The organism is Neisseria gonorrhoeae, assembly GCF_013030075.1.
GTDB lineage: Bacteria > Pseudomonadota > Gammaproteobacteria > Burkholderiales > Neisseriaceae > Neisseria > Neisseria gonorrhoeae.
In genome coordinates, this window is record NZ_AP023069.1 from 1,143,779 (window position 1) to 1,198,206 (window position 54,428).

The window sequence follows — 54,428 nt, forward strand, 5'->3', positions numbered from 1 at the left end:
TGCCGGACTGCCTTGTTGCGGCAGGTTTTGCACGATTTGTAATAATAGACCCCCCCTTCCTTGCGCGGGACGGCATTAAACCCTTTCTCCAACGGCTTGGTCCCGCCGCAGGCCTTGCAGGTGCGCATTTCTTCCGCCATTTTGATTTTTCCTTTTGTTTTTATGTGTTTAATATCCGAAGCCGTCGAAGTCGTCTTCGCCTTTGCCGTCGCGCTTGCGGCGCAAAACCGCGTCGGCGGCTTCCACCAAAAGCCATACCGCCAACGTCGCCGCCCCGGCAAACGACAGCGCGGTGATGATGCTTAACAGGGTATCCATTGTTTTATTTCCTTTCGGTCGGTTTTATGGGTCGGGGTCGGATTCCCGCCGCCTCCGTCATTCCCTCGCAGGCGGGAATCCGGACCTTGGAACAACAGCAATATTCAAAGATTATCTGAAAGTCCGGGATTCCGGATTCCCGCTTTCGCGGGAATCACGGCGGTCGGGTTGGCGGGTCAAATGCCTCCGCCCGCCGTTTCAGGCGGCATCGGGCTTTCAGGGTGCGGGGCCCGCCCCGCTTCAGGCGGCATTTTTTCCAACAAATCTTCGACACAGGCGGCCGCCCACGCAAAATTGTCTTCGCCGTCGCGGATGTAATAAGCGGCGGAGATGACGGCAAGCAGCGCGGCCTCCGTGCCGCCGTCGAACCCGCAATCTTTCAGACCGGCGTACATTTTTTCATAGCGGCGGCATTTGAGTTTCTTGAACTTCGGCGCGTCGGCGCGTTGGCGTTCCAAGTACCGCAGGGCTTTTTCCAAGTCTTCGCGCCCGCCTTTTTCCTTGTGCCGCCAGATGTATTTGAAGGCGTTGCCGAGGTTGAAGTTGAGGTATTGCGCAAACCCGACGCACTCGAAGGCGCGGTTTTTGTAATAGCCCGGGTTGGTATTGCCGCCTTGTTGCGGCGCGGCTTCCGTCCGGACGGTTTCGGTTTGCGTGTTTCGGACCGTCATTCCGTATTTCCTTTCAAATTTGCGTTTTAACGCGTTTTTTAAATCTCGGGTAGGCTGGGGTATTCCCCAAGCGTTTTACCCGCCTTCCCGCTCAAATTCGGCGCATTGCGGGGGGGGGATATTCCCCAAGCACCGCCGTCCTTTTTGCGACTGCCGCCCCCGATGCCGTCTGAAACGCCCCGGCGGCGCACGGATTGGTTCGCGGGTAGTACGTCGCTTTTTCCTCCGCATTCCGCGCCTTCGCGCATTTCGCAAAACCGCGCACCGGCGTGCCGGTGTTGGTTTTGAAGTCGGCATGGTTGCAATAGAAACAGGTTTCACGCACGGTAGCTCTCCCAGTCGAACGGAATCAGCTTGCCGCCGCCGTCCCGCAGCCTGTCCCTGATCCGCGCGTCGGTGTTTTCGCGGAAGGCTTCCGCCGTCAGGTTGGTCAGCACCAGCATCGGCATCAGCCGCTCGTACCGGGCGTTGACGACGGAAAACAAAATCCGCCCGTCCGTTTCCGACAGACTGCCCGCGCCGAACTCGTCCAGCACCAGCAAATCGGGCTTCACGAAAACCCCGACCGCCCCCGCCTCGCCGCCGCCGCCGCCGAAACTGTCCTTGACCGTCCGCAGCATATCGCCCACCGTGATGACCAGCGCGCTTTTGCCGGCGGCGATGACTTCGCGGGCGATGCCGCAGGCAAGGTGGTTTTTGCCCGTGCCCCTCCTGCCCGAAAAAATCATGCTCCGCCCCGTCTGCAACACATCGGCGAAGTTTGCCGCATACTCGGCGGCGGCCGCCTTCGCCCTCGCCATCCCCGGGATCGAATCGCTGACGGCGTAGTTTTCAATCCGGCAGTTTCTGAACCGCGGGGCGATGCCCGAACGCCCGATGCGTTTTTCCAGCGCGTCGCGCATCGCCTCGCGGCGCAGCGTTTCCGCGTATGCCGCCATTTCGTCCGCCGCCTCCAGCTTCCGGCAGGCCGGGCAGCCCGTCCACACGCCGCGCAAAACGCTTTTCGCCGCGTATCCGCCGTGTTCCGCGCATTGCCGCCGTTCGGTCTGCACACTGCAGAAAGCCCTCAAAAAATCAGACGCGCCCTTCAAAGCCATACCAAGCCCCCTCAAAAATCCGTCGTCGGCATATCGCCGTAGCTTCCCGCATCCGGCACGGCGGCGGTTTGGTTGTGCGTCGGGCCGCCGCGGTTTCCGGACCTGCCGAAAGTTTTGTTTTGCAGCCAGTCGGCGCGGAAGCTGCCCCAGCCGCTGGCGATGGCGTACTCCGCCGCCTGCAGCGCCGTCATCCCGCATTTCTCCGCATCGGCGGCAATCAGGCGCATTGCCGTTTCCGTCAGCGGCTGCCGTTTTGCCTTGCGGACTTGCAGGAAGTCCGCCGCCACCTGCCCCGTGATGCCGTAGTCGGCAAGCAGCGAAAGCTCGGTTTCGTGCCTGCCGGTTTTTTTCGCCTTCGCCGCCGGTGCGGTTTCGGGAGGCGCCGTTTGCGGTTTCGCAGGGTGCGGTCCGGCAGGGGCGCGCGCGCCGCGCGCATTTGATCCTGACGGTTCTACTGACGGTTCTACTGACGGTTCTACATATAAGGAACCGTCAAAATCTGACGGTTCGCCGCTCAAAATCTGATGGTTCTTAGCGCAAAATCTGATGGTTCTTAGCGCAAAATCTGATGGTTCATCGCTCAAAATCTGATGGTTCTTAGCGTCAAAATCCGAAGGTTCAAAATCCGAAGGTTCAAAATCCGACGGTTCAAAATCCGACGGTTCAAAATCCGACGGTTCGTAATCCAATGGTTCTTCCCACATTTTTGCCTGCCGCGCCGCCTTCCGTTTTGCCGCCTCCGCATAGCATTTTTCAAGCAGGGCGACGTTGATGCGGTAGATGTCGGACTTCCTCTCCCGCCCCCTCTGCCGCCGGGCGGACTTGATGAAATTGTTATCCTTCAGCCACTTGATATGCTGCCGTACGGCGGTTTCGGCGAAGCCCGTATCTTCCGCCAGCGTTTCTTGCGACGGATAACACAAGCCCTCGTCGTTGGCGCAGTCGCACAACTTCACCAAAACAAAACGCTGCCCCCTCGGGATACCCGTTTTGAAAGCCATCCCCATCAGCCTCGCACTCATACTTCCGCTCCGTTTTTGACAATCGAATAATGCGTAACAGGCTTCCCGCGGCCGCCCGCCTTCATGCGCGGCTTGGCAAACACGAAGCCCCTGCCTTCCAAGTCGGTTATCCGTGCCGCAAGCTGCGTCACCTTCAGGTTCTGATAAGCCTCAAGGGATGTGATGCATCCCTTGTTACGGATGTAATCGACAATTTGTTTGCATTGCGTTTGTTTTTGATTCATAATCGCCTTTCGCCGTTACCTGAACCGCTTCCCTGCAATTCAGGGGGGATTACCCGCCCCGTGCGGGTTTTTCTTTATCGGCCGCCCGTCTGTCCGGGCGGTCAGCCGTCTTTCCGATTTGCCGTCACCCCGTTACAACCGAGTTTCCACACAACGGCCGACGGAGTAAAAAAATGCCGTCCGACTTATCCTTCATACTCGCCAAAGAGCTTATCCGCAGCGGTTCTATCCGCTTAAGCGGCAGTACGGCCAAAGGACAAGCCGGAGAATTGGCGGTATTCATCCGAACACTTCATCAAAAACCCGAAGAATCGGAGCCAAATACCGATGACGAATATTTAATCGGGCTGCTTTCCAAGTAATTCAAAGCCGTCTTTCAAACCCGGCGCGATTCTGTAAACCTCATCGCAGCCTTTGGCGGCGGCTTTCAGCATCGCCTTTTTAATCAGCCGTCTGTCTTTCTTCGACAGGCGGTTTCTGTCCTGCTTCTTCATTTTTTTCCTTTCCGGTAAATTGCGGATGACTTCCGCTTCAATTCGGTTATATCAATTAACATCTGACCCGACGGGCTTTTTATTTGGGACAAACCCTGAACTCCGAAATTAATTCAGAAATAGAAACCTTATTTTTTGTCAACAACATAACGTCTTTATAAAGACGCTTTGGCGTTACTGCCCGTCCGTTTTCTATCTGCCATAGAAAAGACAGGGATAAGCCAAGTTTTTTAGCGTATTCCGTTTTTGCACCACGCTGTTCTGACAGCGTTTTAATAAATTCTGAATGAGTCATTCTGTAGTTTCACCGTAAATATTTAATGAGTTTAGCAAATATTAAACGCATAGGCAAGAAAATTTAATATTTGTTTGTTTAGCAGAAACTAAATAAAATTGAATCCCAATCTGAATGGAGCGCGAAAATGACTAATAGAGATCTGAAGGCCATCCGTATCGATAATTTAAAAAGATTCTTTGAAAATAAAAAGTTGCCGGTTAAAGACAAAAGCCTTTTATCTCAATTGATGAGCGGTAAAGCATCTTTTGGCGAAAAGGTAAGCAGACGGCTTGAAGAAGAATATGGGATGGGCAGTCTGTACTTGGATTCCGTTCCGAGCGAACCAACGCCCGTCCTCATCAACCCCGACCTGCCGCACGAAGTCAAAGACATCCACCGCCCGATGATGTGGAGCAGTAACGACCCGCTGCCCGACGATGATTATGTTTTCGTCCCCTACCTCAAAGAGAGCTGCTTCAAAGGCGGGGCGGGCGCGTATGAAATCCCCGACTACAACGGCTACCGCCTGCCGTTCGGCAAATCAACGTTAAGGCGCAAAGGCATCAACCCCGACAACGTCTTCTGCTGCACCCTGACCGGCGACAGCATGGAGGAAAAAATCGCAGAAGACGCGGCAATCGCCGTAGATACGGGCGAAACCGCCATACGCGACGGCAAAATATACGCCTTTGCCCAAGACGGCATGTTCCGCGTCAAATACCTGATACGGCAGCCCGGCAACAGCGTGCTGATACGCAGCCACAACAGCGGCTTCTATCCCGACGAAACCGCCCCTTTGGACAGCCTGTCCGTTATCGGCAGGGTATTTTGGTGGAGCGTGTTGGATTGATGCCGTCTGAAACGGCAGGGCAAGTATTTTTCAAATATATCCGCCCGATATGCCGACGGCGCGGACAGCCTGCCGATACCGGATAATTTGCACAAATTATTTCTTGAAATAATGGGCCGGCGGCCTTAATATACAGAAAAATAACAACGGAAACAGAAAATGCTGAACGCGTACGACGTGGCAGATTTCTTCCTTTCCCCTTTTGAAGAAGAGGACGGGGAGCAAATCTCCAATCTCAAACTTCAAAAACTCCTGTATTACGCACAAGGCTACGCCCTTGCCATACTTAACCGCCCCCTGTTTGCCGAAAATATCGAACACTGGCAGCACGGTCCGGTAGTCCCCTGCATTTACCGCACCTACAAAAAATACGGCGGCAGCCCATTGCCTGCGGCCCATATCGAACCGGACAAATATGCGGACGAAGAGTTGGTTGTCCTCAACCGTGTCCGTAAAGAGCAGGGCTGCTACACCGCTTGGGCATTACGCAATAAAACCCATCAGGAAGCGCCGTGGATACAGACCCGGCAGGGCGAAGTCATAGGGATTGCGCTGATGGGGGAATATTTCCGCCATGCGCTGCCGCAGACGGATTACAATTTCAATCTTGAAAAACTCAAAACAGCCGTTGAAGACAGCTTTGTCAGCGTCCCGCATTTCAACGGCGCCGACGACTTGGAAAAATGGTTGGAGCAGTAAATGCAGGTGCTGCTTGGCGAAGACTTCAAAAGAGCGTTGAAAAACTACCCCAAAGAAGACCGCAGAAAAATTGCGGAATTTATCGCACACGTCCAACAGAACGGCTTATCAGGGTTACCCGGCAGGAACAAATCCAGCGACAACGTACCGGCAGACGATCCTCAATGGCTGGAAAAAGTCCGATTTGCCCAACGGCACAACCTTTGGCACTATCACATCGGCATTCCCAAATACAACGGCGGCAGGTATGGCGATTTGACATCCGCCTATATCCTTCACTATACCCTTTGCGACGGCTTTATCAAAATCATCGGTTTTGACAGACACCCGCCTTTTATCCTGCCCGATATTCCCAAATAACCTTGTCTTACCCCCCTTAAGACAGCCCCTCGAGATACCGCCTGCAAATCTTTGCCAAAGCCTGTACGCGGCTGCCCCCGGCTTTTTCCACGGCGGCAAGGATAAGCTCCACGTCTTCGGCACGCCCCTGCACTGAAAACTGCCGGTATTCGCCGCTTGCCAGTTTTGCCTTTGTCGCCGCCGCCGCCGTTGCCGCGCGCAATTTTTTAGAATGCCCGCTGTTGGAATTTGCCATTTTTAAATCCTTATAGTAGAGTATGGGAAAGATAAGAGGAAGGGCAGCCTCCTTAACTGCCCTGCAAATGGTTAATCGTTAATCACTTGTTTTGTATTTCCCTACCACGCTGGGGAGCTTGCAAGGAAATACAAAATCACACAGATTAGGATTTTCTTAATCACATTGCCTCCTTTCTCTTTCAGGTTGCCCCGTATCGGCTGATACGGGGTTTCTTCATTTCCTAATCTATGAGTTTATTATATCATATGATATAATAAACGCAAGTATCGAAATACCCTACACGCGCAGAGGGCATTCTTTCCTAAACAACCGCCTTAATAGGCGGTTTTTTTGCGCCTGCGAAATCTCAAAAATAAATTCTTTTAATAATCAAAATGTTCAGTATTTATTAAATAATCACTAAACATTTTACTTGACTAGATGTTAAGTGTTTACTAAACTACACCCATCGAAACAAACAACAACTTGAAGGAAACGAGATGAACGAATTAATCAGCAGAATAAATCGGTTTGGCGCGAGGGCAAAGGACGGGCAAAGCCTTTTATTGAAAGTTGGTGAAATCTGCCGCGACGCAGCAGCGACATGGACCACTAGAAAAAGCGAAAGCCTCAATCACACTGCCTTCACTTTTACAGTGAAAAAAGACGGCTTAAAAGAGAAGGTAATGATTGTTTTGTAAAGAAACCAACCCCACCCCGAAAGGAAACAAAAATGGAAGCAAATAAATTTGAAGTGAAAAGTTTGTCAGACCTTATAAAAGTCTTTGCAGGCATTGCTGCCGATTTCGAAGCGGCAATGGGTGTAAAACGCGCCGACATTTCAACCGAATTTGACGAACCGCAACATGAGCCGCAACCGCCGGTAACAGTTGCCGAGCAAAAAGGTATCAACGACTTTGCCATCGGCAAGGAAGTCATCATCCGCACTTATTCGGCAGGCGTTTGGTTTGGTGTGTTGAAACAAAAAGCAGGCAATGAAGTGATTCTGACAAAAGCGCGCCGAATGTACAGCTGGTGGGCAAAGGAATCAATCAGCCTGTCAGGTGTCGCACGACACGGCATCAGGCAAGACGGCAGCCAAATTTGCGGCGAGCTTGATTCCGTATGGCTCGAGGCGATTGAGATTATCCCAGTAACAGGCGGCGCGGCTGAATCAATCCGCACCGCGCTGGAGGTCGACCAGTCATGAGTTATCTAGATCAACCATTGAAGCACGGCGACGGCAACGGCAACGGTAGCGGCAACGGTAGCGGCTATGGCAACGGCTACGGCAACGGCTACAGCAACGGCTACGGCGGCGTCGACGGCGGCGGCAGCGGCAGCGGCTACGGCAACGGCAAGGGCTACGGCAACGGCAGCGGCAACGGCGACGGCGACGGCAACGGCAACGGTAGCGGCAACGGTAGCGGCTATGGCAACGGCTACGGCAACGGCTACAGCAACGGCAGCGGCAACGGCTAAACCTTAAAACCGCCCGAAGCTATATCTGCCAAGCCGGGGATAGCACAAAGCGATGAAGTATCGAACTTCAAAGCGGGGCAACGGCACGGCGAAACAGTGAATGCTGCGGGCGGTTTTCTCAAACGGAAAGGACGAAGGCGGTGAAATATTACGGCACGGCGGCTTACGGCAGCCCCGATTGGGGGATGGAAAGATATTACGCGCGGGAGGATATGCGGCAGGCTTTGGACGGTTGGGAGGCGGAAAACCGAATCCTGCACGAATCCGGGTTGATTGAGATTGCCAAAAAATCGGCGCGGGAGTTTGTCCGCGATGCGGACGGCGAACCTTATACGCAGGAGGATTGGGAAACGTACCTTACGGAAGATGCTTCCCGTGTCGGTAAAGATACCGAAGCCGCGATGAACTACGCCATAGACGAGCGGGAATGGTTCGCGCTGGCGGAGAACATCGGCAGGCTGGCAAATTCATAGCGGGCATAGGAATGCCGCGCCGTCAGCCGGGGAGTGGGCGCGGCGGCGGTTTTTGTAGATTTTAGCCGCAGATAACCCCGACGGCGCACGGTCCGTACCATCCTTAGCGGACGCGGTGCGCAATTAAAACCTTTTAAATTAAGGAAATAGAAATGAAGACAAGGAATATTGCGTTTAAGTTCGCGGTATTGGCGGCGGTATTGGCGGCGGGCTATGCCTTCGGATTCGCCAAGGGAGGCGGAAGCCGTACGGCAAAGGGAAAACCCGCCGGTATTGCGGCAATGCGTATGGCGTTGGCTCAAAAGCAGGCGGAAGTTGCGGAATTGAGCGCCGAGATCTGGCTGGAAGAGCGGCACCTGAATGCCGATGAAGAAGAAGCCGGTTGCCGGCGGGTGCACGGCGATGCGGAAGTGCCGGGGGGTAAAGAATGAGCTTCCATCCCGAAACCGCTTACACCGGCGGCGGAGAAACAGAGCCGTACGGACCAAGCCCCGAAGAAATCAAATACCGGCAAAGCCCGGAAACCGCCGAAACACGGCGGATGACCGAAAAACAGGCAGAAGGCCACATTAAAAGCATTATCAGGTAACGCCGCCGCGCAAGGCATAAAACAGCGCGAGACCGATAGACGAAACGACCTTTAACAGGAGACCGAAAATGTCATTGATTTTAAGTGTGAAAGACGAAAGCAATTTCAAACCATGCCCGGCAGGCAGCCATCACGCCACCTGCATCCGCATCATCGATTTGGGTACGCAGCTCGTCGAGTACCAAAACGAACAAAAGCGGCAGCACAAGATTTTAGTGCAGTGGGAAATCGACCCGGAAGGCGATCCGGAAATGCTGATGCCGGACGGCAGGCCCTACCTCATCAGCCGCCGGTACACCGCCAGCCTGCACAGCAAAAGCCAACTGGCAACAGACCTCAAAAGCTGGCGCGGAAGGGACTTTACACCGGAAGAACGCGACAACTTCGATTTGCGCAATATTTTGGGCAAGCCCTGCCTGTTGAGTATCGCCCACCAAGAAAGCAGCGACGGCAAAACCACCTATGCCAACATTTCCGCCATCAGCAACAAGATGAAGAGCTACACCCCGAAACAGCCGGACAACGCCGTTTTTGCCTTCGACCTGTCAGACCCCGATTGGGCGAATTACGGCCTCCTGAACGAGAAACTGAGGGAGCAGATTGCCAAAAGCCCGGAATATGCCGAAGCCGTAAACGGCCGCCAACCGCCGGCGCCGCCGCAGAAACAGGCCCAAGCGGCGGAAGGGCAGACGGAACACCCCCAAGGCAATGCCGCGCCTGCCGAAGACATCGAGGACGACATCCCTTTTAATTAAGCCCGCCGTCAGGGCGTAAAACCGGACGGAAAACCGCAAACAAACGCCGCGCCCTGCGGGCGGGCCCCGCACTCTGAAGCAGTAGTCGATTTTTAGTTTGCAACTGCTTCGGACGGCAACAGAGAAAGGAAACAAAAAAATGGCAAACATCGACCTGACCCAATGGGACGGGAAAACCATTGGCGCCGCCGCCAATCCCGAACAGGGATACATCAACATCACCATCGGCAGCGACGACCTATTCATCAACATCGAACAGGCATACGCCATACACGCCGCGCTTGGCGAAGCGGTTGCCGAATATGAGGGAGGGGCACAATGACCGCCCTCACACTCTACCGGTGCGCGGCAGACGTACAGGCGGCGCTTGATTACTACTTCGACAGCGAAACCGAGCGCGAAGACACGCTGGAAGCCGTTATCGGGCAGTTCGAGGTCAAAGCGCAATCCGTTATCGCTTATATTAAAAACCAAGAAATCACGGAAAAAATGCTTGAAGAGCATATCGGGCGGATGACCGGGAAGCTCAAGGCGGCAAAAGCGCGGAATCAAAGCCTGAAAGACTACTTGGCGCGCAATATGCAGGCGGCGGGCATTACCGAAATCAAAGCGGACGACGGCACTTTTAAAGCCTCGTTCCGCAAATCCGAAGCCGTCGTGATCTTAGACGAAGCACAAATCCCCGCCGAATTTATGCGTGAGGCCGTCAAAACCGAACCGGACAAAACCGCCATCAGAAAAGCGATTGAAAGCGGTCGGCAAGTAGCAGGCGCGAAGATTGAAGGGCGGAAGAATTTGCAGATTAGATAAACCGTAGAAGATGTTGACGACAGCATCCCATTTTGAGTTAAGGAGCAAAAAATGAGCTATTTGGAAGATGTAAAAAACGCATTAAGGGTAATAGATAACTTATGCAAAGAAGCATTAAAAGAGCCTGAATCGTTAGAGGGTTATATAGACGAAATTAGGGATAAAGCAGACGAAGCGGATACCTCTTTGGAATTTCTAAAGGATGTAATAAATTATGGTATTAGCGATTTAAAAAATGTAATTGAGGTGTTTGAAGATTGCGTTTGATATTAATGGAACAAGACATGAACTATCAATTTAAATTCGGCGACCCCGTGAGAGATACAGCTTTATGATTGGGCATTGAGAGAACGGCATCAAAAAATCGAGAAAACAAAATGCAAACAGTAGCAACAAAACCGACGGCAAAACAGATGCTTGCCGCCAAACGCGCGGCGAAGGAATCAACGCGGCAGGAACGCGCCGTCAAACGCGCGGGAACAGTAAAAAACGTTGACCGGAACCGGCTGTCCGCCCGGTCAAAAGCGCAAAAAGAAAACATCGCCCGGATGTTGTCGGGCGCAAAGGTATCGGAAGACGAAGCCCTGACGTGCGGCATCATGATGCGGCTGTCCCTGCAGGATATGCGCTATGCCTGCAATCAGGAGTTAATCAACTTCGCCGAACATATCGTCAAACAGGTGCAACGCTTGGGCCTGTACTGCAACACGGACGACCCCGCGAACGAGGAAAGCGTACTGTTTGCCTGCCGCGAAGCATCGCAGGCGGTCGCGCAATGGACTAAGGATTTCGACGACCTTAGCCCGAATCAGCGCCAACTCGTGCTGCGTCCGCTGTCAAATCTCTTCGCCGCGTACGAAGAATTTCTGAAAGACGCGCCTGCACGGCTGATAGCCGAAGTATCGGCATACTCATTGGCCGTGCGGGTTGCCAAGAAAGCCATGGCGTTTTTAGAACTTGACGGCGGTTTGATTTCGGCGGTCGGCAAAGTCGTCAACGGCGCGGATTCGCGCGCGGAAGCCCGCCGCCTGAAAATGCCGTACGCGGAATTTACAGGCCGGATCCTACACGCCGCAAACCTGCTTTACGATGTGGGCATTCAGGCGGACAAGGAGCTTTCGGCGATGTACGGCAAGCCGCTGAATCCCGTGCGCCCCCGACGGATAAGCGACGTGCGCCGGCCGATGATGAAAATGCTTGTTGCGGACAAAGGCGGCGCGTTGGTCCGGGCCGTAAAAGACTCGGAAGACGTCATCCGGCATTGCGACAACGGCGCCGGCTTCAGCTGCTTCAACTGGACCGAACATTTCAAACGGACGGCAAACCTGATCAGCCTCATGCACAGGGAAGCGGCGGCATGAGGACGCACATCCGGACCTGCGTGTATCACGATTCCGGCACAAAAGGCTCAAACACGGCATCAGGCATAAGCGGCACGGCTGCCGGCGCGGCGGAACAAGCGTTTTTCAGCGCGGCGAAGACGGCAAACCGCAGCGCGTCAGCCGCATCCGCAAACGCTCCGCCACACCCGGACAAGCCAGAGAACGGACGAAAACCCATGACGTTTCAAGGACACAACAACCGTAAAAAAGCCGGCGGCTACGCCGAATACATCACGGGCGGCGAACTGCGCCTATTGCAACAAACCGCCTGCCGCTTCAAAGCCGCCCTCGAAACGGCCGCGTGGAAACACTACGTCCGCGCCATCAAAGAATCCGAGCCGGTACCGGATGCCGAAGCGCGCCGGAAGCGGAAAAAACAGGCGGCGTAAATATAATTAAGTTTGGAGGTTTTAAATGGATAGCGAATACCTAGACCCGCAGCAATGCGCAGATATTTTATCCGTAAAAAAGCGTACATTTTTAGAGCGGTACGCACCGCGTCCGGATTTCCCCGCGCGAATATCCGTATCGAAGAAACGTTTTTGGTGGAAAAAAGAAGAAGTCGAAGGATGGCTAGACCGCCAAAAAGAAAAACGCCCGGTGATGTGATTTGCACCACATTTGCACCAAGTGGCATATAACATTATGAAAGATATAAAAATTTTGGTGCGGACGGAGAGACTCGAACTCTCACACCTCTCGGCGCCAGAACCTAAATCTGGTGCGTCTACCAATTTCGCCACGTCCGCATAAGGGTGGAGATTATACAGATTTTGTCCGATTGCGCAAGGCTTTGGACGTAATAGTTGAGGCTTATGCTTTGCAGCGGTAAAATCCGCTATTCGTCCGCCTGGCATCGGAATCGGGCGGTTTTTTGTTTTTATTGACGGAATTTGGGTATGCCTGCTGCTTTGATTAAGGATTTTCTGCTGACTCAGGGTTTGAAGCTGCCGCTTGACGAGGTTCGGGCGGCGTATCTGACGGCGCAGACGGTAATGGATATGGGGATGGCTTCGATTGACCGTTCTGTTTTGTGGTGCAATGATGAGGGTTGGAAACTTGCCGATTACCTGCCGTGCGATGATGTCCGCGAAGATGCCCTGAAACGGCTTTTTATGGCTTTGGATTCGGTGTTTTCACGCTCGACAGGTGTGCGGAGCGCGGCGGTTTATGCCTTGATGCCGTCTGAAAACGCCGCCCTCCGGCTGGTGTGCCTGTCCCAACAGGGCGAAGGTTTGGAAAACATATGGGAGCAGGATGGAAATATTACCGATGTTTCGCTTGCCTGCCGTTCGGCGCAAAGCGGTTGGATGAATGTTGCCTCGGATGTACGCCGTTGGTTGAATTTGGGTGAGCTTTCGGGAGAACGCAATCATGCTTCGGCGGCGCAAATTTCCATTCCCGTTTGCACGGAGAGCGGCGGTGTATTGGGCGTGGTTCATGTGGAATTTGAATGCGCAGAGTGTGCGGATACGGCGGCGCAGGCGGAATGGGTGGCTCTTGCCTTGGCTTTGTCCGAACCTTTGAAGCAACTTTTGGGCATCACTGCCGCAGAAGGAGATGAAAATGTCTGAATTATTAGACCATGTCGCTTCCTGCCGTCTGCCGACCGAATGGGGCGTATTTACGATGCACGGTTTTGAAGAGGCAAACGGGCAGGAACACGTCGCGCTGACCGTCGGCAATTGTTCAGACGGCAATCCGGTGTTGACGCGCATCCACTCCGAATGTCTGACGGGCGACGCGCTGTTCTCGAGAAAATGCGACTGCGGACCGCAACTTGAAGCGGCAATGAGGGCGGTACAGGCAGAGGGGCGCGGCATCATCGTCTATCTGCGTCAGGAAGGACGCGGCATCGGGCTGATTAACAAAATCCGCGCCTATCATCTGCAAGAACAAGGTATGGATACCGTTGAAGCCAATTTGGCACTCGGGCTGCCCGTCGATGCCCGCGATTTCCGTTTGGCGCAATCTATCTACGAATATCTGGGCATCCGCTCGGTCAAACTGTTGACCAACAACCCCGAAAAAATCCAAACCCTGAAAGATGCGGGGATTAACGTGGTCGAACGCATTCCCCTGCACGTCGGGGAAAATCTGGAAAACGAGCGTTATCTCCAAACCAAAGCAGACAAGCTGGGGCATTTGATGTCGGAATAAGGCAAAGTTGCAGGGAACGGGCATCCTGCGCCGTCTTTCGGGAAACAGGTTTCCATAGCTTGATAAAGCAATAAGTTTTATCAAGTTGCAGGGTGCGGATGCAAACGCATTGCGAGCGCGGGTTTGAGGCATACGCGCAAACATCTTAATACAACGTATTGATATTTATGATTTTCTCTATCATCGTCCCTATTTACAATGTGGAAAAATACCTTCGCTGCTGCGTGGATTCCGTGCTTGCCGAAAATTTTGCCGATTATGAAATGATTTTGGTCGATGACGGTTCGCCGGACGGCTGCGGGAAGATTTGCGACGAATATGCAGGCAAATATCCGCATATAAGGGTAATCCCATGCGTAACGCCGTAGGATTGGACATATCCAAGCTGACATTTGACGCAACGGCCATTGTCGGCAATGCCGAATATTCGGCAAAGTTTGACAACGATTCAAAAGGTTTAAATCAGTTTTCGGACCGGTTGAAAAGCTTGGGATGTCAGAATCTGCATATCTGCATGGAGGCAACCGGCAATTATTATGAAGAAGTTGCCGACTACTTCGCGCAGTATTACAGCGTTTACGTAGTGAATCCGCTGAAAATAAGCAAGTATGCAGAAAGCAGGTTCAAGCGAACCAAAACAGACAAACAGGATGCAAAACTGATAGCGCAGTATTGCCGGTCGGCGCAGGAAAGCGAGCTTGTAAAGAGGCAGAAGCCTACGGACGAGCAATACAGGCTTTCACGGATGATCGCAGCATACGCGCAAATCAAAAGCGAATGCGCGGCAATGAAAAACCGTCATCACGCGGCAAAAGATGAAGAAGCGGCCAAAGCATATGCGCAAATCATCAAAGCCATGAATGAACAGCTTGAAGTTTTAAAGGAGAAGATAAAAGAGCAGACGGAGAAGCCTAACTGCAAGGAAGGCGTGAAGCGTCTTGAAACCATACCGGCAATAGGCAGAATGACCGCAGCCGTATTGTTTCATCATCTAACATCTTCGAAATTTGAAACATCAAACAAATTTGCAGCGTTCGCAGGCTTAAGCCCGCAACAAAAAGAATCCGGGACAAGCGTAAGGGGAAAAGGCAAACTGACCAAGTTTGGCAACAGGAAATTACGCGCCGTCTTGTTTATGCCGGCCATGGTCGCATACCGGATAAGGGCATTTCCCGACTTCATCAAAAGGCTGGAAGAAAAGAAGAAGCCTAAAAAAGTCATCATCGCAGCATTGATGCGTAAACTCGCCGTTATTGCGTATCACGTACATAAGAAAGGCGGAGATTACGATCCATCGCGTTACAAATCGGCGTAAATCCCGAAAGGAAAAAAGGCATTTTTTAAATGCCTGCTTTGCCGCGTCTGAAATCCGGTGAATTTTCAAATATTGAAATTCAATGGGTTGAAAATGAATTGTAAAAATGCTGTTGTCAATTAAAGTAGTATCTTATATATTCAGAATCTGTGTTCTTTGATACTACTCAATTTCACAAACAAGAAAACCGCCCGCCTATTCTCGTCATCAAACTTTAAGTTTGTGGTTTGTTCAGGCCGGACGGTTTCGGCAAAGGGTAGCTATTCCTTTGCCGTGTCTGATTTTATTTGGGTTGCAGGTTTTGGTAAAGATTCCTGTTGCGACCCGAATGTCTGATTTTTTTTAGGCGTATCTCAGTCCGGAATCACTCCGTTAGTGGGTTTGCGGTATTGAAAAACAGTTCATAAAAAAGGAAAAGGGGGTATTCGTAAAGATTGGGTAACGCACCCAATCTTTACAAAGCTTCCCCCTTTTCCTTTTTTCCGCCCTATTTTCCTGCACCTACAACCCCCGAACGAAGCGATTCCGGACTGAGATACGCCCAAAAAAAAACAGCCATTCTAGCAGTTAACCCCCTTCGCTCCGCCCAAGCCATCCTGAGGGGTAGTGGCTGAATTTGTGATTTTGGTTTTATCAAACAAAATATTTGACTGAAGTCACATGGCGGTCGTCATATGGGGGTTCCTTCGCACCCAAAAAATCGACCGCGTAACGGTTTACTAAAACTTCATCGTCCTTAAACTTTTGGTGCTTTTTCCGGCAATATTTTCTGAACTCCGTTAAATTTGACGGCAAGAACCCGCAACCGTCTGCACCGTAAATGTAATCAACTTCAAACAAACTGTCTTTCCGGGCAAGCCGACCATCTTTAAGCCAGAACATAGGCTCGAAATAAAAAACTTTCGACGTGTCCGGGAACTTATGGAGACGGAGAACACGTGTGAAATCCCCGTTTTCATCTACAATTTTGATATATCTTGGTTTGTGAATCATGACATCCTCAGATTTAGTATTCAGAATATGATTTTAAAAAGAACTTTCTGCTTTACGACTCCGCCGCCGATTCCTTCAAACGGTTTTCCGCGCTCTTCAGTTGTCGTACATTAAATTTTATTAGGACTTTCCGCCCATTACGAGAACTTGGGGCTTGTCCGCTTTCGCGGACTGTGCCGCCTGTTCCGTCCTTTGCCGTTCGTCCTTGTAAGGATTGAAAGGCAACCCGTTTTTCACATATTCTTTACACATTATCTTTGTTATTTCTTTCAAGGGTGTTCCTTGATTTGAATAGCATGTGCAATCTGATTTTCCGCCGTCTATGCATCCGGCGATTTGCTCAAAGGTTTTTACTTGTCGGACTGTGTTATAAATAGGCTTGCTTTCGGGCTTTTCGGGCAAAGTCGGCACAAAGTCTTCAGGTTTCAGATTGTCGGAATGCTCAAAAGGCGCTGTTTCTGATGATGCCGTCTGCTCCGTCATCGTCTGCACAACGCTTTCTTTTTGCGCTTCCTGCTCAATCCGGCTGTCTGTGGCTTTGCTGTAAACTTGAAACATGCCGTAACTTTTCCAGCCTACAAACCCTACAACCGCAATCAACGCCCAAACCGCCCAAGGCACTTTTTTCTTGAACTTTTGGTGCCGGCTTGATGATTTATAGTATTTGAAGGCTTCTTTAGGCGGTTTCCAATTTGCGGCTTCTACGCCGCTTACGCCCGCGGGATTGTCCAACGAGGTTACGCATTTATACCAATAATACTGTTTCATGCCGATTGCCTTGCGTTCAAGGTGTACATGCTTTGAAACAAGGTTGCGGACGAATATATCAAGTTGGCTCGGGTGCCGCGTCATCAAAATGACGGTATGCCCGTGATGGCGGAGTTCTGTCAGTTCCTGAATATAGGGCGGAACGGGACGGCCTGCCGCGCGTACCGGGTAAGTGTAGTGCGCTTCGCCAACAATCAGCACCGCGCCTTCCGGTATGACATCACGAAGCGGGGCGGACATGATTTGCCCTTCCGCCAGTTCGCGGGCATTGAATTTTCGTTTGTCCAATCCGTCGATATGGCAGAAATAAAGCGGCCGGTCTGCCTCCGTGCCGTCTTCCAATTCCATTTTGAACAATCCGTCTTCGTTGTTCAAAATCATAGAGACGACGCGGGGGGTTTTGCCTGCCCCCATGTTTCCCGTAAACAGATAAATCATGTTTCTACCTCATCCCGGAAAGACAAACGTCAGTTTTTTGAATGCGTGCATACCAATGAAGAACGAGAATGCGCCGAACAGGCAGCCCAACCCCTGACCGAATCCCGAAATTAAAAGAAGGTTCAATATGTCGGAAGGCATGGAATTGATCGCATTTGCCGTGTAGCCTTTGAACTTTTCCAGTGCGGCGAGATACCCGGCATAGGTTACGAATGTCAGACCTGTTGCAAGGATGATTCTGACAATCAGCATTTTCAGAAGTATGCCTAAAAGTGGAATCAGGCCGGCAAGTAATGGCATTTATTCCCCCCCAACGAACCGAAAACGACAAAAGCCGACATAATGATAAAGGCGAGCAGTACGGCAAAACGGATTTTTTCGGCAAACACGCACAACGGTTCATAGCTTGCCCGATATTGCCTGCCGAAAACATGAAAGGTTTTCGGCTGCGGACATACGCCGTTAGACGGTAAAAAGTTATGTGAAGACCATGTTTTATCGTCTGTAACCTGCGGTATGCTTATATCGTGAAACATGCGGTCCGAAGGTTTGCCCATCTCCTGACAGGCTAGGATTTCCGGAAAATAATCGCACGAAAGCCCGCCGTCTTCGCCTTCTTTCCTTTCTTTGCGATGCCTGCCGTTTGGGCGGTCCGGAACGGCCGGGGAATCGGGGCTTGTTCCGGGCTGTCCGTCCGTATCGGGATTTGCATCGGGATTCAAATCGGGGTCGGGTTCGGGATTGGGGCGCGTGCCGGGGTTCTCATCGGGGTCCGGGTTGTTTGCGGGGTTTTCGGCGGGCGATACTTCGGGCGGCGGCTGTGCGTGAGGTGCTTCCGCGCTTGCGGGCGTGAGGTCGGGACGCGGGATTACTTGTACATCCGCCGTGGTGTTGCCTTGCGCGTCCCTGCCGAATGTTGCGGCAACCTGAACGGGATTCCCGTTCCTGTCCGTGACGGGCCCCATATTCACTTTTGTTCCGGGTGCGACTTCTACTTTTTCGGAATAACCGGGATATCCGGTTGCCTTTATGTATTTGTCGGGATCGGCATCGACTTTCAACGATAAAATCTCTTCCGGCTTTTTGGCATCCATTTCTTCTTTGTATTTCGGATTGCGGCCAAGTTTAAAATAAACTCGATGAATTAAATTATCACCGTTACGTACAAAACAACCGCCGCCGTTCCAAAAAAATTCACAATGACTAAAAGGAAAAAGACGCCACTTTAAAGCAGTATCTTTAGGAATTTCTTCTTTCCGTTTATCCCAAAAAGGACGAGCAATCCTTTCCATTTGACTTTCCATCAGTTGTTGGACTTCGGGGAATCTGCTGCGATCGGGCATAAGGCGCATAATCGAACTGTCAACGCCGTAGCAGCCATAGGTTCTATTAATACGTCTTTCGTCTTCGTACCAAAGGCAATTAGCATATTCGTAGCCTTTTACAAATTTGTCGGTTTCGGGATCGTATCGGCAGCCTCGTGCCTTTATGTCTTCTTTGAAAGTTTGGTATACGTCGTGGGCTAAAAGGGCTGTTCCGACATAGGGAACCGCCCTTGTGCCGAATTTCGCGCCTTGGCGGACAAGTTTGCCGACCCCCGACAATACGCCGGCGCGGGATACGCTGGCGGTTATTTTGGCGTTGATTCGGGCTTTTGCGCCCGTGGGGATGTGTGTTAAATCTACCGTTTTTATTAAATCAGATGAATAAGTTTTACTATTTTTAGGTACAAACTTATGAATTTTCGCACCTTGTCCGGTATCAACCGAAAGAGTTTCAGATATTTTTACTGCATTTGCATTCGCTTCAAACGAATACATCATCAAAATTGCAATTATCGACAATTTGGCAAAATTCAAATTTGTATGTTTTATGACCATCTTTCAAGGATTCTTTAATTACCATTTCCGAATTATCAGGAAATGATATTAACCAAATGTCATGTTTGATTCTTCTATTCCAGAAAAAAGAGAAACAATCAATAACATTTTCAGACTTATTAATCTTCGCAAATTCAACAAATTCAGATTGCGCTATAACCGCCATCGATTGCCCAAAATACTCGCTTGACGGCTGATATTTATAAAGTGCCAACTGCGCCTGAGTGATAAACGGCTTGTTCATGGTTCTGCCTTTCAAAGGTTGTTTTGAAAGCCTGATTTTGACACCATAACTTCATGCGCTCAATCCTTAAACAGAACCGCCCCGATTAATACGGGGACGGCAACGCCGAGATAGAAATAAAAATCCATCATTTCAAAACCTTTTTCAGCAGGGAAACAAAGTAAACGGACGCGAGGACGCCGAATACTATCCGGCCTGTTTCAAGACCGCTTTGCAGGTTGTCTTTCGGACTGCATTCCGCCAATGAAAGCCTTAGCGGCTGACCGTCCGACATCTTCCACATGCTGCCGTTATATTCCGGCCTGATTATCTGTCCGTTTTCTTGGATTCTTGGTACTACCAAGCTGAAATAAAGGTTTTCGGCCCGGTGCTTCTCAAGACATTTATTTCCGACTTGGCAGTACATGCCGCCTTACTTCATCACCCTCTTAACGATGGAAAATACAAAAAGCGCGGCGAAAACGCCCACTACAATCCAACCGGCTTCCATACCGTCCGCTTTTGCGGCTTCCAAAGCGTTTTTTGCCGTTTCGGGCAACGCTGCGTTTGCCTGTGCCGCCAAAGCCAGCGGGGCGGCTGTTACAACAGCCAGTTTTGCGCCGTATTTACGGCAGGTGTTAATAAATTTCATGATATTTTCCTTCAAAAAGTGTTTGGCGGTAATGGATGGAGAGTTTTTCAGACGACCGCCGAACATCCGAAAATCAGTCTTTCAAAAATCCGAATACGACAAATTCGCATTGGTTGCCGATTTCTTCCAAACCTGCGTTAACCGCTTCTTCGAAGTCGTAGAAATAATCGGCATTGGTAATTAATTTGGTATGTCCGATGTCGCCCGTTTCAGGAGAGAGATACAGAAAGTCCCCTGTTGATACGGACTGGACAACATAGACTTTCTGCATTCAATCAGCCTTTCTTAACGAATTGAAAACCGGTGACTTTCAGTTTTTGAGTTTTGCCCGTAGTGACGATTTCCACGTTCAGGTTTGCTTCGATCGGAAATTGGGCGTTTCGGAACTGCTCGAAATTGGCAGAGCCGCCGAAATCGTATTCAGTAGTAGAGCTGCCCAATGCGTTGCCTTGGGAGCTGTCTAAGGGTGTGGCGACAATCAGGCGGCAATAGTCGAAGCTCTTGCCTTCGATTTGTCCGTTGAATTTTTTAACGCCGACGATGTGGCCTTGAAGTTGGATGTTCATTTTTTGGTTTCCTTGTGTGATTAAACGTCTTTCGGGCAGACACTTTAAGCCCATGAAATCGGTAGTCTTGCGAATTTGTCGTAAATGAAGTTGTTATAGCTTTCTTCATTGTTGACGTGTTTTTGCTGTTCAAGCTGTTTTTCAAGATTCTCGTAATATTCGTACATATAATAAGGGTCATTGTACGGTTTGAATGCGGGCTGTTCATGAATGACTTGAGATTTCAAAAAGGCGCAGTCGTAGGCTTCGAGAGCCAAAGACTTGGGCAGCTTGTGATGACTCGGCTCAATCAGTTCAAACAGTTTGGCTTTGTCCAATTCGGGAAAAATGAATTTCAGACCGTTTGCCGCACGTCCGAACTGTTTTTTTACCCATTCAAGGCAGCGGTCGGCTGAAACAACCTTATCTTCCTTAACCGCGTGTATGCGCGTTGCCTTTTGGGCGAATCGTTCGCAAATGGGATATGCGCCGCCGAAATATTCGCCCGGATTCTGCAAAACTTCGAAAGGGATAACGATGTCTTTTGCTTTGAATTCAATTTCAAAGCGCGTCCATGTGCTTGTTTTATCGCCCAACTGCTTGCCTTTTTCATAGACGCGGACATATTTGGACGATTCACGGGAGCCGATACCATAGGTCTTGCCTTTGGTCATTTTGGCTTCATCGTCTTCTTCCCAATCCGACCCCAAACATTCGCCCTTCGGTTTGACGTGATGGCACGTAAACAAACCTTTATTGCGGTCTTCTCTTGCCTGATTCGGGCTGTACTCTCCGTTGAAAAAGTCTTTTGCAATGTCAACGCGCGTTATTTTTGGACGAATCGCATTTGTCAGAAAATCAAAAAGCCTTGATTCCCATCCAATATTTGCAGCATTGCAGCCTACCGCCGTCAATTCAACCAACATCGTTTCACGTTGGCCGCCGTAATGGACGCGCCCGTATTGGGCATTTTCCGTTCCCATCAGCCAGCAGCCTTCATAGAAACGCCCGCCCGAATGCTTGGCTTTTTCAATGATTCCGAATCCGAAAATTTCCTCCATCTTGGCGGAAGCCGCGCGTATGAAATCGTCATCATCGAACAAATCAAACGAAAGTCCATAAACATGGAAAAACGTGTCTTCATGAATTGAAAATGTGATTTGGTCAATGAAAGCCGAATCTGATACACCGCGCCTAAGAGGAACGCCTAACAGGTTTCCTTTACCGTCCGTTATGTACGTTTCGTAACATTCGAAGACTTCCTGAACCCTGCCCGCCGTTTCGGTTTCTGTGCCCCCCCCTGTTAGATAAGGGGGGGGGAAGATTCGAAGCGGTTGCCGGCTTCCTGCCGTCCGCCGGCGCCTCCGTCATCACGCCGGCAACCTCCTTTGTCATCCCTTGCTTATCTTCCATTTGCGAATCCTCAAAAACGGGCAAAAAAAAAGCCCTGTTACTTGTAGAAAGTAAAGGGCGTTAATTTTTGTTAATCGCCCCTTCTTAGGGACGCAATATATAAGGTTTCAGACGGCATTGTTCTCCCGCCGTCATTCCCGCGCAGGCGGGAATCCGGAACGTAAAATCTAAAGAAACCGTTTTATCCGATAAGTTTCCGTGCCGACAGGCCCGGATTCCCGCCTGCGCGGGAATGACGGGATTTTAGGTTTCTGATTTTGGTTTTCTGTTTTTGAGGAAATGACGGGATTTTAGTAACCGTAACAACTGCCTGCGCGACGGCTAAGGGGCTTCAGCAACCGTAGCAACTGCCTGTGTGGGAATGACGGACAATGGGCTTCAGACGGCATCTCTTGCCTTCCGCTAAAACAGTTTGCCGCACAACTGTTCAAACGCGTCCGATATGTTTCAACACACAGGACGACACATAAAGCACCGCCCTATATGTCGTCCTGATTCGGAAGGGGTTACGCCCCTCCCAAACAAAGTCTGATCCTGCCGCCCTAAAGGGCGGGGTTTCAACCGAAAAGGAAACACGATGAAGTGGTACAATTAACGGCAATGCGGACAGACAAATTAAACTATCAGAAATTGCCCTACCGTTTTTTAAACACTTTCAGGAATAAGGAAAAATGACCGCCCAACCCTGCCCCATCTGCACGGCACAAGATGAAGATATTTTGCTGCAAACCCCCAAGCTGCGCGTCATCGCCGTCCATAACGACAGCGGTTCGCCGGCATTCTGCCGCGTCATTTGGCACGGACACATTGCCGAAATTACCGACCTTTCGGCAGCGGAACGCGGCGAATTGATGGAAATGGTGTACAAAGTCGAAGCCGCTATGCGCCAAGTGTTCCGGCCGGCAAAAATCAACCTCGCCAGCTTGGGCAATGTCGTGCCGCACCTGCATTGGCATATTATCGCCCGCTTTGAAAACGATGCGACTTTCCCTGCGCCGATTTGGGCAAACCCCGTCCGAAAACACGGTATGACCCTGCCGCAAAATTGGACGGAACAGCTTAAAAAGCTGCTTTAAACCCGCCGATGCCGTCTGAAACCGTATGAAAGGGAAATTATGACCGAACCGACCTCCCGCCGCCGTTTTCTGAAAACCTGCACCGCCGCCGGCGCGGGGCTGCTTCAGGCTTGCGGCACATCCGCCACATCCGTTCCGCCCCTTCCCTCTTCCCATTCCGTTGTGAAAGCCCGAACCGTGCCTCTCCAAACGCCACGCCGTCAAAGTTCGGACGGCAACCTTCTGCGCGTTGTCGCTTCGTCAGGATTTGCCGAAGACACTAACCGCGTCAACACAGCCTTAACCCGCCTTTACAATGCCGGTTTTACCGTAACCAACCAACAGGCGGGCAGCCGCCGTTTCCAACGGTTTGCCGGCACGGACGCGCAACGCGCGGCAGATTTCCAAGAGGTCGCCTCCGGCCGCGTCGCCACGCCTAAAGTGCTGATGGGCTTGCGCGGCGGTTACGGTGCGGCGCGGATTCTGCCGCATATCGATTTTGCCTCGCTCGGCGCAAGGATGCGCGAACACGGCACGCTGTTTTTCGGATTCAGCGACGTATGCGCCGTCCAACTGGCATTGTTGGCAAAAGGCAATATGATGAGTTTTGCCGGCCCGATGGCTTATAGCGATTTTGGCAAACCTGCCCCCGGTGCGTTTACGATGGATGCCTTTATCAAGGGGACAACCCAAAACCGCCTGACCGTTGATGTTCCTTATATCCAACGCGCCGATGTCGAAACCGAAGGCACGTTGTGGGGCGGCAACTTAAGCGTCCTCGCCTCGCTCGCCGGTACGCCTTATATGCCCGACATCGACGGCGGCATTTTGTTCCTCGAAGATGTCGGCGAACAGCCCTACCGCATCGAACGTATGCTCAATACGCTGTATCTTTCGGGTATTTTGGGCAAACAGCGCGCCATCGTGTTCGGCGATTTCCGTATGGAAAAAATTCGAGATCTCTATGATTCGTCTTATGATTTTTCCGCCGTTGCCAAGCATATTTCGCGCACGGCGAAAATCCCCGTGCTGACAGGCTTCCCGTTCGGACACATTGCCGACAAAATCACTTTCCCTCTGGGCGCGCACACCCGAATCCGTATGAACGGAAACGGCGGCTATTCGGTCGCGTTTGAAGGCTACCCCACACTCGATGCGTCCGCCCTGACTTTGGATACCCTGCTCCCACCGCCGGATTTGCCTATCTTCCCCGAAAGCGGTGTTGCCGATATTTCGGAATAAACCCGCAAACGGACAAATGCCGTCTGAAGCCTTCAGACGGCATTTTCCTGTAAAAAAACCGCACCTGATGGCAGGTGCGGTTTCCATTTTCAGGCTAAAACTTATTTGTCGCGGCCGAATACGATTTTAGTGGCTTGGATGGCAACGCAGATTGCACCGCCGATAAAGATTAAGTCGGGGGCAGTGCGTACCCAGCGCAGGGTGTCGAGGATTTCCATTTGCAGGAATTCTTCGCTGCGGGCATACCACAAACCGTGCGTGATAGAGGCGTATGCCTGAATCACGCCGACAGGCAGCAGGCTGATGGCAATCATACCGACCAAGCCGCCGTTGAGCAGCCAGAAGCCCCAAGTCATCAGTTTGTCGTCAAACCGCGCGTTCGGTTTCAAGTAGCGCGCAACCAACAATACGAAGCCCAATGCCAAGAAACCGTACACACCGAACAAGGCGGCGTGCGCGTGAACGGCGGAAGTGTTCAAACCTTGGATATAGAACAGGGAAATCGGCGGATTGATCAGAAAGCCGAATACGCCGGCACCGATCATATTCCAAAAAGCGACTGCCACGAAGCACATCAGCGGCCAACGCAGGCGTTTCGCCCAGTCGGACAGGTGTTGGTAAGACCAGTGCTCGTATGCCTCGCGGCCCAGCAACACCAGCGGCACGACTTCCAAAGCGGAGAAGCAGGCGCCGATTGCCATAGAGGCGGAGGTAGAGCCGGAGAAGTACAGGTGGTGCAGCGTGCCCGGAACGCCGCCCAACATAAAGATGGCGGCAGCGGCCAAAGTGGAGGCAGTGGCGGTACTGCGGCGGACAAAGCCCATATTGTAGAAGACAAAGGCAAAGGCGGCAGTGGCAAATACTTCAAAGAAGCCTTCCACCCACAGGTGGACCACCCACCAACGCCAGTATTCCATTACGGCAATCGGGGATTTTTCGCCATAGAACAGGCCCGGTGCGTAGAACACGCCCACGCCGACCATAGAAGCGACAAAGATTGCCAGCAGGTTTTTGTCCACGCCTTTTTCTTTGAAGGCGGAAACCGTGCAGCGCAACATCAGGAACAGCCACAACAGCAGTCCGACCATCAAAAGGAGTTGCCAGAAACGTCCCAAATCGAGGTATTCGTAACCTTGGTGTCCGAACCAGAAGTTAAATTCGGGGGGAAGGATGTGCGTCAACGCGAAGAAGTTGCCCGCGTAAGAACCGCCGACCACGATGAAGAGGGCGATATAGAGGAAGTTCACGCCTGCACGTTGGAACTTGGGATCTTTGCCGCCGTTGACAATCGGCGCGAGGAACAAACCTGCCGTCAAAAAGCCGGTTGCAATCCAGAAGATGGCGGATTGGATGTGCCAAGTACGGGTCAGGGCGTAGGGGAACCAGTCGGACATTTCAAAGCCCAACGCCTCGTCAATGCCGTAGAAACCCTGACCTTCGACGGTGTAGTGCGCGGTCAGGCCGCCCAGCAATACTTGTACCACAAACAGGGCGACCGTCAGGAAGACGTATTTGCCCAATGCTTTTTGCGAAGGGGTCAGTTGGATTTTGGAAATCGGGTCTTCAGACGGCACTTCCACTTCCTCGTGTTTGGTCAGGAAGGAATAACCCCACATCAACAAACCGATGCCCATCAAGAGCAGTACGACACTGGTAAACGACCACATGTAGTTTTCAGTAGTCGGTACATTGTTGATCAAAGGCTCGTGCGGCCAGTTGTTGGTGTAGGTAAAGACCTCGCCGGGACGGTTGGTCGAAGCAGACCAAGAAGTCCAGAAGAAGAAGTCGAACAGTTTTTCACGCGCTTCTTGGCTTGGCAATGTGTTGTTTTTCATTGCAAAGTGTTCGCGGGTGGTTTGCAACTTGGGATCATCGCCGTAAACGCCGTGATAGTAAGGCAGGATGCTTTCGATGGCTTTCACGCGCGTATCGCTGATGACGACGCTGCCGTCTTCTTTAATACGGCTTTGATTGCGGTATTCATCGGCCAAGCGGGTTTTCAGAACGGCTTGTTCTTCAGGGGAAACTTCATCGAATTTTTTGCCGTAAGCCTGTTGCGCGGTCAAATCCAACCAGGCGGACAACTCACGATGCAGCCAGTCGGCCGTCCAATCCGGAGCCTGATATGCGCCGTGTCCCAGAATCGAACCGACTTCCATGCCGCCGGTAGTCTGCCACGCAGACTGACCTGCCAAAATATCGTCTTTCGTCATCAGCACTTTGCCGGATGCGGAAACGACCTGTTCGGGGTAAGGCGGGGCTTTCTTATAAACCTCGCTGCCCATATAGCCAAGAATGGTAAAGCATACCGCCAGAACGGCAAACAGCAAGTACCACAGCTTCTTGTACTGTCCCATTTTGAGAGCTCCTTTTAATAAATCAGTTGTTTAAAATTCACAAAATATGAATGTTAAAGATTGTAGCATGGTTTACCGCGCAAATAAACATTTGTTCAAACAAACTCACATATAGAACAAATACATATATGATAATAACTATCATTATTCTTTACTCGGAAATTGCCCTGCCTTTGCCTGCTCTGCCGGAGCCCCTAGCAAATCAGCCTATTCATTGTAATTTTTAGTAGTTATAAAGTATTAGAAGCGTCATTTTAAGTTCATATTTTATGAATTATTTGACTTAAATTAAAATGCCCGCAATGGGACAACCGCATAATCACACCAAGTTCTTAACTAATCCCCCCTACTTTTCTTACAAAAGGAAAACATTATGAAACGCCAAGCATTAGCCGCAATGATTGCTTCCTTATTCGCATTGGCCGCCTGCGGTGGCGAACAAGCTGCTCAAGCCCCTGCCGAAACCCCTGCCGCTTCCGCAGAAGCCGCAAGTTCCGCCGCACAAGCTACCGCCGAAACGCCTGCAGGCGAACTGCCCGTCATCGATGCGGTGACCACCCACGCTCCCGAAGTACCTCCCGCAATCGACCGCGACTATCCTGCCAAAGTACGCGTAAAAATGGAAACCGTCGAAAAAACCATGAAAATGGACGACGGGGTGGAATACCGCTACTGGACATTTGACGGCGACGTTCCGGGCCGTATGATCCGCGTACGCGAAGGCGATACGGTTGAAGTCGAATTCTCCAACAATCCTTCTTCTACCGTTCCGCACAACGTCGACTTCCACGCCGCAACCGGTCAGGGCGGCGGTGCAGCCGCGACCTTTACCGCCCCGGGCCGCACTTCCACATTCAGCTTCAAAGCCCTGCAACCGGGCCTGTACATCTACCACTGCGCCGTCGCGCCGGTCGGTATGCACATCGCCAACGGTATGTACGGTCTGATTTTGGTCGAGCCTAAAGAAGGCCTGCCGAAAGTGGATAAAGAGTTCTACATCGTCCAAGGCGACTTCTACACCAAAGGCAAAAAAGGCGCGCAAGGCCTGCAACCGTTCGATATGGACAAAGCCGTTGCCGAACAGCCTGAATACGTCGTATTCAACGGCCACGTAGGCGCTATCGCCGGCGATAACGCCCTGAAAGCCAAAGCAGGCGAAACCGTGCGTATGTACGTCGGTAACGGCGGCCCGAACTTGGTGTCTTCCTTCCACGTCATCGGCGAAATCTTCGACAAAGTTTATGTTGAAGGCGGCAAACTGATTAACGAAAACGTACAAAGCACCATCGTGCCTGCCGGCGGTTCTGCCATCGTCGAATTCAAAGTCGACATCCCGGGCAGCTACACTTTGGTCGACCACTCCATCTTCCGCGCATTCAACAAAGGCGCGTTGGGGCAATTGAAAGTAGAGGGTGCGGAAAACCCTGAAATCATGACTCAAAAATTGAGTGATACCGCTTACGCCGGCAGCGGCGCGGCTTCTGCCCCTGCTGCTTCCGCACCGGCTGCTTCTGCCCCGGCAGCCTCTGCATCCGAAAAAAGCGTTTATTAAATCGGATACCCGTCATTAGCGGGACAAACCACTGCCGCCGTACTTCATTACGCACGGCAGTGGTTTTTTAACAACCAATCTTTCCTTTCGGAAGATTGATTTTTCAGACGGCATTCGCGGCTTTTTGTTTAAAATGCCGTCTGAAAAATCAATGCTAACCGCCTGTCAGGAGGCTTTATGAAGTACGTCCGGTTATTTTTCCTCGGCACGGCACTCGCCGGCACTCAAGCGGCGGCTGCCGAAATGGTTCAAATCGAAGGCGGCAGCTACCGCCCGCTTTATCTGAAAAAAGATACCGGCCTGATTAAAGTCAAACCGTTCAAACTGGATAAATATCCCGTTACCAATGCCGAGTTTGCCGAATTTGTCAACAGCCACCCCCAATGGCAAAAAGGCAGGATCGGTTCCAAACAGGCAGAACCCGCTTACCTGAAGCATTGGATGAAAAACGGCAGCCGCAGCTATGCGCCGAAGGCGGGCGAATTGAAACAGCCGGTTACCAATATTTCCTGGTTTGCCGCCAACGCCTATTGCGCCGCACAAGGCAAACGCCTGCCGACCATCGACGAATGGGAATTTGCCGGACTTGCTTCCGCCACGCAGAAAAACGGCTCAAACGAACCCGGCTACAACCGCACTATTCTCGATTGGTATGCCGACGGCGGACGGAAAGGCCTGCACGATGTCGGCAAAGACCGCCCGAACTACTGGGGTGTTTATGATATGCACGGGCTGATTTGGGAATGGACGGAAGATTTCAACAGCAGCCTGCTTTCTTCCGGCAATGCCAACGCGCAAATGTTTTGCAGCGGCGCATCTGTCGGGGCGAGCGACTCGTCCAACTATGCCGCCTTCCTCCGCTACGGCATCCGCACCAGCCTGCAATCCAAATATGTCCTGCACAACTTGGGCTTCCGCTGCGCAAGCCGATAACCCCTTCAATTATAGTGGATTAACAAAAACCAGTACGGCGTTGCCTCGCCTTGCCGTACTGGTTTTTGTTAATCCGCTATATTCCGCCATCTCTAAGATTTACAGCGATACACGGGTAATTTAAGGAATGCCCGAACCGTCATTCCCGCAACTTTTCGTCATTCCCGCGAAAGCGGGAATCTAGAATCTCGGACTTTCAGATAATCTTTGAATATTGCTGTTGTTCTAAGGTCCGGATTCCCGCCCGCGCGCAAGTTTCCGAAGCCATCCTTTTGGCCGAAGGTCAAAAATCAGCCGTTACCGAGTATTACCTGAATAACGGCGAATGGCCCGCCGACAACGGCGCTGCCGGCGTGGCATCTTCTTCATCAATCAAAGGCAAATATGTTAAGGAAGTTAAAGTCGAAAACGGCGTCGTCACCGCCACAATGAATTCAAGCGGCGTAAACAAAGAAATCAAAGACAAAAGACTCTCCCTGTGGGCCAAGCGTGAAAACGGTTCGGTAAAATGGTTCTGCGGACAGCCGGTTAAGCGCGACAACGCCGACGCCGACGACGTTACCGACGACGCCGGCGGCAACGACAAAATCGACACCAAGCACCTGCCGTCAACCTGCCGCGATACGTCATCTGCCGGTAAGTGATTTTCCACGGCCGCCCGGATCAACCCGGGCGGCTTGTCTTTTAAGGGTTTGCAAGGCGGGCGGGGTCGTCCGTTCCGGTGGAAATAATATATCGATTGCGCTTCAAGGCCCTGCATGTGCCTCATTGCCACCCGTTTAAACACGGTTTTTATCTGACAGGCGCGCAACCCGCCCACTCATTTGCCGAACAAGCGGTCCGGACTCCCGCCCGCGCGGGAATGACGGCTGCAGATGCCCGACGGTCTTTATAGCGGATTAACAAAAATCAGGACAAGGCGGCGGGCCGCAGGCAGTACAAATGGTACGGAACCGATCCGCCCGGTGCTTCATCACCTTAGGGAACCGTTCCCTTTGAGCCGGGGCGGGGCAACCCGTACCGGTTTTTGTTCATCCGCCATATTGTGTTGAAACACCGCCCGGAACCCGATATAATCCGCCTTTCAACATCAGTGAAAATCTTTTTTTAACCGGTCAAACCGAATAAGGAGCCGAAAATGAATCCAGCCCGCAAAAAACCTTCTCTTCTCTTCTCTTCTCTTCTCTTCTCTTCTCTTCTCTTCTCTTCTCTTCTCTTCTCTTCCCTTCCGCAGCGCAGGCGGCAAGTGAAGGCAATGGCCGCGGCCCGTATGTGCAGGCGGATTTAGCCTACGCCGCCGAACGCATTACCCACGATTATCCGGAACCAACCGGTACAAAAAAAGGCACAATAAGCACGGTAAGCGATTATTTCAGAAACATCCGTACGCATTCCGTCCACCCCAGGGTGTCGGTCGGCTACGACTTCGGCGGCTGGAGGATAGCGGCAGATTACGCCCGTTACAGAAAATGGAACAACAATAAATATTCCGTCAACACAAAACTGGTGAAAATAGGAGGTGATGAAAGGCTTCGCAACGAGCAAACCTTGAAGACGGAACATCAGGAAAACGGTACGTTCCACGCCGTTTCTTCTCTCGGCTTGTCAACCATTTACGATTTCGATACCGGTTCCCGCTTCAAACCCTATATCGGCATGCGCGTCGCCTACGGACACGTCAGACATCAGGTTCGTTCGGTTCAACAAGAAACCGTTGCTGTTACCACTTACCCACAGAATGCTGCGTCAAGTGTTACCACAAATGCTCCGATCCGCAAACTTCCCCATCACGAAAGCCGCAGCATCAGCAGCTTGGGCTTCGGCGCAGTGGCAGGCGTAGGCATCGACATCACGCCCAAGCTGACCCTGGACGCCGGCTACCGCTACCACAACTGGGGACGCTTGGAAAACACCCGCTTCAAAACCCACGAAGCCTCATTGGGCGTGCGCTACCGCTTCTGATTCCCCGATACCGATGCCGTCTGAACCTTCAGACGGCATGAGGTCTTTGCCTGCGCACTTGGTGCGCTGGTCGCCTCCGAACATGGCGCAACACCCGACATTTCCGCCGAACGCATCGGGCGTTTCATAAACCCGGTTTAAAATGCATGGAAAAATGCCGTCTGAAAGCCTTTCAGACGGCATTTTGTTTGAGATTCCGTTTACCAATGGCTGACAAACGCTTCCAAATCGGTATTCTTGGGCTTATGCACTTCCTCTGTCGGCGTGCCGACCATCATCAGCCCGATGATTTTATCCTTATCCTCGCAACCGAAAGCCTCCCGCAACAATGGGCTGTTGACCCACATCCCCGTAATCCAGACATTGTCGAATCCCTGAGCCGTTGCCGCCAGTTGCAGCGCATACGCCGCACAACCCGCCGTCAGCATCTGCTCCCATTCCGGTTTCGGCTTAGGCACATCGCGGTTCGGCACAAACGTTACCCCGATGACCATCGGCGCCATATTGCCCACTTTTTCCGCCTTTTTCATCGCATCGTCGCCGAAATTCAGTTCGGCAACCGTTTGCTTCAACACATCGCGAAAACGTTGCAATCCTACCTCGCCTTGAATCACGGTAAAACGGAAGGGGCGCATGTTGCCGTGATCGGAAACTTGGGTTGCCGCCTGCAATATTTGTTCCAACTCCGCCGCATCGGGGGCGGGGTGCTTCAGCTTTTTGGAAGATCGGCGGTTCGTCAATAATTTTAAAGCATCCATATCGTTATACTCCGGTCATCGGTCGGGTGTTTCGGACACATATGCCGTGAAGGCTTCAGACGGCATATCCGGCATCAGCGCGGACGGCGGCAGGCTGCCAATATATCCATTTCCTTCCGATAGGTTTGGCTGTTGGAAATGTCCATCAGCCCCAATACCGTGCTGAAATAGTGGTCGTGCGAATATTCGTTTTCCGCCGCTTTTTGTTTGAGGCATTGGAAATCTATGCCCCCGTGTTGGCGGAAGGCTTTGGAAAACCACATAACCATCGGGATATGCGTCTGTCCGGAAGGCGCGATGGCGTAAGGCGCGGCGTGCAGGTACATCCCGTTTTCGCCCAAACTTTCGCCGTGGTCGGAAACATAATACACCGCGCTTTCCAAATCGTCGCGGTTTTCAAGTTTGCGGATAACCTTGTCGATAAACTGATCCACATACAAAACCGTATTGTCGTAAGTGTTGACCAACGTGGCGCGGGCGCATTTGTCGATTTCGTTGGTATCGCATGTCGGCGTGAATTTGCGCTCGGCTTCGGTGTAGCGTTCGTAATACGTCGGCCCGTGGCTGCCGATGGTATGCAGGATTAAAACCGCGTCTTTATCGTTTTTGTTGAGGGCTTCGTCGAACTTGGTCAACAGGATATTGTCGAGGCACTCGCCGTTGCGGCAGTATTCGGGCAGGTTGAGCGAAGTAACGTCGGTATTCGGCACTTTGCCGCACACGCCCTTGCAGCCGGAATCGTTTTCCAACCAAGTAACTTCCACGCCGGCGCGCTGCACGATGTCCAGCAGGTTGTCTTGGTGTTCGGCTTTGATTTCGTCATAATCCGTGCGGTCGAAGGTTGAGAACATACACGGCAGGGAGTGCGCGGTCGATGTGCCGCAGCTTCTGACCTGCGGGAAATTGACAATTTCATCGCCGCGCGCGGCAAGCAGCGGCGTAGTTTGGCGGCTGTAACCGTTCAAACCCCAGTTGGCGGCACGCGTAGTCTCGCCCACGACCAGCACCACGAAACGGCGCAGGCTGCCGGCCGGCCGGTTTTGCACGACCGCCATATCCAATTGCGTATAAGGAATATTGGAACGCTTCCAATCTTTGTATTTCGACACGCCCGCGCCGATGAAATTAGACGGCACAATCAGATGGGTTACTGATTTATTGTTGCGGAAAAACGAGGCGTAATCCTGATATTGCAACATCGCGATGCCCAACGCGCACAAAAAGGAAACGGCGGCAAGCACAAGGCGCGTCAAAAGCTCCTTATACCAAACGCGGTATTTGACCTTGACGGCGATATATGCCAGCGCGGGCAATACGCCCAAACATACAATCCACAGCACATAGCCCGGCGTAATCAGGCGCGCGCTTTCCGCCGCCGTGGTTTGCAAGACATTATTCAACATCGACTTGTTGAAATAGATATTGAAAAATATTTCTTGGTAAGACACCGCCGCACTGATAACCAATATCAATGGAATCAACACTTTATGCACAAAAGGCAGGGCAATGACGTGAAAAACGAAATTACTTAAAAAAAACAGCACCACCGGCATCGTATAGAGGAAGATGTCCGCCCCGGTGTCGTTAAAAGGGCGAAGTTCGACAACTTTGGCAAAAAAGGCGTAATTCAATACCAGCGAAGAATACAGGGAAAGAAAGGCAATCAGCGCGGAAGAGCCGAGCTTCGGCCTCAGGTTCGGTTTTATCATTTGGAATGTGTCGGATAAGGGTTGGAAAAGGCATCCGGAATCCGGATTATTGAAAAAGATTCTTAATTATAAGGCAACGGAGCAAAGCAGGGCAAGAAAACGAGTAGGCGGCGCGGGGGTTTCCGCCCGCCATTCAAACGTCCGGCAGACATAAAAACATCGTAAGCAAAATTCGAACCGGTCTGCAACCGCCCCTGCCGGAAAAGCGGGCAAAGCATTTCATATTGGAAAAACCCGGCCGCGCCGCCGACGGGACAGTCCGGCACAAACAGCATCACGCCCGGATTGAAAAGGACGGATAGCCGCCGGCAGCACAATCTTACCACCTCCAAAACGCCGCCGGAGAACGCCGAAACAGCCGATGCCGTCTGAAACGCATTCGGGCGGCATTTGAAAATCAACCGTAACGCCGTTGGAAATCGCGCATAAAATCTGCCAAAGCCCGCACGCCTTCAAGCGGCATCGCATTATAAATGCTGGCGCGCATCCCGCCGACAGACTTATAGCCCTTCAACAGGCACAAGCCCTGCAATTCGGCTTCCAGCACAAAACGGCGGTCCAAGTCTTCGCTTGCGGTTTTGAAGACCACGTTCATTTTGGAGCGCGCATCAGGATGAATATCGTTGATGTAAAAACCGCCGCTGCCATCTATCGTCTCATACAAGGTTTGCGCCTTCAGCCGATTGACCGCTTCAATTTTTTTCACACCGCCCTGCGCCTGCAGCCAGCGGAACACCAGCCCCGACATATAAATCGCGTAAGTTGACGGCGTGTTGTACATACCGTCGCGGTTCAAATGAGAACGGTAGTTGAACACATCGGGAATATCGTTCGGACAACGCTCGAGCAAATCCTCACGCACAATCACCACCGTAACTCCTGCCGGCCCGATGTTTTTCTGTGCGCCTGCATAAATCAGTCCGTAGTCGGCAACATCAAACTCACGCGACAGAATCTCGCTGGACATATCGCACACCAACGGCGGCATGCCGTCTGAAAGGCGCGGCACTTCACGGTATTGCAGCCCGTTGACAGTTTCATTGACGGCAAAATGGACAAACGCCGAATCGGGTGCAACATCCCACGTTTCCACAGGCGGCAGGTCAAGATAGTCGAACTGCTCGCCCCCGTGCGCCGCCAAACGGATTTCCGTATCGGTCAAACGGCTCATCTGTTCATAGGCGATACGGCTCCAGTTGCCCGTTACCACCGCGTCGGCAGTGCGGAAACCGTGTGCCAGATTCATGGCTGCCATATTAAATTGGGTTGTTGCTCCGCCCTGAAGAAACAATATCTTATAGTTGTCAGGCACTTTCAAAAGCTGCCTCAAATCCTGTTCCGCATGATGCAGGATGCTCAAAAACATTTCCGAACGGTGGCTCATTTCCATCACGGAAAAACCCGTACCGTTGTAGTCCGACATTTCCTGCTGCGCCGTCCTCAACACAGCTTCAGGCAACACGGCAGGGCCGGCGGAAAAATTGTAAATCGGATAAAGAGACATGATGCAGCCCTGGTTCTGAACAATAACCCGCCCGATTTTAGGCTTGCAGCAGGCTTTGTGCAAGGATGGGAAATACCTGCCCTCCGCCCGATTCCATGCCGCCCGAACACGGGAAATAATATCAATATATTGATTTACAAACATAAAAATCATGCTAGCGACAAATAGATACATTTGTTTTGTCAACAATATTCACGATTTCCCATTACAAACCTCCCGTACACCCGCTTTTTTCCGTCCCAAAAACACAAAATAAATCAACACTTTCATTTCTCCGCAAAAGCGGTTATAATCACGCCGATTTTTCAACTTTTGACGAAAAATGGCCACGGGGCCATTTTTTTATTATGTACATAGGGAGCAGCATGGATATTCAAACCATCCTCGAAAAAACCCTGCCCGGCCTGGGATACGAACTGGTCGATTTCGAACTGGCCGCGCAAGGAACATTGCGCGTGTTCATCGACAAAGAAGGCGGCATTACCGTCGAAGACTGCGCCACCGTCAGCAACCACTTGAGCCGCGTCTTCATGGTTGAAGACATCGGCTACAAAAACCTGGAAATTTCCAGCCCCGGACTCGACCGCCCCTTGAAAAAAGCCGCCGACTTCGTGCGCTTTGCCGGTCAGAATGCCAAAATCAAAACCCGCCTGCCGATAGGCGGTCAGAAAAACTTTATCGGTAAAATCGAAGGCTGCGAAAACGACACTGTTACCGTTTCCTTCGACGGCAAAACCGTGCAAATCGAATTGGGCAACATCGACAAAGCCCGCCTGCGCCCCGAATTCAAATTCTAAAACACAGCAATATTGGAGATGTTCAAAATGAGTCGTGAAATGTTACAGCTGGCAGAAGCACTGGCAAGCGAAAAAAACGTTGATGCGGAAGTCGTCTTCCAAGCACTGGAATTCGCACTCTCTACCGCCGCCAAGAAAAAGGCAGACCGCGAACACATGGACGTGCGCGTCCAAATCAACCGCGATACCGGCGAATACCAAACCTTCCGCCGCTGGCTGATTGTGGCCGATGAAGACTATACCTATCCCGATGTCGAAAAAACCATCGAGGAAATCCAAGAGGAAATCCCCGATACGACCATCCAAATCGGCGAATACTACGAAGAGCAGCTGCCCAACGAAGGCTTCGGCCGCCAAGCGGCGCAAACTGCCAAACAAATCATCCTGCAACGCATCCGCGATGCCGAGCGCGAGCAGAATCTGAACGAGTTCCTCGCCGTCAAAGAAGACATCGTGTCCGGCACGGTCAAACGCGTCGAACGCCACGGCATCATCGTCGAAGTCGTTGCCGGCAAACTGGACGCGCTGATTCCGCGCGACCAAATGATTCCGCGCGAAAACTTCCGCAGCGGCGACCGCATCCGCGCCCTCTTCCTGCGCGTCGAAGAAATCGGCAACACCGGCCGCAAACAAGTCATCCTGAGCCGTACTTCCGGCGATTTCCTCGTCAAACTGTACGCCAATGAAGTACCTGAAATTGCAGGCGGCATGCTTGAAATCCGCGCTGTCGCCCGCGACCCGGGCCAACGTGCCAAAGTCGCCGTCAAAGCCAACGACCAGCGCATCGATCCGCAAGGCACCTGTATCGGCGTTCGCGGTTCGCGTGTCAATGCCGTCAGCAATGAATTGTCCGGCGAGCGCATCGACGTTGTCCTTTGGTCGCCCGAGCCTGCCCAATTCGTCATGAGCGCGCTCTCACCCGCCGAAGTCAGCCGCATCGTCATCGACGAAGACAAACACGCCGTCGATGTCATCGTTGCCGAGGACCGGCTCGCGCTCGCCATCGGACGCGGCGGTCAAAACGTGCGCCTTGCTTCCGACCTGACCGGCTGGCAGCTCAACATCATGACTTCCGCCGAAGCAGACGAACGCAATGCGGCAGAAGATGCCGCCATCCGCCGCCTGTTTATGAATCACTTGAATGTAGATGAAGAAACCGCCGACGTACTGGTTCAAGAAGGTTTTGCAACCTTGGAAGAAGTCGCCTATGTTCCTGCCGCCGAACTGCTTGCCATTGAAGGATTTGACGAAGAAATCGTCGATATGCTCCGCAACCGTGCCCGCGATGCCATCCTGACCATGGCGATTGCTGCCGAAGAAAAACTGGGCGAAGTGTCCGACGATATGCGTAACCTCGAAGGCGTAGATGCCGATATGCTCCTCAGCCTTGCCGAAGCAGGCATTACCACCCGCGACGACTTGGCAGAGCTTGCCGTGGACGAACTGATTGAAATCACCGGTGTAAACGAAGAAACTGCAAAAGCCGTCATCCTGACCGCACGCGAACACTGGTTTACCGAAGACAAATAAAGGGGGTACAGATGAGTAACACAACCGTAGAACAATTTGCCGCCGAGCTGAAACGCCCCGTCGAAGACCTGTTGAAACAGTTGAAAGAAGCCGGCGTCAGCAAAAACAGCGGCAGCGATTCCCTGACGCTGGACGACAAACAGCTTCTGAACGCCTACCTGACCAAGAAAAACGGCAGCAACGGCGGCACCATCAGCATCCGCCGCACCAAAACCGAAGTCAGCACCGTTGACGGCGTAAAAGTCGAAACACGCAAACGCGGACGCACTGTCAACATTCCTTCTGCCGAAGAATTGGCAGCACAAGTAAAAGCCGCCCAAACCCAAGCCGCACCTGTTCAGCCGGAGCAGACGGCAGAAGACGCGGTAAAAGCCCGAGCCGAAGCTGCCGCACGCGCAGAAGCCCGTGCCAAGGCAGAAGCGGAAGCGGCAAAACTGAAAGCGGCAAAAGCAGGCAACAAAGCCAAACCTGCCGCGCAGAAACCTACCGAAGCAAAAGCCGAAACCGCACCCGTTGCGGCGGAAACCAAACCCGCCGAGCCCAAAGAAAAAGCCGTCAAGCCGAAACACGAGCGAAACGGCAAAGGCAAAGATGCCAAAAAACCGGCGAAACCTGCCGCACCTGCCGTGCCGCAACCCGTGGTCAGCGCGGAAGAACAGGCGCAACGCGACGAAGAGGCGCGCCGCGCCGCCGCATTGCGCGCCCACCAGGAAGCCCTGTTGAAAGAGAAACAGGAACGCCAGGCACGTCGCGAAGCCATGAAACAACAGGCAGAACAACAGGCAAAAGCCGCACAGGAAGCCAAAACCGGCAGACAGCGTCCCGCCAAACCTGCCGAGAAACCGCAGGCAGCCGCACCGGCCGTCGAAAACAAACCTGTCAATCCGGCAAAAGCGAAAAAAGAAGACCGCCGCAACCGCGATGACGAAGGTCAAGGCCGCAACGCCAAAGGCAAAGGTGCAAAAGGCGGGCGTGACCGCAACAATGCCCGCAACGGCGGCGACGAGCGCGTACGCGGCGGCAAGAAAGGCAAAAAACTCAAACTCGAGCCGAACCAACACGCCTTCCAAGCACCGACCGAACCCGTCGTACACGAGGTTTTGGTTCCCGAAACCATTACCGTTGCCGATTTGGCGCACAAAATGGCGGTCAAAGGCGTGGAAGTGGTCAAAGCCCTGATGAAGATGGGCATGATGGTTACCATCAACCAATCCATCGACCAAGACACCGCCCTGATTGTCGTCGAAGAACTCGGACACATCGGCAAACCCGCCGCCGCCGACGATCCCGAAGCCTTCTTGGGCGAGGGCGCGGAAGCGGTGGAAGCCGAAGCATTGCCGCGTCCGCCCGTCGTTACCGTCATGGGCCACGTCGACCACGGCAAAACCTCGCTGCTGGACTACATCCGCCGCGCCAAAGTGGTACAGGGCGAAGCGGGCGGCATTACGCAGCACATCGGCGCGTACCACGTCAAAACCCCGCGCGGCGTGATTACCTTCTTGGACACCCCGGGCCACGAAGCCTTTACCGCTATGCGCGCGCGCGGCGCGAAAGCAACCGATATCGTGATTCTTGTGGTCGCCGCCGACGACGGCGTGATGCCGCAAACCATCGAGGCAATTGCCCACGCTAAAGCGGCAGGCGTTCCGATTGTGGTTGCCGTCAATAAAATCGATAAAGACACTGCCAACCCCGAACGCATCCGTCAGGAACTGACCCAACACGAAGTCATCCCCGACGATTGGGGCGGCACGGTTCAATTCATCGACGTTTCCGCGAAAAAAGGAACGAACATCGACGCGCTGCTCGAAGCCGTATTGCTCGAAGCCGAAGTATTGGAACTGACCGCACCTGTCGATGCACCCGCCAAAGGCATCATCGTCGAGGCGCGTTTGGACAAAGGGCGCGGCGCGGTTGCCACATTGCTGGTTCAAAACGGTACGCTGAAAAAAGGCGACATGCTGCTGGCCGGTACGGCATTCGGCAAAATCCGCGCGATGGTCGATGAAAACGGCAAATCCATTACCGAAGCCGGCCCGTCCATCCCCGTCGAAATCCTCGGCTTGTCCGACGTACCGAATGCGGGTGAAGACGCGATGGTATTGGCGGACGAGAAAAAAGCGCGCGAAATCGCCCTCTTCCGCCAAGGCAAATACCGCGACGTGCGCCTTGCCAAACAGCAGGCGGCGAAGCTGGAAAATATGTTCAACAATATGGGCGAAACCCAGGCCCAATCTTTGTCGGTCATCATCAAGGCAGACGTTCAGGGCTCTTACGAGGCTTTGGCGGGCAGCCTGAAAAAACTGTCCGCCGACGAGGTGAAAGTGAACGTGTTGCACAGCGGCGTGGGCGGCATTACCGAATCGGATGTCAACCTTGCCATCGCTTCGGGCGCGTTCATTATCGGCTTTAACGTGCGTGCAGATGCCTCTTCGCGCAAACTTGCCGAAAATGAAAACGTGGAAATCCGCTACTACAACATCATCTACGATGCCATCGACGACGTGAAGGCGGCGATGAGCGGCATGCTTTCTCCCGAAAAGAAAGAACAGGTTACCGGTACGGTCGAAATCCGTCAGGTCATCTCCGTTTCCAAGGTCGGCAACATTGCAGGCTGTATGGTCACCGACGGCGTGGTCAAACGCGATTCCCATATCCGCCTCATCCGCAACAACGTGGTCATCCACACGGGCGAACTGGCTTCGTTGAAACGCTATAAAGACGACGTAAAAGAAGTCCGCATGGGCTTCGAGTGCGGTCTGATGCTCAAAGGCTACAACGAAATCATGGAAGGCGACCAACTGGAATGCTTCGACATCGTCGAAGTTGCCCGCACCCTGTAATTCCTTTGCAAATAAAATGCCGTCTGAAGCGTTCAGACGGCAACGAAACGGGTTCTGTATCATACAGAACCCGTTTTTTGTCGCAAATCGGCTTCAGCGACCCTCCTGCCTTATCCCGATTTGAATCTGACTTGCCATACAAACAGGCTTCAGACGGCATTATTTGCCCGCCAAACGTATCCCGATCTTCTCCGCATATTCCCTGCGTTCGGCGCGGCTGGTTTCCGGGCGGTGCGTATTGAGCGACGACCATTTCCAATGACTGCGGGCTTTGTTGAGTTCGGGCGGGAGTTTGGCGGCATCCCACGGGGCTTTGCGGCTGTGCAGCTCGATATCCGACTGTGCCGCGTGTCCGCGCGTTTGCAGGACGTGGAGCAGATCGAGGGCGCGGGCGGCGAGCAGGGTCAGGGTTTCAGGGTCGGTGTGCAGGGTTTGACGGCCGGCGAGTTTGTCGGAAATGGTGCGGGTATTGGGCAGGATGCCGCCCAAAAAGCCGCCGATTGCCGTACCCAATCCGAGCGAGCCGCCGAGTGTGGCGATGTCCAGCCCCAAGCCGATGAGCGCGCCGGTTGCCGCGCCCGTGCCGGTGCGGATGCCGTATTGTTTGAGCAATTCGCTGTCGAACGGGTCTTGGCGGAAGGCTTGCGGCATCCAGTCGCCGCCGTCGATTTCGCTGTGGTAGAAACGGTAAAGGGCAAACAGCCGCTGCTGCATCTGCCGTTCGAGTTGGCGTATTTCCGCCTGCATGGTTTGCAGCACGGTGGCGGTATCCTCGTTTTCGTCCACTTCCTGCCTGAAGGCGGCGGCATCGAGCAGGAAATCGGCGATTTCGCGGCGCGCTCCGCCGTCCAGCCGCTGCCATTCGCGCCGGCGCATGGCTGTCAGGCGGTCAAGTGTGCTGCGTTCGGGCAACATGGTGGCGAGGTTTTCCCACAGGCGCAATTCGCCTTCAAAATCAAAGGCGACGGTGTCGAACCCTGCGAAAACGTGCAGGTTTCTCCTCGCCAGCATGGTTGTCCACGATTCGGGAAGCTGTCCGCCGGTAAAGTTGAACACGGGCATAACCGGTTTGGCACACCATGAAAGGATGGTCAATTCATCCCGATATTTGTCGAGGACGGGTTCGCGCGCGTCGATGACGTACATTGCCATATCGCTTTGCAAAACCTGCCGCAGCACTTTGGCTTCTTGGTTGAAATCGTGATGCGCGCCGTGGCTGCCGAGAAACTGTTGCAGCCGCTCGATGCCGTCTGAACGATTGTCCGTATGGTTTTCCAGCCATTCCAAAACACCGCCCGCGTCTTCGAGTCCGGGCGTGTCATACAGGAAAACCAACATGTCCGCGCCGTCGCTGATGGCGGCTTCTTCGACATGGCGTGTGGTGGACGGTGCGTTTCTGACTTCGCCGAAGCCGCTGTCGCGCAACAGGGTGCGCAGGAGCGAGGTTTTGCCGGTGTTGGTGTGTCCCACGACGGCGAGGGAAAGGGGTTGTTTGTTCATGATGTTTTTGAAGAATGGATTTTCAGACGGTCTTTTTTCAGAATGGCGGCTTAACAGAACATTTCAAGTGAGTTTATTGGTCTTTCAAACGGCCTTCCTGCGCCACCCTGTCAGGCTCAAGCCACGCCGCGCCGCATTCGGTCAGCGCGTTACGCCAATGTTCCAGCTTTTCCGAAAGGTCGTCTGAAAGCCCCTGTTCCGCCAAAAGCTGCACCACCGCGCCGCCCTGCGCCGCTTCCGAAAGCCGCACAATCTGCCGCAGCACGCCCCGGTCCGGCACAGTTTGGGCGCGTACGCCGATAAGCAGTTGCGCCGGTTTCTGCTTCAGCTCTGTCTCCAGCGCGGCAACCTGTTCCCGATTGGCGGCAACGCCCTTATCCAGCCATTCCTGCGCCAGCCTGCCCTCGAACCATTGGCCGTCCTGCCACTCGGTCTCCAGCATGAGCGCCCATTTCGGCGCATCGTTCAAGACGATTTTCGGCGAAACGGCGGACACGGTTTCCCGACGCGTATCCGCATCGGTGATTTTGTTCTGCCAGCGGCGGATGACCGCCTGATAATAGGTTTTTTCCAAATCCAATCCGTTTTCGCTTGTTTTCAAAAGGATTTTACACACTACCCAAGCCAAGAGGCGCGGCAGGATGCCGTAGCAGACGATACTGCCGACCAGCAGCCCCGACCAAGCCCGCGCATCGGCAATATTGCCGTTCAGACGACCTTCGATGACCGCCCGCGCATCGGGGACAGGGAAACCGAGTTTCGACGGCAGCCATGCCAACATTTCCACCGCGCGTACCGAAGCGGCATTGCTCAACAGCGTGCTTTCCCAGTTGAACGTATATTGCCGCACCAAAAGCAGCAGCAATACCGACACCAGCATTCCGAGCAGCGTGCAGAGCCACAAGCTGTGCGCCGTTGCGCCTATTTTCCATCGTACCGAAGGTTGCCGCCACTGGTCCGCATACAGCCGCAACACCGCCTGATTTACAGGGCCTTTGCCCCGAAACCACGTCGCCGGACTGCTGAAAAACCGCCCCACTTTCACGCGCAGGAACAACGTTGCCAACCATACTGCCAGCATCAGCGTATTCATGCCCAACACTCCCGCCAAAACTAAAAAGAAATTCAGCCCCTGATTGTCCATCAGAAGATAAGTGCCTGAAAATCCGGCGGTAAACATCATCGATGCCGCCACCACCCATAACCAGAACGACCCCGCACGCACACGTTCCAACGTGTCCCGCAGCATACGGTCCCTGTCGATCATCTCCGCCCGACGGATGATTTTTTCCTCCGTACTGCCGTCCACGCGGCGCAAAGCCTCCGTCGCCTGCACGGGATCGCCGCTGAAAATAAAACCGCCTTCATCCAAAATACGGACCAGCTCAACCAGTTTTCGGGATGGATTCAACATAAAATGCCGTCTGAAAATAAAAAACAAATTTTAACACACGCATTTTCAAGAATATTCACAGTGTAGGCAAAGAGTAAATCCCACACAGAGGCAAAAGTATCGGCGTAAACTGACTGCCTCTACTTTCCCGAAAGATTGTGCGATGTATGCAGGCGAACGCTTCAATACTTACAGCCATTTGAGCGGTTTGATTCTGGCGGCGGCAGGTTTGATGCTGATGCTGCTGAAAACCATAGGACACGGGGACGGCTACCGTATCTTCAGCGTATCGGTTTACGGCATCAGCCTTCTTCTGCTCTATTTGAGTTCCTCGCTGTACCACGGAATTGCAGCCGGAAAACTGAAAAGCATTTTGAAAAAAACCGACCACTGCATGATTTATGTGCTGATTGCCGGAAGCTACACACCGTTTGCACTGGTTTCTTTGAGAAACGGGCCGGGCTGGACGGTATTTTCACTGTCCTGGCTGCTGGCGGCTGCAGGAATCGCACAAGAACTCACCATCGGACGGAAAAGCGAAAAACGTCTGCTGTCTATTGCGATTTATATCGTAATGGGCTGGATGGTCTTGGCGGTAATGAAATCCCTGACAGCCTCACTCCCGCCGGCAGGACTGGCTTGGCTGGCGGCAGGCGGTATGCTGTACAGCGTCGGCATTTACTGGTTTGTAAACGATGAAAAAATCCGACACGGGCACGGAATCTGGCATCTGTTCGTATTGGGCGGCAGCATAACCCAATTTGTCAGCGTGTACGGTTATGTAATCTGAATGCCGTCTGAAACACAAAAACCTCCCAAACCTGAAGGCAGGGAGGTTTTCTCTTTGCCGGGCATTATTGTTTATCGTGGAACTCGTGGAATTCATACTGATAGGACAAATCCCGACCCGCTTTTTTCTGTGCCAAATAATCATCATAAATGGCGCGGATTTCCTTACGCAGCAAGAACAGGGCAATCAGGTTGGGGATAACCATAAAGCCGTTGAACATATCGGACAGATTCCAAACCAAATCGACTTTGCCGAGCGTACCCAAAACGATAGCAAGCAGAACCAATGCGCGATAGATGCCCAAGTGTCTTCCCCTGAAAAGAAAACGGATGTTGGACTCGCCGAAATAATACCAGCCGATAATGGTCGTAAAGGCGAAGAAGGTCAGACACACGGCAAGCAATTGCGAACCGAAGCCCGGAAATGCCTTGTTAAAGGCAAATTGAGTAACCGCCGCGCCCTGTTCGCCCGAAAGGTTGGCATCGGTCAGCAGGATAATCAATGCCGTAGCCGTACATACCAAAATCGTATCGATAAATACACCGACAAATGCCGTCATACCTTGCTGAACAGGATGCTTCACATCCGCAGTCGCGTGGGCGTGCGGAGTCGAACCCATACCTGCTTCGTTGGAAAACAGACCGCGCGCCACGCCGAAACGTATCGCTTCACGCATACCGATACCCGCAGCACCGCCCAAAACGGCCTCGGGATTGAAGGCGGCGGTAAAGATGTGGTTGAACATCGGCACAATATGGTCGGAAAATTCAAACAGGATAACGACGGCGCACAAAATATAAACAACCGCCATAAACGGCACGACAAACCGGGCAATATTGGCAATACGGTTCACGCCGCCAATCACAACCATGCCCGCAAGGACGGCAAACACAATACCGACTGCCAAAGAAGGCACATCAAATGCAATGGTAACGGCAGAAGCGATGGAGTTTGCCTGAGTCGCATTGCCGATAAAGCCCAACGCGACAATCAGCGCGATGGAGAAAAAGCCCGACAGGAAACGCGCCGCGCCCCTGCCGATTTTCGGAGTCAGACCGTGCGTAATATAAAACGCCGGCCCGCCGATGTATTTGCCGTGGCTGACGACGCGGTATTTCTGCGCCAGCAGTGCTTCCGCAAAAATCGTGGACATCCCCAAAACGGCAGAAAGCCACATCCAAAAAATCGCACCCGGCCCGCCTGCGGTAATGGCGGTCGCCACACCGGCGACGTTGCCCGTACCGATTTGCGCGGATATAGCAACCGCCAACGCCTGAAACTGCGATAAGGACTTATCGTCTTTATCACCTTTGGCAAACAAGCCGCCGAATACGGATTTGAATCCCGCGCCCAGCTTGGTAATCTGCGGCGCACCAAGATACAGCGTAAAAAACAGGCCGATACCCAAAAGCGCATAAATCAGCAGGTAGCCCCAAAGAAACCGATTGACTGTACCCACCAGAACAGACAATATATTTTCCATAAAATAAACCTTATCTTACGATTAAAATGACTGTTTTCCAAAAGACATTCCAATAAGGAAACACGGCGAGCAGACCGTATTTGCCGCAACAGATGCCTTAAATTGTCAACAATCCGAGAGAAGCTGTGCCAGCATACCGTAAAATATCGTTAATTAAAATATTTCTTTATTTTTAAGCGGAAAGCGGAGGAAATCGTTTTCAGACGGCATCGACAACGGCACGGCATAAAACAGGATATTTTGGGTACTTGCAACTTATGTTAAAATGCCGACCGTAAAAAATCTGACAAAAACAGATTAATTATTTGAAATAAGAAAGGAAATTTATGGCAGGCCATAGCAAGTGGGCGAATATCCAGCATAAAAAAGCCCGTCAGGATGCCAAACGCGGCAAAATCTTCACCCGTTTAATCAAAGAAATCACCGTTGCGGCGCGTATGGGCGGCGGCGATCCCGGCGCAAATCCGCGCCTGCGTCTGGCTTTGGAAAAAGCAGCCGAAAACAATATGCCCAAAGACAATGTGCAACGCGCCATCGACAAAGGTACGGGTAACTTGGAAGGCGTGGAATACATCGGGTTGCGCTACGAAGGCTACGGCATCGGCGGCGCAGCTTTGATGGTGGACTGCCTGACCGACAACAAAACCCGCACCGTTGCGGACGTACGCCACGCATTTACCAAAAACGGCGGCAACTTGGGTACCGACGGCTGCGTGGCGTTCAACTTCGTGCATCAGGGCTATTTGGTATTCGAACCCGGCGTTGACGAAGACGAGCTGATGGAAGCGGCTTTGGAAGCCGGTGCGGAAGACGTGGTTACCAACGACGACGGTTCCATCGAAGTCATTACCGCGCCAAATGATTGGGCGGGCGTAAAATCCGCTTTGGAGGCGGCAGGTTACAAATCCGTTGACGGCGACGTTACGATGCGCACCCAAAACGAAACCGAACTCTCCGGCGACGATGCCGTCAAAATGCAAAAACTGATTGACGCGCTGGAAGACTTGGACGACGTGCAAGACGTTTACACTTCCGCCGTATTGAATCTGGACTGATACGCAGCACAGCAGACATACAACAAAATGCCGTCTGAACCTTTCAGACGGCATTGATTTATTTAGCCCTTGCCCACGCCCACCAAACCGTCAGGACAACCGCCAAAAAATACGCCGCGCTCCAAACAGGCAAAGCAACCCCTAACAGATAATCCGGTTCGGCACAATTTCCGAACCCGCGCACAACAGGCTCGAACCAATCAAACAAAGGCCAGCCCTTCAATCGAAACGTCCACGGCGCGCCGCACGAAGGAGCCGTACCCGGCGGCAGCGACTGCAACCACAACTGATATGCCGCAACAGAAATACCCGTAACGGCGGGAATACTGATAAACACTGCGCCTGACAGTCCGCCCACCCTGCCCTTGGGCTTACACGCCAGCACAACTGCCGCACACAATGCGGTTGCCAAAACACATAACCGCTGACTGATGCACAAAACGCAAGGCTCCATACCCAAAACATACTGTGCCGCCAAAGAACCGGCAAATGCACAGACCGAAACGGCAAACAGCAGCCAAACGGCTTTTCTAAATAACGGGGTCATTTTCTCAACACACCAATCAAAATACCGATATGCCGATTTTGCTGGATATATCCCGAGATGGCAAGGGACGAATCGACACCGGCACAGGTGCGGACGATTTCGGTTTTCCCGATATGCACAAAACCTGACAAAGGACAAAACGGCGATTTGTCCGCACAATGCCCGAAAAAATACATCCGGAGGATTTGAATTTGAATTTCGGCAAATTTAGCGAATCAAAAGCAACAGCCGATAAAAAAATCAAAAGCTTATTTCAATGTTTCAACACACAGGACGACACATAAAGCACCGCCCTATGTGCCGTCCTGATTTGGAAGGGGTTACACCCCTCCCAAATATAGTGGATTAACAAAAACCGGTACGGCGTTGCCTCGCCTTGCCGTACTATTTGTACTGTCTGCGGCTTCGCCGCCTTGTCCTGATTTTTGTTAATCCACTATAAAGTCTGATTCTACCGCCCTAAAGGGCAGGGTTTCAACCGAAAAGGAAACACGATGAAAGCATATGATTTTTTGAATAATCGGATTGACGGGTTTTTGAGGGAATTTGTTACCGGATAGCCATCGGGCAAGTTTTTTGCAAAATTTGAATCGGTCGGGTAAATTTTCAAAAAATAATTGACAGCAGATAAGAAACGGCGGATAATTACCGCCGTTGAGTTGCTTGATGCAGCTTGATTTTTCTCCTCTACTTCTCCTTTGTAGACTTGGCACACATTCAACCGGATGTGTGCATTTTTTATCTCCGCTTTTTTTGAAATTTAATTACTTTTATTGTTTGAAATTCTATTCTTTAAGAAATTTAACAAGAAAAACGCTTGCTTTTTGACCGGAAAAGCTGCATAATTCGTTCCGTTAGCTGGTTCGAGTAGTCAGTTAATAGTTTCTCCTCTATTTCTCCTTTGTAGACTTGGCACACATTCTATTGAATGTGTGCATTTTTTATCTGAAGCAACAAGCCTCTGTGCGTGATGTTGTTATGTTTCATTTAGATGTCAAACCGCATACCCGGTCTGAAATATTCAATCCAAATCCAAAACCGGATTTTCTTTGACTTCCTCCATCACAACATAACTCCTACTCTCCGAAGCGGCAGGCAGTTGCAATAGGATATTGCCGAGCATATCCCGATAGGCAGACATATCGGGCAAACGTACTTTAATCAGGTAGTCGTATTCGCCCGACACCAGATGGCACTCCATAATTTGCGGAATTTTCAGCACTTCTTTTTTGAAATCTTCGAAAATATTGCCCGATTTGGATTGCAGCTTCAGCTCGACAAAAACCAATGGCGGTTTGCCCAACAGATGGGGATTGAGATGGGCGTGATAGCCGGAAATATAATGTTCCCGCTCCAAACGGCATACCCTCTCTGTAACGGGCGTGCTGGACAACCCTACCTTCTCGGCAAGCTCCGTCATCGGGATACGGGCATTTTGCTGAAGAATTTTGAGGATGCGGAAATCGATTTTATCTAGTTCTTTCATTTGGATTACCTTGTATTTATTATTGATTTTAACAAATAGAGTATAAATTTGGGAAAGCAATTATATCAGGAAAAGCAAACCGCCTTCCTACCTGAAAACTGCTGCTCTGGCTTGAAGACACAAGGTTCTTTAATATTTTAAAAGCCTTGCCGTTGGATTATAATTCCCCAATTAATTTCTTAATTTTGCTAATAAACACTTGTTTGGTAAGGAATGAATTTATGCGGCCTTTGAACGTGCAGATCAGGTTGGGCAACCTTAGGCACAATTATCGGATTTTGAAGGAAATGCACGGAGGCAAGCTGTTGGCGGTAGTGAAGGCCGACGCATACGGACACGGTGCGGTCAGATGTGCTTTCGCGCTGGCAGACTTGGCAGACGGCTTTGCCGTGGCGACAATCGACGAGGGAATCAGGCTGCGGGAGAGCGGCATTACCCATCCGATTGTCCTTTTAGAAGGCGTATTTGAAGCATCAGAGTACGAAGCGGTCGAACAATACTCGCTTTGGCCGGCAGTCGGAAACCAATGGCAGCTTGAGGCTTTGCTTTCCCGCCATTGGAAAAAACCTGTCAAGGTCTGGTTGAAAATGGATTCGGGAATGCACCGTACCGGATTTTTCCCTCATGATTACGCTTCGGCATATGCGGCATTGAAACAGTCGGAATATGTGGACAGTATTGTCAAGTTCTCGCATTTCTCCTGTGCGGACGAACCTGAAAGCGGTATGACGGAAATACAGATGGAAGCATTCGATTTGGGTACGAAAGGGCTGGAAGGCGAAGAAAGCCTTGCCAATTCGGCAGCTATTTTGAATATCCCCGAAGCACGCAGGGATTGGGGGCGCGCGGGCTTGGCGTTATACGGCATTTCCCCGTTCGGAGGCAACGATGACAGGCTGAAACCCGTGATGAGGCTTTCAACCCGTATTTTCGGCGAACGCGTTTTACAGCCGCACTCCCCTATCGGTTATGGCGCAACATTTTATACCAGTAAATCTACGCGCGTCGGTCTGATTGCCTGCGGTTATGCGGACGGTTATCCGCGCCGCGCTCCAAGCAATTCCCCCGTCGCCGTCGACGGTAAATTGACCCGGGTCATCGGCAGGATCTCTATGGATATGATGACTATCGAGCTGGACGCTTCGCAAGAAGGTTTGGGACACGAGGTCGAACTGTGGGGCGATACGGTCAATATCAATACCGTTGCCGAAGCGGCCGGAACCATCCCTTACGAATTGATGTGCAATATCAAACGTGCAAAATTCACTTATATCGAGTAATCGAGTCCAAACGAAAATCCCGTCTGAAGCTTTTCAGACGGCATAAATGCGTTTTGACAAAATCAGTAAAAGACATTGCCAAATAGAAAATACTGATAATGCCCACAATCTGAAACCCCATCCTTCCCGCAAAAACGGAAAATCAAAATCAGAAACCTAAAATTTCGTCATTCCCGCGCAGGCGGGAATCCGGTTTTTTGAGTTTCCGTCATTTCTGATAAATTCTCGTCGTTTTTCATTTCTAGATTCCCGCATGCGCGGGAATGACAAAATTAAAGTTTCAGAATTTATTTGAACAACAAACTAGATTCCCGCTTTCGTGGGGATGACGGCGGATAGGTTTTGTTGTTTCGGATAAATTCCTGTTGTTTTTTGGTTTCCAGATTCCCACCTTTAAAAGAATGACGTAAGAAAGCAGAAATAAGAACACGGGGATTTTTTAAATTTGCAATATTCTTTTCTAAAGACATTTTACCCAATGCCCATAAACAAAAATGCCGCCTGAAGCCTTTCAGACGGCATTTTCCCATCAAAACCGCAATCAGTTTTTCATCGATTGAACCGGTGCGGGAATCCTGCCGCCCCGGTTGACGAACACTTCGCACGAACCTTCTTTTGCCGGCATTACAGGCGCGTAGCCCAACAGACCGCCGAACTCGACGCTGTCGCCGACGGTTTTGCCCGTTACCGGAATAATGCGCACGGCGGTGGTTTTGCTGTTGATCATGCCGATGGCGGCTTCGTCGGCGATGATGCCGGAAATGGTGTGCGCGGGCGTGTCGCCGGGAACGGCAATCATGTCCAAACCAACGGAGCAGACGGCGGTCATGGCTTCGAGTTTGTCCAGCGTCAACACGCCTGCCTCGGCGGCGGCAATCATACCTTCGTCTTCGGAAACGGGGATAAACGCGCCGCTCAAACCGCCGACCGCGCTGGAAGCCATCATGCCGCCCTTTTTCACGGCATCGTTCAGCAATGCCAAAGCTGCTGTTGTGCCGTGCGTACCGCAGACGCTCAAGCCCATTTCTTCAAGAATGCGCGCCACCGAGTCGCCGACGGCGGGGGTCGGTGCCAGCGACAAATCGAGAATGCCGAACGGGATATTCAGCATTTTTGAGGCTTCGCGGCCGATGAGTTCGCCCACGCGGGTGATTTTGAAAGCGGTTTTCTTCACGACTTCGGCGACCTCGGTCAGGCTGACCGCGTCCGAATTTTCCAGCGCGGCTTTGACCACGCCTGGACCGGATACGCCGACATTAATCACAGCATCCGCTTCGCCCGAGCCGTGGAACGCACCCGCCATAAACGGATTGTCTTCCACCGCGTTGCAGAACACGACGATTTTGGCGCAGCCGAAACCTTCGGGCGTGATTTCAGCCGTGCGTTTGATGGTTTCGCCTGCCAGCTTGACCGCATCCATATTGATACCGGCACGCGTGCTGCCGATATTGATGGAGCTGCACACGATATCGGTAGTTTTCATCGCTTCGGGAACGGAACGGATCAACACCTCATCCGAAGGCGACATACCTTTTTGCACCAGCGCGGAAAAGCCGCCGATAAAGGACACGCCGATGGCTTTGGCTGCCTTGTCCAAAGTCTGCGCCACGCTGACATAACTGTCGGCTTTGGTCGCCGCCGCGATTTGGGCAATCGGCGTAACGGAAATGCGCTGATTCACAATCGGCACGCCGTATTTGGCGGAAAGGTGTTTCGCCGTTGCCACCAAGTCTTTGCCGACCGTGGTGATTTTGTTGTAAATGTTTTGGTTTAACACGTCGATGTCGGTGCTGATGCAGTCGTGCAAATCAATGCCGATGGTAATGGTGCGGACATCAAAATTCTGGTCGGCAACCATTTTGACGGTTTCTAAAATTTCGCCGGATTGGATACTCATCACATTCCTCCGACTCAAATGCGGTGCATCGCTTGGAAGATTTCTTCGTTTTGCATACGGATGTCAAGCGCGAGTTTTTTGCTCTCTTCCGCAAACAAATCCAAAATCTCCTGCCGCGATTTAGGGCATTTCGAGGTATCCACCAAGATAATCATAGTAAAAAAATCGTCCATCAGCTGTTGGCTGATATTGAGGATGTTGATTCGGTTTTCCGCCAAAATTTTGGAAACATCGTACACGATGCCGACGCGGTCTTTACCGATGACGGTGATGACTGAATTGTTCACAGGCTTACTCCTTGCAGATATCCGTTAAAATCCGAAATTATACCACCGTCGGATTTTGAAGAATATTGTCAACAATATATACATACAAAATGCCGTCTGAAACTATTTCAGACAGCATCAAGATTCAGGGTTCGATTAAATAACCATCCTTATCCCATTGGGTTTTCCTGACCAACTTGTCATCCTGATAAACAGCCTCGCTCTTTTTAGAACCATCTTCATACCACTCCAAAACCACCCCGTTGCGTTTATGGTGGCGGATAGACAGTTCCGAAAGTAATCGGCCGCTTTCATCCCAAGTCAGAATTTTGGCAGGCTCATCGTTGACCATAACCATTTCCGTCTTGATACTTCCATCGGCATACCATTGCTTCCATACGCCGTTCGCCTTATTTTGCTTAAACTGGATTTCGCTTTCCTTGCCGCCGTTACGGTAATAACGGTATCCCGTACCCTCACTCAAGCCATTTTTATAAGGCATAACCGCAGATTTTTTACCGTTCGGATACCAGTTGACCCATTCCCCGTCCGGCTTACCCTTGCTGAAGCCCCCCGCCATTTTTTTCTGACCATTAAAATGCCACAAAATCAACATACCGTTTTGCAGGGTAGGCACAAAAGATTTGATTTGCGTTGAAGCAACGATATAAGGTTCGGAATATTTCTTCATCGACGGATAATAAAAATCCTGCGCGTGTGCGATACCCGCCGCCACACTATATTGCCTGATATAAGCGGCAGAAGACATCGTCGCCGTCAGTTTCCCGTTCTGATTAAAATAAACAGAATAGGTCTGCGCCGGCAAAGCGGCCGAAAAACCCAACAGTACGATTGAAAATACAATCCGAGATAATTTCTTCATTATGATAGCGATATAAAAAACAATTAACTTATAAACAATATGGTAAGGATTTCTCAACCAAGCGTCAAACCCGAAACAATGTATCGTAAAAATGCCGTCTGAAAACAAATCGTCTTCAGACGGCATTTCCCTCCAACTCACTCTTCGCCCAATAACTGCTCGCGCGTCAAGAGGAAAACAAAACCGTCGCCCCCGCTGGTTTCCAACCAAGTAAAAGGCAACTCCGGATACGCTGCTTCCAATACATCCCTGTTATGCCCGATTTCCACCAGCAATACACCTTTAGGATTCAGAAACTTTGCCGCATTCAGAAGAATCTGCCTGGTGGCATCCAACCCGTCCGCCCCGCTGCCCAACGCCAATTCCGGTTCGTGCAAATATTCCTCAGGCAAAGCCCCAACCGACTCTGCATCCACATAAGGCGGATTGGAAACAATCAAATCATAAGTGCCTTCCAGTCCCTCAAACAAATCGGTATGAATAAGCTGAATACGCTCTTCCAGACCATAATCTTCAATATTGATCCCTGCAACTTCCAAAGCATCCAAACTCACATCAACCGCATCAATTTGGGCATCAGGATAATGGTGCGCCATCTGAATGGCAAGGCAACCGCTTCCGGTGCAAAGATCCAAAGCATTATGCACCAGCTCATCGTATTCTATCCAAGGTCGAAGTCCGTCACCCAGCAATTCATAAATAAAAGAGCGCGGTACAATCACGCGTTCATCTACATAAAAATCAAACTCCCCCTGCCAGGCCTGGTGTGTCAAATAAGCGGCAGGAATGTGTTCGACAGCACGACGCTCAATAACCGCCAGCACTTCCTCTTTTTCAGCTTCCAAGAGTTTTGCATCAAGATATGGGGCAAGCATATCCAAAGGCAAATTCAAAGTATGCAGAATCAAATAAACCGCTTCATCATGCGCATTATCTGTTCCATGACCAAAAAAGAGCCCTGCCTCATTAAAACGGCTGACTGCAAAACGTAAAACATCACGGATAGTCGTCAATTCTTGTGCGGCCTGATTAAACATAATATGAACCATTCTGCGTATAGATGCTTTTAATTATAACAGAAACAACAAGCAAACCTTTTCATATCGCCAAATAACCACTCAATCTACCCATACAACTACATAAATGCCGCGCGAAGACCATTGCCCGAACGGAAACGGCGATGGCGGACGGTATGGGCAACCTGATAGGCTGGGAAGAAACGGGGCTTGTTGAGGGCAAGCAGTGGATAACCGCAAAAGACGACAAGGTGTCCGATGTCTGCAATGCCAACGGCGGGATGGGCGTAATCGGTTTGCACGAGCCTTTCTCCCACGGTGCGTTGACGATACCCGAGCATCCAAATGGCAGGTGCGCGGTTGTTCCCGTTGTCGGGCGGACAGGCAAGCTGGCGAAAGGCAGCCGCGCGATGGAAACGGGCGATGGACGGCAGGTGAGGTTGTTTCCGTATCGGGCGGCGAATTGGGGGAATTTGCTGAAAC

General features: G+C 51.8%; 66 protein-coding genes, 1 tRNA gene and 4 pseudogenes (2 of these 71 running past the window's edge). 35 read left to right on the forward strand and 36 right to left on the reverse strand.

The features are described 5' to 3' along the window. From HT085_RS11805 to HT085_RS05980, 7 genes are all read right to left on the reverse strand, one after another. On the reverse strand, window positions 1-140 hold the start of the coding sequence (locus HT085_RS11805; protein WP_003689109.1) for a hypothetical protein. It extends 142 nt beyond the left edge of the window; the window shows 140 of its 282 coding nt (coding positions 1-140); its start codon is at window positions 138-140; its stop codon lies off the left edge, out of view. A gap of 28 nt (window positions 141-168) precedes the next feature. Continuing rightward, a complete protein-coding gene (locus tag HT085_RS05955; RefSeq protein ID WP_003689110.1) occupies window positions 169-318 on the reverse strand; it encodes a hypothetical protein in 150 nt (49 codons plus the stop codon). Between the two features lie 176 nt (window positions 319-494). Beyond that, window positions 495-989, reverse strand: coding sequence for a DUF3310 domain-containing protein (locus tag HT085_RS05960; RefSeq protein ID WP_003691434.1), 495 nt, complete (start codon window positions 987-989; stop codon window positions 495-497). 38 nt (window positions 990-1,027) lie between these two features. After that, a complete protein-coding gene (locus HT085_RS05965; protein WP_172763933.1) occupies window positions 1,028-1,294 on the reverse strand; it encodes a hypothetical protein in 267 nt (88 codons plus the stop codon). Between the two features lie 12 nt (window positions 1,295-1,306). Further along, complete coding sequence (locus HT085_RS05970) at window positions 1,307-2,086, reverse strand: ATP-binding protein (RefSeq protein ID WP_025455804.1); 780 nt, start codon at window positions 2,084-2,086, stop codon at window positions 1,307-1,309. 11 nt (window positions 2,087-2,097) lie between these two features. Next, entirely contained in the window at window positions 2,098-3,108 is a 1,011-nt protein-coding gene (locus HT085_RS05975; RefSeq protein ID WP_014580341.1) for a helix-turn-helix domain-containing protein, read from the reverse strand. Next, window positions 3,105-3,332 carry a helix-turn-helix domain-containing protein gene (locus HT085_RS05980; RefSeq protein ID WP_003691442.1) on the reverse strand — a complete coding sequence of 76 codons (228 nt, stop codon included), beginning with the start codon at window positions 3,330-3,332 and terminating at the stop codon, window positions 3,105-3,107. The genes HT085_RS05975 and HT085_RS05980 overlap by 4 nt, the downstream gene beginning before the upstream one ends. Window positions 3,333-3,505: 173 nt before the next feature. Between HT085_RS05980 and HT085_RS05985 the strand changes: the two genes are divergently transcribed. Then, entirely contained in the window at window positions 3,506-3,694 is a 189-nt protein-coding gene (locus tag HT085_RS05985) for a hypothetical protein (protein WP_003691445.1), read from the forward strand. Here the strand turns inward: HT085_RS05985 and HT085_RS05990 are convergent. Together HT085_RS05990 and HT085_RS05995 are read right to left on the reverse strand one after the other, a co-directional pair. After that, complete coding sequence (locus HT085_RS05990) at window positions 3,671-3,826, reverse strand: hypothetical protein (RefSeq protein WP_003691446.1); 156 nt, start codon at window positions 3,824-3,826, stop codon at window positions 3,671-3,673. The two genes, HT085_RS05985 and HT085_RS05990, sit on opposite strands and share 24 nt — an antisense overlap. Window positions 3,827-3,905: 79 nt before the next feature. Further along, window positions 3,906-4,121 (reverse strand): helix-turn-helix domain-containing protein, encoded by a 216-nt coding sequence (locus tag HT085_RS05995; protein ID WP_223169978.1) that lies wholly within the window; start codon window positions 4,119-4,121, stop codon window positions 3,906-3,908. A 127-nt stretch (window positions 4,122-4,248) separates the two neighbouring features. On the opposite strand from HT085_RS05995, the gene HT085_RS06000 reads away from it, so the two are divergent. The 3 genes from HT085_RS06000 to HT085_RS06010 all read left to right on the forward strand — a co-directional run bounded on the left by HT085_RS06000 (window position 4,249) and on the right by HT085_RS06010 (window position 6,012). Beyond that, on the forward strand, window positions 4,249-4,953 hold the full coding sequence (locus tag HT085_RS06000) for a S24 family peptidase (protein WP_003702453.1): 705 nt from the start codon (window positions 4,249-4,251) through the stop codon (window positions 4,951-4,953). A 159-nt stretch (window positions 4,954-5,112) separates the two neighbouring features. After that, the gene (locus tag HT085_RS06005; protein WP_003695998.1) at window positions 5,113-5,652 is read left to right on the forward strand and encodes a Panacea domain-containing protein; all 540 of its coding nucleotides are present in this window, start codon (window positions 5,113-5,115) and stop codon (window positions 5,650-5,652) included. Next, window positions 5,653-6,012, forward strand: a complete 360-nt coding sequence (locus HT085_RS06010; protein ID WP_003691733.1) for a hypothetical protein — start codon at window positions 5,653-5,655, stop codon at window positions 6,010-6,012. A 16-nt stretch (window positions 6,013-6,028) separates the two neighbouring features. Here HT085_RS06010 and HT085_RS06015 read toward each other — a convergent pair whose 3' ends face one another. Beyond that, window positions 6,029-6,247, reverse strand: coding sequence for a hypothetical protein (locus HT085_RS06015; protein ID WP_003691731.1), 219 nt, complete (start codon window positions 6,245-6,247; stop codon window positions 6,029-6,031). Between the two features lie 482 nt (window positions 6,248-6,729). Between HT085_RS06015 and HT085_RS06020 the strand changes: the two genes are divergently transcribed. The 13 genes from HT085_RS06020 to HT085_RS06080 all read left to right on the forward strand — a co-directional run bounded on the left by HT085_RS06020 (window position 6,730) and on the right by HT085_RS06080 (window position 12,329). Further along, window positions 6,730-6,930, forward strand: coding sequence for a hypothetical protein (locus HT085_RS06020; protein WP_047919800.1), 201 nt, complete (start codon window positions 6,730-6,732; stop codon window positions 6,928-6,930). Window positions 6,931-6,962: 32 nt separating this feature from the next. Then, complete coding sequence (locus HT085_RS06025) at window positions 6,963-7,439, forward strand: DUF6948 domain-containing protein (RefSeq protein WP_003691526.1); 477 nt, start codon at window positions 6,963-6,965, stop codon at window positions 7,437-7,439. Next, window positions 7,436-7,711, forward strand: coding sequence for a hypothetical protein (locus HT085_RS06030; RefSeq protein WP_172765675.1), 276 nt, complete (start codon window positions 7,436-7,438; stop codon window positions 7,709-7,711). Before HT085_RS06025 ends, HT085_RS06030 begins: the two co-directional genes overlap by 4 nt. Window positions 7,712-7,851: 140 nt before the next feature. Beyond that, window positions 7,852-8,184 (forward strand): hypothetical protein, encoded by a 333-nt coding sequence (locus HT085_RS06035; protein ID WP_003691528.1) that lies wholly within the window; start codon window positions 7,852-7,854, stop codon window positions 8,182-8,184. Between the two features lie 152 nt (window positions 8,185-8,336). After that, complete coding sequence (locus HT085_RS06040) at window positions 8,337-8,615, forward strand: NGO1622 family putative holin (RefSeq protein ID WP_003691529.1); 279 nt, start codon at window positions 8,337-8,339, stop codon at window positions 8,613-8,615. Next, window positions 8,612-8,773 carry a hypothetical protein gene (locus tag HT085_RS06045; RefSeq protein ID WP_003691530.1) on the forward strand — a complete coding sequence of 54 codons (162 nt, stop codon included), beginning with the start codon at window positions 8,612-8,614 and terminating at the stop codon, window positions 8,771-8,773. Before HT085_RS06040 ends, HT085_RS06045 begins: the two co-directional genes overlap by 4 nt. A gap of 68 nt (window positions 8,774-8,841) precedes the next feature. After that, complete coding sequence (locus HT085_RS06050) at window positions 8,842-9,528, forward strand: phage replication initiation protein, NGO0469 family (protein WP_003691532.1); 687 nt, start codon at window positions 8,842-8,844, stop codon at window positions 9,526-9,528. 139 nt (window positions 9,529-9,667) lie between these two features. Beyond that, the gene (locus HT085_RS06055) at window positions 9,668-9,850 is read left to right on the forward strand and encodes a hypothetical protein (protein WP_003691535.1); all 183 of its coding nucleotides are present in this window, start codon (window positions 9,668-9,670) and stop codon (window positions 9,848-9,850) included. Next, window positions 9,847-10,338 carry a siphovirus Gp157 family protein gene (locus HT085_RS06060; protein ID WP_003691537.1) on the forward strand — a complete coding sequence of 164 codons (492 nt, stop codon included), beginning with the start codon at window positions 9,847-9,849 and terminating at the stop codon, window positions 10,336-10,338. The genes HT085_RS06055 and HT085_RS06060 overlap by 4 nt, the downstream gene beginning before the upstream one ends. 51 nt (window positions 10,339-10,389) lie before the next feature. Continuing rightward, a complete protein-coding gene (locus HT085_RS06065; protein ID WP_003691538.1) occupies window positions 10,390-10,605 on the forward strand; it encodes a hypothetical protein in 216 nt (71 codons plus the stop codon). 110 nt (window positions 10,606-10,715) lie between these two features. Continuing rightward, a complete protein-coding gene (locus tag HT085_RS06070; protein WP_047919745.1) occupies window positions 10,716-11,699 on the forward strand; it encodes a hypothetical protein in 984 nt (327 codons plus the stop codon). Then, the gene (locus HT085_RS06075; RefSeq protein ID WP_003705983.1) at window positions 11,696-12,109 is read left to right on the forward strand and encodes a hypothetical protein; all 414 of its coding nucleotides are present in this window, start codon (window positions 11,696-11,698) and stop codon (window positions 12,107-12,109) included. The genes HT085_RS06070 and HT085_RS06075 overlap by 4 nt, the downstream gene beginning before the upstream one ends. A gap of 25 nt (window positions 12,110-12,134) precedes the next feature. Continuing rightward, the gene (locus HT085_RS06080) at window positions 12,135-12,329 is read left to right on the forward strand and encodes a helix-turn-helix transcriptional regulator (protein WP_003689159.1); all 195 of its coding nucleotides are present in this window, start codon (window positions 12,135-12,137) and stop codon (window positions 12,327-12,329) included. Between the two features lie 55 nt (window positions 12,330-12,384). Here HT085_RS06080 and HT085_RS06085 read toward each other — a convergent pair. Beyond that, window positions 12,385-12,469 (reverse strand) — tRNA-Leu (locus HT085_RS06085). Between the two features lie 150 nt (window positions 12,470-12,619). Here HT085_RS06085 and HT085_RS06090 point away from each other — a divergent pair. The 4 genes and pseudogenes from HT085_RS06090 to HT085_RS06105 all read left to right on the forward strand — a co-directional run bounded on the left by HT085_RS06090 (window position 12,620) and on the right by HT085_RS06105 (window position 15,195). Continuing rightward, the gene (locus HT085_RS06090; RefSeq protein ID WP_003689160.1) at window positions 12,620-13,294 is read left to right on the forward strand and encodes a hypothetical protein; all 675 of its coding nucleotides are present in this window, start codon (window positions 12,620-12,622) and stop codon (window positions 13,292-13,294) included. Next, window positions 13,287-13,880 carry a GTP cyclohydrolase II gene (ribA, locus tag HT085_RS06095; protein ID WP_003689161.1) on the forward strand — a complete coding sequence of 198 codons (594 nt, stop codon included), beginning with the start codon at window positions 13,287-13,289 and terminating at the stop codon, window positions 13,878-13,880. Before HT085_RS06090 ends, ribA begins: the two co-directional genes overlap by 8 nt. A gap of 167 nt (window positions 13,881-14,047) precedes the next feature. Next, window positions 14,048-14,230, forward strand: a pseudogene (locus HT085_RS06100) (glycosyltransferase family 2 protein); the annotation flags it as partial. Window positions 14,231-14,232: 2 nt separating this feature from the next. Next, complete coding sequence (locus tag HT085_RS06105) at window positions 14,233-15,195, forward strand: IS110 family RNA-guided transposase (protein WP_033910908.1); 963 nt, start codon at window positions 14,233-14,235, stop codon at window positions 15,193-15,195. 633 nt (window positions 15,196-15,828) lie between these two features. On the opposite strand, the gene HT085_RS06110 is transcribed toward HT085_RS06105, so the two are convergent. From HT085_RS06110 to HT085_RS06155, 10 genes and pseudogenes are all read right to left on the reverse strand, one after another. After that, window positions 15,829-16,188, reverse strand: a complete 360-nt coding sequence (locus HT085_RS06110) for a hypothetical protein (protein WP_003689732.1) — start codon at window positions 16,186-16,188, stop codon at window positions 15,829-15,831. 120 nt (window positions 16,189-16,308) lie between these two features. Continuing rightward, window positions 16,309-17,394: a zonular occludens toxin domain-containing protein gene (locus HT085_RS06115; RefSeq protein ID WP_003691565.1), complete on the reverse strand. Its 1,086-nt coding sequence runs from the start codon at window positions 17,392-17,394 to the stop codon at window positions 16,309-16,311. Window positions 17,395-17,403: 9 nt separating this feature from the next. Next, a complete protein-coding gene (locus HT085_RS06120; protein WP_047917922.1) occupies window positions 17,404-17,694 on the reverse strand; it encodes a DUF2523 domain-containing protein in 291 nt (96 codons plus the stop codon). Next, the gene (locus HT085_RS06125) at window positions 17,673-19,214 is read right to left on the reverse strand and encodes an IgG-binding virulence factor TspB family protein (RefSeq protein ID WP_425325815.1); all 1,542 of its coding nucleotides are present in this window, start codon (window positions 19,212-19,214) and stop codon (window positions 17,673-17,675) included. Before HT085_RS06125 ends, HT085_RS06120 begins: the two co-directional genes overlap by 22 nt. Continuing rightward, window positions 19,201-19,518 (reverse strand): DUF1132 family protein, encoded by a 318-nt coding sequence (locus HT085_RS06130; protein WP_014580264.1) that lies wholly within the window; start codon window positions 19,516-19,518, stop codon window positions 19,201-19,203. The genes HT085_RS06125 and HT085_RS06130 overlap by 14 nt, the downstream gene beginning before the upstream one ends. Window positions 19,519-19,645: 127 nt before the next feature. After that, on the reverse strand, window positions 19,646-19,924 hold the full coding sequence (locus HT085_RS06135; RefSeq protein ID WP_003691583.1) for a hypothetical protein: 279 nt from the start codon (window positions 19,922-19,924) through the stop codon (window positions 19,646-19,648). A 6-nt stretch (window positions 19,925-19,930) separates the two neighbouring features. Beyond that, window positions 19,931-20,149 carry a major capsid protein gene (locus tag HT085_RS06140; RefSeq protein ID WP_003691584.1) on the reverse strand — a complete coding sequence of 73 codons (219 nt, stop codon included), beginning with the start codon at window positions 20,147-20,149 and terminating at the stop codon, window positions 19,931-19,933. A gap of 73 nt (window positions 20,150-20,222) precedes the next feature. After that, entirely contained in the window at window positions 20,223-20,420 is a 198-nt protein-coding gene (locus HT085_RS06145; RefSeq protein WP_003689600.1) for a hypothetical protein, read from the reverse strand. Window positions 20,421-20,424: 4 nt separating this feature from the next. Beyond that, window positions 20,425-20,715 carry a hypothetical protein gene (locus tag HT085_RS06150; protein ID WP_012503914.1) on the reverse strand — a complete coding sequence of 97 codons (291 nt, stop codon included), beginning with the start codon at window positions 20,713-20,715 and terminating at the stop codon, window positions 20,425-20,427. Between the two features lie 44 nt (window positions 20,716-20,759). Next, window positions 20,760-22,107: pseudogene (locus HT085_RS06155) on the reverse strand (replication initiation factor domain-containing protein). Between the two features lie 671 nt (window positions 22,108-22,778). On the opposite strand from HT085_RS06155, the gene HT085_RS06160 reads away from it, so the two are divergent. Together HT085_RS06160 and HT085_RS06165 are read left to right on the forward strand one after the other, a co-directional pair. Next, window positions 22,779-23,183 (forward strand): HIT family protein, encoded by a 405-nt coding sequence (locus tag HT085_RS06160; RefSeq protein WP_003689175.1) that lies wholly within the window; start codon window positions 22,779-22,781, stop codon window positions 23,181-23,183. A 39-nt stretch (window positions 23,184-23,222) separates the two neighbouring features. After that, the gene (locus tag HT085_RS06165) at window positions 23,223-24,404 is read left to right on the forward strand and encodes an LD-carboxypeptidase (RefSeq protein ID WP_003689177.1); all 1,182 of its coding nucleotides are present in this window, start codon (window positions 23,223-23,225) and stop codon (window positions 24,402-24,404) included. Between the two features lie 101 nt (window positions 24,405-24,505). Here the strand turns inward: HT085_RS06165 and HT085_RS06170 are convergent, their stop codons facing one another. Next, window positions 24,506-26,761, reverse strand: coding sequence for a nitric-oxide reductase large subunit (locus tag HT085_RS06170; RefSeq protein WP_003691589.1), 2,256 nt, complete (start codon window positions 26,759-26,761; stop codon window positions 24,506-24,508). A 373-nt stretch (window positions 26,762-27,134) separates the two neighbouring features. On the opposite strand from HT085_RS06170, the gene nirK reads away from it, so the two are divergent. From nirK to HT085_RS12270, 5 genes and pseudogenes are all read left to right on the forward strand, one after another. Beyond that, window positions 27,135-28,313 (forward strand): copper-containing nitrite reductase, encoded by a 1,179-nt coding sequence (nirK, locus tag HT085_RS06175; RefSeq protein ID WP_014580268.1) that lies wholly within the window; start codon window positions 27,135-27,137, stop codon window positions 28,311-28,313. A gap of 177 nt (window positions 28,314-28,490) precedes the next feature. After that, on the forward strand, window positions 28,491-29,246 hold the full coding sequence (locus HT085_RS06180; RefSeq protein WP_003689183.1) for a formylglycine-generating enzyme family protein: 756 nt from the start codon (window positions 28,491-28,493) through the stop codon (window positions 29,244-29,246). Between the two features lie 242 nt (window positions 29,247-29,488). Continuing rightward, window positions 29,489-29,890 (forward strand): annotated as a pseudogene (locus HT085_RS06185) (pilin); the annotation flags it as partial. Between the two features lie 628 nt (window positions 29,891-30,518). Further along, complete coding sequence (locus HT085_RS06190) at window positions 30,519-31,208, forward strand: opacity family porin (RefSeq protein ID WP_244948131.1); 690 nt, start codon at window positions 30,519-30,521, stop codon at window positions 31,206-31,208. Between the two features lie 45 nt (window positions 31,209-31,253). Further along, a pseudogene (locus HT085_RS12270) lies at window positions 31,254-31,349 on the forward strand (carbohydrate kinase); the annotation flags it as partial. 59 nt (window positions 31,350-31,408) lie between these two features. Here HT085_RS12270 and HT085_RS06200 read toward each other — a convergent pair. The 4 genes from HT085_RS06200 to serC form a co-directional block, all read right to left on the reverse strand. Next, on the reverse strand, window positions 31,409-31,966 hold the full coding sequence (locus tag HT085_RS06200; RefSeq protein ID WP_003691591.1) for a nitroreductase family protein: 558 nt from the start codon (window positions 31,964-31,966) through the stop codon (window positions 31,409-31,411). Between the two features lie 74 nt (window positions 31,967-32,040). Then, window positions 32,041-33,675, reverse strand: a complete 1,635-nt coding sequence (locus tag HT085_RS06205) for a phosphoethanolamine transferase (RefSeq protein ID WP_003689187.1) — start codon at window positions 33,673-33,675, stop codon at window positions 32,041-32,043. Between the two features lie 62 nt (window positions 33,676-33,737). Continuing rightward, window positions 33,738-34,076 carry a hypothetical protein gene (locus HT085_RS11810; RefSeq protein ID WP_003689188.1) on the reverse strand — a complete coding sequence of 113 codons (339 nt, stop codon included), beginning with the start codon at window positions 34,074-34,076 and terminating at the stop codon, window positions 33,738-33,740. After that, window positions 34,073-35,179, reverse strand: coding sequence for a phosphoserine transaminase (gene serC, locus HT085_RS06210; protein ID WP_003695923.1), 1,107 nt, complete (start codon window positions 35,177-35,179; stop codon window positions 34,073-34,075). Before serC ends, HT085_RS11810 begins: the two co-directional genes overlap by 4 nt. A 365-nt stretch (window positions 35,180-35,544) precedes the next feature. On the opposite strand from serC, the gene rimP reads away from it, so the two are divergent. Genes rimP through infB form a run of 3 tightly spaced genes read left to right on the forward strand, consistent with a single transcriptional unit; the run spans window position 35,545 to window position 40,349 of the window. Further along, window positions 35,545-35,976: a ribosome maturation factor RimP gene (rimP, locus tag HT085_RS06215; protein WP_010358796.1), complete on the forward strand. Its 432-nt coding sequence runs from the start codon at window positions 35,545-35,547 to the stop codon at window positions 35,974-35,976. Window positions 35,977-36,003: 27 nt separating this feature from the next. Then, window positions 36,004-37,506: a transcription termination factor NusA gene (nusA, locus tag HT085_RS06220; protein WP_020997374.1), complete on the forward strand. Its 1,503-nt coding sequence runs from the start codon at window positions 36,004-36,006 to the stop codon at window positions 37,504-37,506. Window positions 37,507-37,517: 11 nt separating this feature from the next. Further along, complete coding sequence (gene infB, locus HT085_RS06225; RefSeq protein WP_003697298.1) at window positions 37,518-40,349, forward strand: translation initiation factor IF-2; 2,832 nt, start codon at window positions 37,518-37,520, stop codon at window positions 40,347-40,349. 159 nt (window positions 40,350-40,508) lie between these two features. Here infB and HT085_RS06230 read toward each other — a convergent pair whose 3' ends face one another. Further along, window positions 40,509-41,849 (reverse strand): GTPase/DUF3482 domain-containing protein, encoded by a 1,341-nt coding sequence (locus HT085_RS06230; RefSeq protein WP_003691594.1) that lies wholly within the window; start codon window positions 41,847-41,849, stop codon window positions 40,509-40,511. A 73-nt stretch (window positions 41,850-41,922) separates the two neighbouring features. Then, a complete protein-coding gene (locus tag HT085_RS06235) occupies window positions 41,923-43,263 on the reverse strand; it encodes a DUF2868 domain-containing protein (RefSeq protein WP_003689202.1) in 1,341 nt (446 codons plus the stop codon). A gap of 142 nt (window positions 43,264-43,405) precedes the next feature. Here HT085_RS06235 and trhA point away from each other — a divergent pair, with 142 nt between their 5' ends. Then, window positions 43,406-44,032, forward strand: coding sequence for a PAQR family membrane homeostasis protein TrhA (gene trhA, locus HT085_RS06240; RefSeq protein WP_003689203.1), 627 nt, complete (start codon window positions 43,406-43,408; stop codon window positions 44,030-44,032). 64 nt (window positions 44,033-44,096) lie between these two features. Here the strand turns inward: trhA and HT085_RS06245 are convergent, their stop codons facing one another. Further along, window positions 44,097-45,515, reverse strand: coding sequence for an alanine/glycine:cation symporter family protein (locus tag HT085_RS06245; protein ID WP_003691595.1), 1,419 nt, complete (start codon window positions 45,513-45,515; stop codon window positions 44,097-44,099). Window positions 45,516-45,841: 326 nt separating this feature from the next. On the opposite strand from HT085_RS06245, the gene HT085_RS06250 reads away from it, so the two are divergent. Further along, window positions 45,842-46,570, forward strand: coding sequence for a YebC/PmpR family DNA-binding transcriptional regulator (locus tag HT085_RS06250; protein WP_003691596.1), 729 nt, complete (start codon window positions 45,842-45,844; stop codon window positions 46,568-46,570). 58 nt (window positions 46,571-46,628) lie between these two features. Here HT085_RS06250 and HT085_RS06255 read toward each other — a convergent pair whose 3' ends face one another. Then, a complete protein-coding gene (locus HT085_RS06255) occupies window positions 46,629-47,117 on the reverse strand; it encodes a disulfide bond formation protein B (RefSeq protein WP_010358803.1) in 489 nt (162 codons plus the stop codon). A gap of 1,021 nt (window positions 47,118-48,138) precedes the next feature. After that, on the reverse strand, window positions 48,139-48,603 hold the full coding sequence (locus HT085_RS06260; RefSeq protein WP_003691599.1) for an Lrp/AsnC ligand binding domain-containing protein: 465 nt from the start codon (window positions 48,601-48,603) through the stop codon (window positions 48,139-48,141). Between the two features lie 221 nt (window positions 48,604-48,824). Between HT085_RS06260 and alr the strand changes: the two genes are divergently transcribed. Next, window positions 48,825-49,883: an alanine racemase gene (gene alr / locus HT085_RS06265; RefSeq protein ID WP_014580279.1), complete on the forward strand. Its 1,059-nt coding sequence runs from the start codon at window positions 48,825-48,827 to the stop codon at window positions 49,881-49,883. Between the two features lie 541 nt (window positions 49,884-50,424). Here alr and HT085_RS06270 read toward each other — a convergent pair. The 5 genes from HT085_RS06270 to HT085_RS06295 form a co-directional block, all read right to left on the reverse strand. Beyond that, window positions 50,425-51,780 carry a PFL family protein gene (locus HT085_RS06270; protein ID WP_003691602.1) on the reverse strand — a complete coding sequence of 452 codons (1,356 nt, stop codon included), beginning with the start codon at window positions 51,778-51,780 and terminating at the stop codon, window positions 50,425-50,427. 14 nt (window positions 51,781-51,794) lie between these two features. After that, entirely contained in the window at window positions 51,795-52,067 is a 273-nt protein-coding gene (locus HT085_RS06275) for an ACT domain-containing protein (protein ID WP_003691603.1), read from the reverse strand. A gap of 124 nt (window positions 52,068-52,191) precedes the next feature. Next, window positions 52,192-52,929 (reverse strand): toxin-antitoxin system YwqK family antitoxin, encoded by a 738-nt coding sequence (locus HT085_RS06280; RefSeq protein ID WP_003691604.1) that lies wholly within the window; start codon window positions 52,927-52,929, stop codon window positions 52,192-52,194. 137 nt (window positions 52,930-53,066) lie between these two features. Next, complete coding sequence (prmB, locus tag HT085_RS06290) at window positions 53,067-53,966, reverse strand: 50S ribosomal protein L3 N(5)-glutamine methyltransferase (RefSeq protein ID WP_014580280.1); 900 nt, start codon at window positions 53,964-53,966, stop codon at window positions 53,067-53,069. A gap of 98 nt (window positions 53,967-54,064) precedes the next feature. Further along, window positions 54,065-54,262, reverse strand: a complete 198-nt coding sequence (locus HT085_RS06295) for a hypothetical protein (RefSeq protein ID WP_162098126.1) — start codon at window positions 54,260-54,262, stop codon at window positions 54,065-54,067. A 35-nt stretch (window positions 54,263-54,297) separates the two neighbouring features. Here HT085_RS06295 and HT085_RS06300 point away from each other — a divergent pair, with 35 nt between their 5' ends. Continuing rightward, on the forward strand, window positions 54,298-54,428 hold the beginning of the coding sequence (locus HT085_RS06300) for an LPD3 domain-containing protein (protein ID WP_225577457.1). Its footprint extends 355 nt past the window's final position; 131 of the gene's 486 nt are visible here — the first part of the coding sequence; the start codon lies at window positions 54,298-54,300; its stop codon lies beyond the right edge, outside the window.

Excerpts from the sequence above, each read along its gene's own strand:
- HT085_RS05955 (WP_003689110.1), bottom strand. The coding sequence starts at position 318 with ATGGATACCCTGTTAAGCATCATCACCGCGCTGTCGTTTGCCGGGGCG.
- HT085_RS05960 (WP_003691434.1), bottom strand. The coding sequence starts at position 989 with ATGACGGTCCGAAACACGCAAACCGAAACCGTCCGGACGGAAGCCGCG.
- HT085_RS05970 (WP_025455804.1), bottom strand. The coding sequence starts at position 2,086 with ATGGCTTTGAAGGGCGCGTCTGATTTTTTGAGGGCTTTCTGCAGTGTG.
- HT085_RS05975 (WP_014580341.1), bottom strand. The coding sequence starts at position 3,108 with ATGAGTGCGAGGCTGATGGGGATGGCTTTCAAAACGGGTATCCCGAGG.
- HT085_RS05980 (WP_003691442.1), bottom strand. The coding sequence starts at position 3,332 with ATGAATCAAAAACAAACGCAATGCAAACAAATTGTCGATTACATCCGT.
- HT085_RS05985 (WP_003691445.1), top strand. The coding sequence starts at position 3,506 with ATGCCGTCCGACTTATCCTTCATACTCGCCAAAGAGCTTATCCGCAGC.
- HT085_RS05990 (WP_003691446.1), bottom strand. The coding sequence starts at position 3,826 with ATGAAGAAGCAGGACAGAAACCGCCTGTCGAAGAAAGACAGACGGCTG.
- HT085_RS05995 (WP_223169978.1), bottom strand. The coding sequence starts at position 4,121 with ATGACTCATTCAGAATTTATTAAAACGCTGTCAGAACAGCGTGGTGCA.
- HT085_RS06000 (WP_003702453.1), top strand. The coding sequence starts at position 4,249 with ATGACTAATAGAGATCTGAAGGCCATCCGTATCGATAATTTAAAAAGA.
- HT085_RS06005 (WP_003695998.1), top strand. The coding sequence starts at position 5,113 with ATGCTGAACGCGTACGACGTGGCAGATTTCTTCCTTTCCCCTTTTGAA.
- HT085_RS06010 (WP_003691733.1), top strand. The coding sequence starts at position 5,653 with ATGCAGGTGCTGCTTGGCGAAGACTTCAAAAGAGCGTTGAAAAACTAC.
- HT085_RS06015 (WP_003691731.1), bottom strand. The coding sequence starts at position 6,247 with ATGGCAAATTCCAACAGCGGGCATTCTAAAAAATTGCGCGCGGCAACG.
- HT085_RS06020 (WP_047919800.1), top strand. The coding sequence starts at position 6,730 with ATGAACGAATTAATCAGCAGAATAAATCGGTTTGGCGCGAGGGCAAAG.
- HT085_RS06025 (WP_003691526.1), top strand. The coding sequence starts at position 6,963 with ATGGAAGCAAATAAATTTGAAGTGAAAAGTTTGTCAGACCTTATAAAA.
- HT085_RS06030 (WP_172765675.1), top strand. The coding sequence starts at position 7,436 with ATGAGTTATCTAGATCAACCATTGAAGCACGGCGACGGCAACGGCAAC.
- HT085_RS06040 (WP_003691529.1), top strand. The coding sequence starts at position 8,337 with ATGAAGACAAGGAATATTGCGTTTAAGTTCGCGGTATTGGCGGCGGTA.
- HT085_RS06045 (WP_003691530.1), top strand. The coding sequence starts at position 8,612 with ATGAGCTTCCATCCCGAAACCGCTTACACCGGCGGCGGAGAAACAGAG.
- HT085_RS06050 (WP_003691532.1), top strand. The coding sequence starts at position 8,842 with ATGTCATTGATTTTAAGTGTGAAAGACGAAAGCAATTTCAAACCATGC.
- HT085_RS06055 (WP_003691535.1), top strand. The coding sequence starts at position 9,668 with ATGGCAAACATCGACCTGACCCAATGGGACGGGAAAACCATTGGCGCC.
- HT085_RS06060 (WP_003691537.1), top strand. The coding sequence starts at position 9,847 with ATGACCGCCCTCACACTCTACCGGTGCGCGGCAGACGTACAGGCGGCG.
- HT085_RS06065 (WP_003691538.1), top strand. The coding sequence starts at position 10,390 with ATGAGCTATTTGGAAGATGTAAAAAACGCATTAAGGGTAATAGATAAC.
- HT085_RS06070 (WP_047919745.1), top strand. The coding sequence starts at position 10,716 with ATGCAAACAGTAGCAACAAAACCGACGGCAAAACAGATGCTTGCCGCC.
- HT085_RS06075 (WP_003705983.1), top strand. The coding sequence starts at position 11,696 with ATGAGGACGCACATCCGGACCTGCGTGTATCACGATTCCGGCACAAAA.
- HT085_RS06080 (WP_003689159.1), top strand. The coding sequence starts at position 12,135 with ATGGATAGCGAATACCTAGACCCGCAGCAATGCGCAGATATTTTATCC.
- HT085_RS06090 (WP_003689160.1), top strand. The coding sequence starts at position 12,620 with ATGCCTGCTGCTTTGATTAAGGATTTTCTGCTGACTCAGGGTTTGAAG.
- ribA (WP_003689161.1), top strand. The coding sequence starts at position 13,287 with ATGTCTGAATTATTAGACCATGTCGCTTCCTGCCGTCTGCCGACCGAA.
- HT085_RS06105 (WP_033910908.1), top strand. The coding sequence starts at position 14,233 with ATGCGTAACGCCGTAGGATTGGACATATCCAAGCTGACATTTGACGCA.
- HT085_RS06110 (WP_003689732.1), bottom strand. The coding sequence starts at position 16,188 with ATGATTCACAAACCAAGATATATCAAAATTGTAGATGAAAACGGGGAT.
- HT085_RS06115 (WP_003691565.1), bottom strand. The coding sequence starts at position 17,394 with ATGATTTATCTGTTTACGGGAAACATGGGGGCAGGCAAAACCCCCCGC.
- HT085_RS06120 (WP_047917922.1), bottom strand. The coding sequence starts at position 17,694 with ATGCCATTACTTGCCGGCCTGATTCCACTTTTAGGCATACTTCTGAAA.
- HT085_RS06125 (WP_425325815.1), bottom strand. The coding sequence starts at position 19,214 with ATGTATTCGTTTGAAGCGAATGCAAATGCAGTAAAAATATCTGAAACT.
- HT085_RS06130 (WP_014580264.1), bottom strand. The coding sequence starts at position 19,518 with ATGAACAAGCCGTTTATCACTCAGGCGCAGTTGGCACTTTATAAATAT.
- HT085_RS06135 (WP_003691583.1), bottom strand. The coding sequence starts at position 19,924 with ATGTACTGCCAAGTCGGAAATAAATGTCTTGAGAAGCACCGGGCCGAA.
- HT085_RS06140 (WP_003691584.1), bottom strand. The coding sequence starts at position 20,149 with ATGAAATTTATTAACACCTGCCGTAAATACGGCGCAAAACTGGCTGTT.
- HT085_RS06145 (WP_003689600.1), bottom strand. The coding sequence starts at position 20,420 with ATGCAGAAAGTCTATGTTGTCCAGTCCGTATCAACAGGGGACTTTCTG.
- HT085_RS06150 (WP_012503914.1), bottom strand. The coding sequence starts at position 20,715 with ATGAACATCCAACTTCAAGGCCACATCGTCGGCGTTAAAAAATTCAAC.
- HT085_RS06160 (WP_003689175.1), top strand. The coding sequence starts at position 22,779 with ATGACCGCCCAACCCTGCCCCATCTGCACGGCACAAGATGAAGATATT.
- HT085_RS06165 (WP_003689177.1), top strand. The coding sequence starts at position 23,223 with ATGACCGAACCGACCTCCCGCCGCCGTTTTCTGAAAACCTGCACCGCC.
- HT085_RS06170 (WP_003691589.1), bottom strand. The coding sequence starts at position 26,761 with ATGGGACAGTACAAGAAGCTGTGGTACTTGCTGTTTGCCGTTCTGGCG.
- nirK (WP_014580268.1), top strand. The coding sequence starts at position 27,135 with ATGAAACGCCAAGCATTAGCCGCAATGATTGCTTCCTTATTCGCATTG.
- HT085_RS06180 (WP_003689183.1), top strand. The coding sequence starts at position 28,491 with ATGAAGTACGTCCGGTTATTTTTCCTCGGCACGGCACTCGCCGGCACT.
- HT085_RS06200 (WP_003691591.1), bottom strand. The coding sequence starts at position 31,966 with ATGGATGCTTTAAAATTATTGACGAACCGCCGATCTTCCAAAAAGCTG.
- HT085_RS06205 (WP_003689187.1), bottom strand. The coding sequence starts at position 33,675 with ATGATAAAACCGAACCTGAGGCCGAAGCTCGGCTCTTCCGCGCTGATT.
- serC (WP_003695923.1), bottom strand. The coding sequence starts at position 35,179 with ATGTCTCTTTATCCGATTTACAATTTTTCCGCCGGCCCTGCCGTGTTG.
- rimP (WP_010358796.1), top strand. The coding sequence starts at position 35,545 with ATGGATATTCAAACCATCCTCGAAAAAACCCTGCCCGGCCTGGGATAC.
- nusA (WP_020997374.1), top strand. The coding sequence starts at position 36,004 with ATGAGTCGTGAAATGTTACAGCTGGCAGAAGCACTGGCAAGCGAAAAA.
- infB (WP_003697298.1), top strand. The coding sequence starts at position 37,518 with ATGAGTAACACAACCGTAGAACAATTTGCCGCCGAGCTGAAACGCCCC.
- HT085_RS06230 (WP_003691594.1), bottom strand. The coding sequence starts at position 41,849 with ATGAACAAACAACCCCTTTCCCTCGCCGTCGTGGGACACACCAACACC.
- HT085_RS06235 (WP_003689202.1), bottom strand. The coding sequence starts at position 43,263 with ATGTTGAATCCATCCCGAAAACTGGTTGAGCTGGTCCGTATTTTGGAT.
- trhA (WP_003689203.1), top strand. The coding sequence starts at position 43,406 with ATGTATGCAGGCGAACGCTTCAATACTTACAGCCATTTGAGCGGTTTG.
- HT085_RS06245 (WP_003691595.1), bottom strand. The coding sequence starts at position 45,515 with ATGGAAAATATATTGTCTGTTCTGGTGGGTACAGTCAATCGGTTTCTT.
- HT085_RS06250 (WP_003691596.1), top strand. The coding sequence starts at position 45,842 with ATGGCAGGCCATAGCAAGTGGGCGAATATCCAGCATAAAAAAGCCCGT.
- HT085_RS06255 (WP_010358803.1), bottom strand. The coding sequence starts at position 47,117 with ATGACCCCGTTATTTAGAAAAGCCGTTTGGCTGCTGTTTGCCGTTTCG.
- HT085_RS06260 (WP_003691599.1), bottom strand. The coding sequence starts at position 48,603 with ATGAAAGAACTAGATAAAATCGATTTCCGCATCCTCAAAATTCTTCAG.
- alr (WP_014580279.1), top strand. The coding sequence starts at position 48,825 with ATGCGGCCTTTGAACGTGCAGATCAGGTTGGGCAACCTTAGGCACAAT.
- HT085_RS06270 (WP_003691602.1), bottom strand. The coding sequence starts at position 51,780 with ATGAGTATCCAATCCGGCGAAATTTTAGAAACCGTCAAAATGGTTGCC.
- HT085_RS06280 (WP_003691604.1), bottom strand. The coding sequence starts at position 52,929 with ATGAAGAAATTATCTCGGATTGTATTTTCAATCGTACTGTTGGGTTTT.
- prmB (WP_014580280.1), bottom strand. The coding sequence starts at position 53,966 with ATGTTTAATCAGGCCGCACAAGAATTGACGACTATCCGTGATGTTTTA.